At 67.3% G+C, this 57,671-nt stretch carries 47 protein-coding genes (2 of these 47 cut by a window edge); 15 read left to right on the top strand and 32 right to left on the bottom strand.

Translation table 11 applies throughout. From position 1 onward, the window contains the following. The 6 genes from AC6EUH_RS13265 to AC6EUH_RS13240 all read right to left on the bottom strand — a co-directional run. Nucleotides 1-250, bottom strand: partial view of a metal-sulfur cluster assembly factor gene (locus tag AC6EUH_RS13265; RefSeq protein ID WP_056434018.1) — the 5' portion only. 83 nt of this gene lie to the left of the window's left edge; 250 of the gene's 333 nt are visible here — the first part of the coding sequence; the start codon lies at nt 248-250; its stop codon lies beyond the left edge, outside the window. A gap of 13 nt (nt 251-263) precedes the next feature. Further along, a complete protein-coding gene (gene sufC, locus AC6EUH_RS13260) occupies nt 264-1,061 on the bottom strand; it encodes a Fe-S cluster assembly ATPase SufC (protein WP_056434015.1) in 798 nt (265 codons plus the stop codon). Between the two features lie 89 nt (nt 1,062-1,150). Further along, on the bottom strand, nt 1,151-1,510 hold the full coding sequence (locus AC6EUH_RS13255; RefSeq protein WP_056434013.1) for a non-heme iron oxygenase ferredoxin subunit: 360 nt from the start codon (nt 1,508-1,510) through the stop codon (nt 1,151-1,153). A gap of 27 nt (nt 1,511-1,537) precedes the next feature. Further along, nucleotides 1,538-2,824 (bottom strand): Fe-S cluster assembly protein SufD, encoded by a 1,287-nt coding sequence (sufD, locus tag AC6EUH_RS13250; RefSeq protein WP_056434010.1) that lies wholly within the window; start codon nt 2,822-2,824, stop codon nt 1,538-1,540. Further along, nucleotides 2,824-4,287 carry a Fe-S cluster assembly protein SufB gene (gene sufB, locus AC6EUH_RS13245; RefSeq protein WP_144670222.1) on the bottom strand — a complete coding sequence of 488 codons (1,464 nt, stop codon included), beginning with the start codon at nt 4,285-4,287 and terminating at the stop codon, nt 2,824-2,826. The genes sufD and sufB overlap by 1 nt, the downstream gene beginning before the upstream one ends. Continuing rightward, complete coding sequence (locus tag AC6EUH_RS13240) at nt 4,287-5,081, bottom strand: helix-turn-helix transcriptional regulator (protein ID WP_200913096.1); 795 nt, start codon at nt 5,079-5,081, stop codon at nt 4,287-4,289. The genes sufB and AC6EUH_RS13240 overlap by 1 nt, the downstream gene beginning before the upstream one ends. Nucleotides 5,082-5,296: 215 nt before the next feature. Between AC6EUH_RS13240 and AC6EUH_RS13235 the strand changes: the two genes are divergently transcribed. From AC6EUH_RS13235 to AC6EUH_RS13225, 3 genes are read left to right on the top strand one after another with little or no spacing between them, the layout of a single operon-like run. Next, a complete protein-coding gene (locus AC6EUH_RS13235; protein WP_499738909.1) occupies nt 5,297-6,265 on the top strand; it encodes an ABC transporter ATP-binding protein in 969 nt (322 codons plus the stop codon). Beyond that, nucleotides 6,262-7,071 carry an ABC transporter permease gene (locus AC6EUH_RS13230; RefSeq protein ID WP_082492852.1) on the top strand — a complete coding sequence of 270 codons (810 nt, stop codon included), beginning with the start codon at nt 6,262-6,264 and terminating at the stop codon, nt 7,069-7,071. Before AC6EUH_RS13235 ends, AC6EUH_RS13230 begins: the two co-directional genes overlap by 4 nt. 7 nt (nt 7,072-7,078) lie before the next feature. Beyond that, complete coding sequence (locus AC6EUH_RS13225; RefSeq protein WP_056434001.1) at nt 7,079-8,023, top strand: COX15/CtaA family protein; 945 nt, start codon at nt 7,079-7,081, stop codon at nt 8,021-8,023. 176 nt (nt 8,024-8,199) lie between these two features. Here AC6EUH_RS13225 and AC6EUH_RS13220 read toward each other — a convergent pair whose 3' ends face one another. Beyond that, nucleotides 8,200-9,162 carry a heme o synthase gene (locus AC6EUH_RS13220; RefSeq protein ID WP_056433998.1) on the bottom strand — a complete coding sequence of 321 codons (963 nt, stop codon included), beginning with the start codon at nt 9,160-9,162 and terminating at the stop codon, nt 8,200-8,202. A gap of 505 nt (nt 9,163-9,667) precedes the next feature. Here AC6EUH_RS13220 and tkt point away from each other — a divergent pair. The 6 genes from tkt (at nt 9,668) to pgl (ending at nt 17,934) form a co-directional block, all read left to right on the top strand. After that, nucleotides 9,668-11,785, top strand: coding sequence for a transketolase (tkt, locus tag AC6EUH_RS13215; RefSeq protein ID WP_499738908.1), 2,118 nt, complete (start codon nt 9,668-9,670; stop codon nt 11,783-11,785). 66 nt (nt 11,786-11,851) lie between these two features. Further along, nucleotides 11,852-12,982 (top strand): transaldolase, encoded by a 1,131-nt coding sequence (tal, locus tag AC6EUH_RS13210; RefSeq protein ID WP_499738907.1) that lies wholly within the window; start codon nt 11,852-11,854, stop codon nt 12,980-12,982. 5 nt (nt 12,983-12,987) lie between these two features. Continuing rightward, nucleotides 12,988-14,622, top strand: a complete 1,635-nt coding sequence (locus AC6EUH_RS13205; protein ID WP_499738906.1) for a phosphoglucose isomerase-related protein — start codon at nt 12,988-12,990, stop codon at nt 14,620-14,622. Nucleotides 14,623-14,637: 15 nt separating this feature from the next. Further along, entirely contained in the window at nt 14,638-16,200 is a 1,563-nt protein-coding gene (gene zwf, locus AC6EUH_RS13200) for a glucose-6-phosphate dehydrogenase (protein ID WP_499738905.1), read from the top strand. After that, nucleotides 16,197-17,138 carry a glucose-6-phosphate dehydrogenase assembly protein OpcA gene (locus AC6EUH_RS13195; RefSeq protein WP_056433984.1) on the top strand — a complete coding sequence of 314 codons (942 nt, stop codon included), beginning with the start codon at nt 16,197-16,199 and terminating at the stop codon, nt 17,136-17,138. The genes zwf and AC6EUH_RS13195 overlap by 4 nt, the downstream gene beginning before the upstream one ends. Next, entirely contained in the window at nt 17,128-17,934 is an 807-nt protein-coding gene (gene pgl, locus AC6EUH_RS13190; RefSeq protein WP_056433982.1) for a 6-phosphogluconolactonase, read from the top strand. Before AC6EUH_RS13195 ends, pgl begins: the two co-directional genes overlap by 11 nt. A 71-nt stretch (nt 17,935-18,005) precedes the next feature. Here pgl and AC6EUH_RS13185 read toward each other — a convergent pair whose 3' ends face one another. The 17 genes from AC6EUH_RS13185 to AC6EUH_RS13105 form a co-directional block, all read right to left on the bottom strand. Then, nucleotides 18,006-18,386, bottom strand: a complete 381-nt coding sequence (locus tag AC6EUH_RS13185; RefSeq protein ID WP_499738904.1) for an RNA polymerase-binding protein RbpA — start codon at nt 18,384-18,386, stop codon at nt 18,006-18,008. Nucleotides 18,387-18,507: 121 nt separating this feature from the next. Then, entirely contained in the window at nt 18,508-18,765 is a 258-nt protein-coding gene (gene secG / locus AC6EUH_RS13180) for a preprotein translocase subunit SecG (RefSeq protein WP_056433976.1), read from the bottom strand. Between the two features lie 49 nt (nt 18,766-18,814). Continuing rightward, nucleotides 18,815-19,630: a triose-phosphate isomerase gene (gene tpiA, locus AC6EUH_RS13175; RefSeq protein ID WP_056433973.1), complete on the bottom strand. Its 816-nt coding sequence runs from the start codon at nt 19,628-19,630 to the stop codon at nt 18,815-18,817. A gap of 82 nt (nt 19,631-19,712) precedes the next feature. Beyond that, on the bottom strand, nt 19,713-20,939 hold the full coding sequence (locus tag AC6EUH_RS13170) for a phosphoglycerate kinase (RefSeq protein WP_499738903.1): 1,227 nt from the start codon (nt 20,937-20,939) through the stop codon (nt 19,713-19,715). A gap of 10 nt (nt 20,940-20,949) precedes the next feature. Continuing rightward, nucleotides 20,950-21,960 (bottom strand): type I glyceraldehyde-3-phosphate dehydrogenase, encoded by a 1,011-nt coding sequence (gene gap, locus AC6EUH_RS13165; protein WP_056433969.1) that lies wholly within the window; start codon nt 21,958-21,960, stop codon nt 20,950-20,952. A gap of 287 nt (nt 21,961-22,247) precedes the next feature. Continuing rightward, nucleotides 22,248-22,871 carry a superoxide dismutase gene (locus AC6EUH_RS13160; protein WP_056433967.1) on the bottom strand — a complete coding sequence of 208 codons (624 nt, stop codon included), beginning with the start codon at nt 22,869-22,871 and terminating at the stop codon, nt 22,248-22,250. Between the two features lie 173 nt (nt 22,872-23,044). After that, nucleotides 23,045-24,025, bottom strand: a complete 981-nt coding sequence (whiA, locus tag AC6EUH_RS13155) for a DNA-binding protein WhiA (protein WP_056433964.1) — start codon at nt 24,023-24,025, stop codon at nt 23,045-23,047. Nucleotides 24,026-24,035: 10 nt separating this feature from the next. Next, on the bottom strand, nt 24,036-25,055 hold the full coding sequence (locus tag AC6EUH_RS13150; RefSeq protein ID WP_056433961.1) for a gluconeogenesis factor YvcK family protein: 1,020 nt from the start codon (nt 25,053-25,055) through the stop codon (nt 24,036-24,038). Beyond that, nucleotides 25,055-25,978: an RNase adapter RapZ gene (gene rapZ, locus AC6EUH_RS13145; protein WP_056433957.1), complete on the bottom strand. Its 924-nt coding sequence runs from the start codon at nt 25,976-25,978 to the stop codon at nt 25,055-25,057. The genes AC6EUH_RS13150 and rapZ overlap by 1 nt, the downstream gene beginning before the upstream one ends. A gap of 124 nt (nt 25,979-26,102) precedes the next feature. Beyond that, a complete protein-coding gene (uvrC, locus tag AC6EUH_RS13140; RefSeq protein ID WP_056433955.1) occupies nt 26,103-28,136 on the bottom strand; it encodes an excinuclease ABC subunit UvrC in 2,034 nt (677 codons plus the stop codon). A gap of 134 nt (nt 28,137-28,270) precedes the next feature. Then, nucleotides 28,271-28,939, bottom strand: a complete 669-nt coding sequence (locus tag AC6EUH_RS13135) for a lysophospholipid acyltransferase family protein (RefSeq protein ID WP_056433952.1) — start codon at nt 28,937-28,939, stop codon at nt 28,271-28,273. Further along, complete coding sequence (locus AC6EUH_RS13130) at nt 28,926-29,732, bottom strand: HAD hydrolase-like protein (RefSeq protein WP_499738902.1); 807 nt, start codon at nt 29,730-29,732, stop codon at nt 28,926-28,928. Before AC6EUH_RS13130 ends, AC6EUH_RS13135 begins: the two co-directional genes overlap by 14 nt. Before the next feature lie 121 nt (nt 29,733-29,853). Next, a complete protein-coding gene (gene uvrA / locus AC6EUH_RS13125; RefSeq protein ID WP_442853916.1) occupies nt 29,854-32,694 on the bottom strand; it encodes an excinuclease ABC subunit UvrA in 2,841 nt (946 codons plus the stop codon). Nucleotides 32,695-32,923: 229 nt separating this feature from the next. Continuing rightward, entirely contained in the window at nt 32,924-33,325 is a 402-nt protein-coding gene (locus AC6EUH_RS13120; protein ID WP_056433947.1) for a GntR family transcriptional regulator, read from the bottom strand. Then, a complete protein-coding gene (locus tag AC6EUH_RS13115) occupies nt 33,322-35,085 on the bottom strand; it encodes an ABC transporter ATP-binding protein (protein ID WP_499738919.1) in 1,764 nt (587 codons plus the stop codon). The genes AC6EUH_RS13120 and AC6EUH_RS13115 overlap by 4 nt, the downstream gene beginning before the upstream one ends. A 197-nt stretch (nt 35,086-35,282) precedes the next feature. After that, nucleotides 35,283-37,010 carry an ABC transporter ATP-binding protein gene (locus tag AC6EUH_RS13110; RefSeq protein WP_056433944.1) on the bottom strand — a complete coding sequence of 576 codons (1,728 nt, stop codon included), beginning with the start codon at nt 37,008-37,010 and terminating at the stop codon, nt 35,283-35,285. A gap of 142 nt (nt 37,011-37,152) precedes the next feature. Beyond that, entirely contained in the window at nt 37,153-37,932 is a 780-nt protein-coding gene (locus tag AC6EUH_RS13105; protein ID WP_499738901.1) for a trans-aconitate 2-methyltransferase, read from the bottom strand. A 168-nt stretch (nt 37,933-38,100) separates the two neighbouring features. Here AC6EUH_RS13105 and AC6EUH_RS13100 point away from each other — a divergent pair, with 168 nt between their 5' ends. From AC6EUH_RS13100 to AC6EUH_RS13090, 3 genes are all read left to right on the top strand, one after another. After that, entirely contained in the window at nt 38,101-40,647 is a 2,547-nt protein-coding gene (locus tag AC6EUH_RS13100; protein ID WP_499738900.1) for a DEAD/DEAH box helicase, read from the top strand. Nucleotides 40,648-40,744: 97 nt separating this feature from the next. Beyond that, the gene (locus tag AC6EUH_RS13095) at nt 40,745-41,242 is read left to right on the top strand and encodes a GNAT family N-acetyltransferase (protein WP_056433935.1); all 498 of its coding nucleotides are present in this window, start codon (nt 40,745-40,747) and stop codon (nt 41,240-41,242) included. A gap of 166 nt (nt 41,243-41,408) precedes the next feature. After that, nucleotides 41,409-42,683 (top strand): alpha/beta fold hydrolase, encoded by a 1,275-nt coding sequence (locus AC6EUH_RS13090; protein ID WP_499738918.1) that lies wholly within the window; start codon nt 41,409-41,411, stop codon nt 42,681-42,683. Nucleotides 42,684-42,759: 76 nt separating this feature from the next. On the opposite strand, the gene AC6EUH_RS13085 is transcribed toward AC6EUH_RS13090, so the two are convergent. From AC6EUH_RS13085 to coaE, 4 genes are all read right to left on the bottom strand, one after another. Then, on the bottom strand, nt 42,760-44,145 hold the full coding sequence (locus tag AC6EUH_RS13085; RefSeq protein ID WP_499738899.1) for an MFS transporter: 1,386 nt from the start codon (nt 44,143-44,145) through the stop codon (nt 42,760-42,762). 27 nt (nt 44,146-44,172) lie between these two features. Next, nucleotides 44,173-45,201 carry a TerC family protein gene (locus tag AC6EUH_RS13080; protein WP_499738898.1) on the bottom strand — a complete coding sequence of 343 codons (1,029 nt, stop codon included), beginning with the start codon at nt 45,199-45,201 and terminating at the stop codon, nt 44,173-44,175. Nucleotides 45,202-45,376: 175 nt separating this feature from the next. Next, nucleotides 45,377-47,458 carry an excinuclease ABC subunit UvrB gene (gene uvrB, locus AC6EUH_RS13075; protein WP_499738897.1) on the bottom strand — a complete coding sequence of 694 codons (2,082 nt, stop codon included), beginning with the start codon at nt 47,456-47,458 and terminating at the stop codon, nt 45,377-45,379. Between the two features lie 40 nt (nt 47,459-47,498). Then, nucleotides 47,499-48,806 (bottom strand): dephospho-CoA kinase, encoded by a 1,308-nt coding sequence (gene coaE, locus AC6EUH_RS13070; protein WP_499738896.1) that lies wholly within the window; start codon nt 48,804-48,806, stop codon nt 47,499-47,501. Between the two features lie 22 nt (nt 48,807-48,828). Between coaE and AC6EUH_RS13065 the strand changes: the two genes are divergently transcribed. Next, complete coding sequence (locus AC6EUH_RS13065; protein ID WP_235500344.1) at nt 48,829-49,530, top strand: IMPACT family protein; 702 nt, start codon at nt 48,829-48,831, stop codon at nt 49,528-49,530. After that, nucleotides 49,514-50,038, top strand: a complete 525-nt coding sequence (locus tag AC6EUH_RS13060; protein ID WP_499738895.1) for a GNAT family N-acetyltransferase — start codon at nt 49,514-49,516, stop codon at nt 50,036-50,038. Before AC6EUH_RS13065 ends, AC6EUH_RS13060 begins: the two co-directional genes overlap by 17 nt. A 240-nt stretch (nt 50,039-50,278) precedes the next feature. Here AC6EUH_RS13060 and AC6EUH_RS13055 read toward each other — a convergent pair whose 3' ends face one another. From AC6EUH_RS13055 to polA, 4 genes are all read right to left on the bottom strand, one after another. Further along, complete coding sequence (locus AC6EUH_RS13055; protein WP_056433917.1) at nt 50,279-50,998, bottom strand: nucleotidyltransferase domain-containing protein; 720 nt, start codon at nt 50,996-50,998, stop codon at nt 50,279-50,281. Between the two features lie 480 nt (nt 50,999-51,478). Then, nucleotides 51,479-52,960, bottom strand: a complete 1,482-nt coding sequence (gene rpsA / locus AC6EUH_RS13050) for a 30S ribosomal protein S1 (RefSeq protein ID WP_056433914.1) — start codon at nt 52,958-52,960, stop codon at nt 51,479-51,481. Between the two features lie 199 nt (nt 52,961-53,159). Next, nucleotides 53,160-54,449: a GNAT family N-acetyltransferase gene (locus tag AC6EUH_RS13045; protein WP_499738894.1), complete on the bottom strand. Its 1,290-nt coding sequence runs from the start codon at nt 54,447-54,449 to the stop codon at nt 53,160-53,162. A 65-nt stretch (nt 54,450-54,514) separates the two neighbouring features. Continuing rightward, a complete protein-coding gene (gene polA / locus AC6EUH_RS13040; protein ID WP_082492849.1) occupies nt 54,515-57,412 on the bottom strand; it encodes a DNA polymerase I in 2,898 nt (965 codons plus the stop codon). Between polA and AC6EUH_RS13035 the strand changes: the two genes are divergently transcribed. After that, on the top strand, nt 57,411-57,671 hold the 5' portion of the coding sequence (locus AC6EUH_RS13035; RefSeq protein ID WP_156367669.1) for a hotdog fold thioesterase. 204 nt of this gene lie beyond the right edge of the window; only the first 261 of its 465 coding nucleotides appear in the window; its start codon is at nt 57,411-57,413; its stop codon lies off the right edge, out of view. The two genes, polA and AC6EUH_RS13035, sit on opposite strands and share 2 nt — an antisense overlap.

Here is a 57,671-nt window from a genome sequence, read left to right as displayed (position 1 = left end):
AGTTCAGGCGCCATTCGTCGACGACCCCGTCCAGGGCCTTGCCGACCTGCTCCTCGATGACGTCCGTGAGCGGGCAGGCGGCCGTGGTGAGCGTCATGTCGATCAGCAGGGCGCCGTCGTCGTCTGAGTACTTCAAGCCGTACAGCAGGCCGAGGTCAACGATGTTCACGCCCAGTTCAGGGTCGATCACATCCTTGAGTGCCTCTTCGACATCCTCGAGGCCCGTGCGGGCCACATTGAGTTCGGTCATCGTGAAGTCCTAACTAGGCCTGGGCTGCAGCGTCAGCGGCAGCAATGGTGGCTGCCCCTGCGCCGGTGGCGTAGCGGTCGTAGCCTTCTTCTTCGAGGCGGTCGGCGAGTTCCGGGCCGCCCTCTTCGACAACCTGGCCGTCAACGAACACGTGCACGAAGTCCGGCTTGATGTAGCGCAGGATCCGGGTGTAGTGCGTGATGAGCAGGGTGCCCATGTTGCCTTCGGCGTGGGCGCGGTTGACACCCTCGGAGACAACCTTGAGTGCGTCAACGTCCAGGCCGGAGTCGGTCTCGTCGAGGATGGCGAACTTCGGCTTGAACAGCTCCAGCTGGAGGATTTCGACGCGCTTCTTCTCTCCGCCGGAGAAGCCTTCGTTGACGTTGCGCTGCGTGAAGTCGGCGTCGATGCGCAACTGGGCCATGGCGGCCTTGACGTCCTTGGTCCAGGTGCGCAGCTTGGGTGCTTCGCCGTCGATGGCCGTCTTGGCGGTGCGCAGGAAGTTGGTCATGCTGACGCCGGGAACCTCGACCGGGTACTGCATGGCCAGGAACATGCCGGCGCGGGCGCGCTCGTCGACGCTCATCGCGAGGACGTCTTCGCCGTCCAGCGTGATGGTGCCGGAGGTGACGTTGTAGCGCGGGTGCCCGGCGATGGTGGACGCCAGGGTCGACTTGCCGGAACCGTTCGGGCCCATGATGGCGTGGGTCTCGCCGGTCCGGATGGTCAGGCTGACGCCCTTCAGGATTTCCTTCGTGCCCTGCTCGGTGTCAATGCTGACGTGCAGGTCCTTGATCTCAAGAGTAGACATGTGCCTTGTTCTCCTCTGCACCGCGCCCTTCGGCACTGTGCGGTTTCTTGTCGATAAGTTCTGTAGTGCGGGTTGCCGGCTGCAGGCAGCTAGCTGAAGTTCGGGGCCTCGGCGCCGTTCAGGACGTTGGTGAAGTCCACGTAGACCTCGTCGTCCAGGACGGTCACGGCAAAGACGGGGACCGGATCGTAGGCCGGCAGCTGGAGCGGCTCGCCGCTGCGCAGATCGAACTGGGAGCCGTGGCCCCAGCACTCGATCATGCAGCCCTCCACCTCGCCTTCGGAAAGGGAGATGTCCGCGTGCGAGCAGGTGTCCCCGATGGCGTGGATTTCGCCCATCGAGTCCTTCACGATCGCGACAGGGTAGTCGTCGACCAGGATCCGCAGCGCCTGCTTGAGTTGGATCTCACTGGCGTTGCAGACGAGCTCGCCTCTTGGCTGTTCAGTCATTGATGGTTTCCCGTGCTTCTGTGATGGCTAATGATTCGTTGCCGCGAGTTCGCGCTCGACAGCGGCCGTGAGGCGCTCCTCGATGGCAGGAACCTTGATCTTCTGGATGATCTCGTTCAGGAAGCCGCGGACCACCAGTCGGCGGGCCACCTCTTCCGGAATGCCGCGGGCCATCAGGTAGAACAGGTGCTGGTCGTCGAAACGTCCGGTGGCGCTGGCGTGGCCGGCGCCGGCGATCAGGCCGGTCTCGATTTCCAGGTTCGGCACGGAGTCGGCGCGGGCGCCGTCGGTGAGAACCAGGTTGCGGTTGGCCTCGTAGGTGTCGGTGCCTTCTGCTTCCTTGCGGATCAGGACGTCACCCACCCAGACGGTGTGCGCGTTCCGGCCCTGCAGTGCGCCCTTGTACAGGACGTTGGACTTGCAGTTGGCGACAGCGTGGTCCACGAAGAGGCGCTGCTCAAGGTGCTGGCCGGCGTCGGCGAAGTACAGGCCGAACAGTTCCGCTTCGGCGCCGGGGGCGGTGAAGCGGGCCGAGGGCGTGACCCGCACGAGGTCGCCGCCGAGGCTGACGACGATGTGCTTGAACTTGGCGTCCCGGCCGAGCTTTGCCTGCTGGGAGGACGCGTGCACGGCGTCGTCGTTCCATTCCTGGAGCGAGATGACGGTGAGCTGCGCGCCGTCCTCCACGAGGATCTCGATGTTCTCCGAGACGACGGCGGTGCCCTGGTGGTCCAGGACAACGACGGACTTGGAGAACTTCTCCGCGACAATCACGACGTGCTGCGCGGAAGCCGCGGTGCCCTGGCCGGTCAGCAGGACGCTGACTTCGCCGTCGGCCTGGACCTCGGCCGGAACCGTGATCACGGTGGCTTCGGTGAAGTTCTCCCAGGCGTTTGCGGAGACGCGGTCCTCGGGGATCGCGGCGGAGCCGATCCGGCGGTCGTCGCGGCCGACGGTTTCCACGATGACGTTGTCCGGCGCGGTGACGCTCACGGACGGCGCGGCGCCGTTGAGAACCTCGGTGTGGAGGCCGCGGAGGCGCTTGAGCGGGGTGAACCGCCAGTCCTCTTCCATGCCGGTGAGCGGCTTGAAGTCCGCCAGCTTGTAGGAGGTCAGGCGACCGGCGCGTGAGCTGTCCGGAACGCCGACGCCGCCGCCGTGCGAGTGCCGCTTGACGGCCTCGCCGGCCAGCGGGGACTTGGACTCCGCGGCGTTCAGCGGTGAAAGGCTCTCGCCTTCCTCGGTGAAACCGTTGATGAACGGCTGGGCTGACGGCGCGCCGATGCGGGCCTTTTCAGTAGTGATGTCAGTCATTAACCGACCGATCCTTCCATCTGCAGTTCAATCAGGCGGTTCAGCTCGAGCGCGTATTCCATCGGCAGCTCGCGGGCAATCGGCTCGATGAAGCCGCGGACGATCATCGCCATGGCCTCGTCTTCGCGCATGCCGCGGGACATCAGGTAGAACAGCTGCTCTTCGCTGACCCGCGAGACCGTGGCCTCGTGTCCCATGGTGACGTCATCCTCGCGGATGTCGATGTAGGGGTAGGTGTCCGAGCGGCTGATGGTGTCCACCAGGAGCGCGTCGCAACGGACCGTGTTGGCCGAGTGCTTGGCGCCTTCGCGGACCTGGACCAGGCCGCGGTAGGCGGCACGGCCGCCGCCGCGGGCCACGGACTTGGACACGATCGAGCTCTTGGTGTTCGGCGCGATGTGGACCATCTTGGAGCCGGTGTCCTGGTGCTGGCCTTCGCCGGCGAAGGCGATGGACAGCGTCTCGCCCTTGGCGCCCTCACCCACGAGGTAGACGGCCGGGTACTTCATGGTGACCTTGGAACCGATGTTGCCGTCGACCCACTCCATGGTGGCGCCCTCTTCGCAGATGGCGCGCTTGGTGACCAGGTTGTACACGTTCGTGGACCAGTTCTGGATAGTGGTGTAACGGACGCGGGCGCCCTTCTTCACAATGATTTCCACGACGGCGGAGTGCAGCGAGTCCGAGGTGTAGATCGGTGCGGTGCAGCCTTCGATGTAGTGGACGTAGGAGTCCTCATCGGCGATGATCAGCGTCCGCTCGAACTGGCCCATGTTTTCCGTGTTGATGCGGAAGTATGCCTGCAGGGGAATGTCCACGTGGACGCCCTTGGGGACGTACACGAAGGAACCGCCGGACCAGACGGCCGTGTTCAGCGACGCGAACTTGTTGTCGCCCACCGGGATGATGGTGCCGAAGTACTCCTGGAAGATCTCCGGGTGTTCCCGCAGTGCGGTGTCGGTGTCCAGGAAGATGACGCCCTGGGCTTCCAGGTCCTCGCGGATCTGGTGGTACACCACCTCGGACTCGTACTGCGCGGCGACGCCGGAGACCAGGCGGCTGCGCTCAGCTTCCGGGATGCCCAGCTTCTCGTACGTGTTCCGGATGTCCTCCGGGAGGTCCTCCCAGGTGGCGGCCTGCTTTTCCGTGGACCGCACGAAGTACTTGATGTTGTCGAAGTCGATGCCGGAGAGGTCCGCGCCCCAGGTGGGCATGGGCTTGCGGTCGAAGTACTTCAGGCCCTTGAGGCGCAGGTCCAGCATCCACTCCGGCTCGCTCTTTTTGGCCGAAATGTCGCGGACAACGTCTTCGTCGATGCCGCGGCGGGCGTTGGCCCCGACGTCGTTCTTGTCGGACCAGCCGTACTCATAGGTTCCGATTCCGTGGAGCTCGGGATTCTTTTCCAGAATCTCCGAAATCACAGTGGATTCAGCAACCTTCTTCTCTGATAGTTGGTCCGTCATCACGGCCTTTCTTGCAGATGGTTGGATACTTCGTCCAGGTTGCCCGGGGTGGCTGCGGGGCTGTGAGGCCCCCTGGCCGCCGGACGTCCTGTAGGTATGTGGGTGGTGCAGACGTGGCCGCCGCGCGCCAGGGTGGAAAGCCGGCGGACATCGACGCCGACGAGGCGGGCGAACACCTCGGTCTCCACGTCGCAGAACACGGGGAACTGCGCGGCCAGCTGCTGGATGGGGCAGTGACCCTGGCACAGCTGGACGCTGGAGAGCGCCGCCGGCAGGGGTGCTTTGGCTTCGATCGACGCCGTGGACGCCACGAACCCGTCGCGGCTCAGCGCTTCCGAGAGTGCCTGCGCCCGGGCGGTGATGTCCGGGCCGGCGGCGTTGATCTCCGGCGCGTAGCGGCGTTCCATGTCGCCGAAGCGTTCGACGGCGAACTGCCGCACGGCGTCGGGGCCGGCCATTTCGCCGAGGCGCTGCAGCGCCAGGGTGGCGATGTCCAGGTAGTCGTTGCCGAGCGTGGACTGGCCCTGGGAACTGAGCACGTAGCGGCGTGCGGGGCGTCCGGCGCCCGCGCCGGCGCGGGTGGCGCGCTTGACCTCGATCACCCCGTCGCGTGAGAGGTGGTCCAGGTGGCGGCGGACCGCGGCGGGAGTGAAACCGAGGAGGTCGCCCAGTTCGGCGGCGCTGATGGGGCCGTGCTCCAGGACGGCGTTCAGGACGCGGTCCCGGGTGCGCTCCTCGGGGTCGACTGCCGGAAACGCGGTCGCGGCGCGCGCAACGACCGACTCGAGTGCCACGGACTCCACTGAGTCGCCTGCCTCCGGCGGCACGGCTGATGCCGCGCGCGGGCGAACGCGCCCGGAAGCGACAGACGTTGAGGGGCTCATGGAATACACAACACAATCATGTCGTAATTTAGTCCCCCGTTCCAGTAAGGCATGGCTATCTCCCGCGAGGGGCCCGTCCGGCCGCCCGCCGGAACGCGACGTACTACATCCCGTAGAATGCTGTGGTGCGATCCCCCGAATCCCCCGTCCTGTCCATCAGCGGGCTAGTCAAGGATGTTGGTCCACTGCCCACCCTCGACGGCAAGATGCTGCGGGTGGTCAGCGGCCTTTCCCTCGTCGCCGAACGCGGCCAGGTCACTGCCCTGCTGGGGGCCAACGGCGCCGGCAAAACCACCACCATCGAGTGCGCCCAGGGGCTGCAGAAACGCACCCACGGCAGCATCAGCCTCCTGGGCGAGGACCCGGACACGGCCGGGGCCGGACTGCGGTCCCGGGTGGGTGTGATGCTGCAGGACGGCGGGCTGCCGCCGTCGGCCCGCCCCATCCCGCTCCTCAAGCATATTGCCGGCATGTACCAGAACCCGTGGCCGGTCGGGGAGCTCATTGACCGCCTAGGCGTCGGGGCCTTCAGCCGCACCTCCGTGCGGCGCCTCTCGGGCGGGCAGAAGCAACGGCTCGCCCTCGCGGCCGCACTCGTGGGCAACCCCGAGGTGCTTTTCCTCGACGAGCCAAGCGCCGGCCTGGACCCGCAGTCGCGCCAGCTCGTGTTCGGGCTCATCTCCGAACTCCGGAACCGCGGGATGGGCATCGTCCTGACCACGCACCTCATGGATGACGCCCAGCGCCTCGCCGACTACGTCTACATCATCGACGCCGGCCGCAACGTCGCCGAGGGGACAGTCGCGCAGCTCCTGCAGCACCCCCTGCCGCCCGACGCCGGGGAACAGCACATCCGCACGCTGCTGTTCGAGGCCGACCCTGGTCTGGACTTCACCGGCGTGCTGCCCGACGGCGTGGACGTCACCGAAGCGCGGGCCGGCAGCTACGCCGCCACCGGCGCCCTCACCCCCGCCGACCTCGCCGCGATCACCGCCTGGTGGGCGGCCAGGGGCATCATGCCCCGCTCCCTGAGCCTTGAGGCACGCAGCCTGGAGGACGTCTTCCTCGACATCTCCGGAAGGGAGATCCGATGACCCGCGACAGTGCCGCGCTGGGGAGCGCGCCTTCGGGCAGCGCCCTGCCGGCCCGACCCCTGGGCGGTGCGCCGGCCCCGCTGCTGCGTCGCATCGTGCTGCAGGGCAGGTACGAGACCGCCACCATGCTCCGGAACGGCGAACAGCTGATCCTGGCGGTCGTGCTGCCGTTGCTGGCCATGGTGGGCCTGACGGTCACCCCCCTGCTGGACGGGTTCGGCGCAAGCCGGATCAATGTCGCCGTGCCGGGCATCCTGGCGTTGTGCGCCATGTCCACCGCGTTCACCGGCCAGGGCATCTCCACCGGTTTCGACCGCCGCTACGGGGTCCTGCGCTTCCTCTCCACCACTCCCCTGGGCCGCACCGGGCTGATCGCCGGAAAGGTCCTGGCGGTCCTCGCGGTGCTGTCCCTGCAGGTGCTGGTGGTCACGGCCGTCGCCTTGACCCTGGGTTGGCAGCCGGATCCGCAGGGCTGGGCTCCGGCGCTGGCTGTGCTGGTGCTGGGTGCGGCCGCCTTCACGGCGCTGGGTCTGCTCGTTGCGGGCACCGTCCGGCCGGAAGCGACCCTGGCCATCACCAACCTGCTGTGGATCCTGCTGGGTGCCCTCGGCGGGATCGTGATCCCCGCGGAGAAGCTGCCCGCCCTGCTGCAGTCGATCGTGCACTTCCTTCCCTCCGGCGCCCTGGGACAGGCAATGCGGGACGCGTTCCTGTCCGGCAGCGTCAACCCTGGTTCCGTCCTTGTCCTGCTGCTCTGGACGGCGATTGCCGGCGGCGCAGCAACCCGTTGGTTCAAATGGAATTGAGAAAACTGTGAGCACGGCCTCCCGCCCTCCCCGGACCGCTACCCGCACCATCGCCTGGCTACCCGTCACCGTCGACAAGACAGTGAAGCGGCTGGCGGTGCTGTCCCTGATCGGCCAGACGATGCTGATCGTGACCGGTGGCGCCGTCCGCCTCACCGCCTCGGGCCTGGGCTGTCCCACGTGGCCGCGCTGCACCGACGCCTCGCTCGTGAACACCCCGGAAATGGGGATCCACGGCATCATCGAATTCGGCAACCGCCTGCTGACCTTCGCCCTGGCGGCCATCGCCGTGACGATGCTGGTGTACCTGTGGAACCTCCGCAGGGAACGCCGCGACCTCTTCCTGCTGGCCCTGGCACTGCTCGCCAGCATTCCGGCGCAGGCCATCATCGGCGGCATCACGGTGCTGACCCAGCTGAACCCCTGGGTAGTGGGGCTGCACTTCCTGGTCTCGATGGCCCTTGTGGTCGTGGCCACCCTGCTGGTCAACCGGGCCTACGGGCGGACGGGGAAGTTCCGGGTGGCCGAACTGCCTGCCCTGCCGGGCGTCGCGCGCCCGCTGATGACCGCCGTCGCGCTGTTCTCCGCCCTGGCCGTGTGCCTGGGGGTGGTGGTCACCGGCGCCGGCCCGCACGCAGGCGACGCCGACGCGCCGCGCAACAACCTGGACTGGGACCTCTTCTCGCACATCCACGCCGTCCCGGCGTACCTGGTCACCGCAGGGGCGCTGTTCGCGCTGTACCTCGTCCTCCGTGACCGGATCACCGGCCCCTTCCGGACCGCCGTCGTCATGCTCCTGGGCGTCACGGTGCTGCAGGCCGTCATCGGCTTCACGCAGTACTACAACGGCATCCCGGCGCTCCTGGTGGGGGCGCACATGCTGGGGTCGGCCCTGCTGATGAGCGCGGCAACGAACGCCGCCGACCTGGCCCGCAGCAGCCCGGTCAAGTAGGCCGGCCACTCAGGCCGGCCACTCAGGCCGGCCACTCAGGCCGGCCACTCAGGCTGGCCGCTCAGGCCGGACGCTGCCCCCCGGATTGAGTCACAGCACTGTCCACAGACAGAAGCACCCCGGTCCGATTGGGCCGGGGTGCTTCTGTCTTGTCTCGGGGAGTGCGTGCCGCCTGCCTAGCCGCCCATGATGGCGGAGCCGACGAACGGGTCGACGGCGAGGGCGATGAAGAGCAAGGTCAGGTAGCTGATGGAGCCGTGGAAGACCTTCATGGCGCCCTTGTTGGACACGTCGCCGGCTTGCGCGCGGTTGTACAGCGCGTGCGATTCGTAGAGGAACCAGGCGCCCGCGAGCACGGCGGTCACGGTGTAGACCCATCCGGCGCCACCGGCCGGTACCAGCAGCAGCGAGCACGCCACCATGGCCCACGCGTACAGGACAACCTGGACCGAGACCACCTTGGCGCCGGCGATCGCCCCGAGCATCGGCACGTTGGCGTTGCGGTAGTCCTCGCCGTACCGCATGGACAGCGGCCAGTAGTGCGGCGGGGTCCAGAGGAAGATGACCATAAACAGGACAATCGCGGGCCACTCGACCGTGTTGGTGACGGCGGCCCAGGCAATGAGCACGGGGAAGCATCCGGCCGCCCCGCCCCAGACGATGTTCTGGGCCGTGCGGCGCTTGAGGATCATCGTGTAAATGACCACGTAGAAGACAATCGCCCCCAGCCCAAGCCAGGCGGCGAGCGGGTTCGCCCCGAACCAAAGGATCGCGATGGCCGCCGCTCCCAGCAGCCACGAGAAGACCAGCGCTTCGCGCGGTGTGACCTCACCCGTGACCAGGGGACGGTTCTCCGTGCGGTGCATCAGCTTGTCGATGTCGCGGTCAAGGTAGCAGTTGAACGCGCCGGCGCTGCCGGCGGCGAAGGCACCGCCCACGAGGGTCGCCAGAATCAGGCCGATCGACGGGAAACCGCGCTCCGCGTAGATCATGGTCGGCAGGGTGCTGACCAGCAGGAGTTCGATGACACGGGGTTTTGTGAGCGCCAGATAGGCCTTGGCTTTGCGGCCGAAGCCGATTCTTCCGCGGATGGGCGAAGCGGTCAGCGGCGTATCTGTTGTGCTCACGGTGGCAGTCACTCTGTTCTGTCTGGCTGTTCAGTCCGGCTGGTTCAGCAACGCGGGTTGCATTTCGGAGGGGTCCGCGCGCAGCGGACGGGCGTGTCCCTCGCCCCGTTGGTAGCCACGAACCATCATACCGTGCGGGCGCGCGACGAGGCGTCCCGTGAACCCCCGCCGCTGCAGCGGCATGATTCGAACAGGTAAACGCAGGCTCACCGCTGTCGCGGACACCGGTGATTCATATAAGCGTAAAACCCGTCCAATTGGTGAGATATACAGCACCAGGCAGGCGGAATGGGGCTAAGCTGTCAGCAGATCAGCGTGTACGACCACGGCCAAAAACGGCCGCCCTGCTTTCTGCAGTATCTGCGGAGGTGCGTTTGCACACGCGACTGAATGATAGATCAACGTTTCGATGGTGAACGGCTGGTACGTACCGCAGCGGGCACCGAACTGTGCCCCGGGCGGGACTGACCAGACCTCTGCCGTCAGCACAGAGAGGGGCCCGGTTTTCGTGCCACATTTGGAAGAGCAAGAACTGTCATGGACCAGCTTGGACCAGCGCGCCGTGGACACCATCCGTGTCCTGGCCGCCGACGCCGTCGAGAAGGTCGGTAACGGCCACCCCGGCACCGCGATGAGCCTGGCTCCGGCCGCTTACCTGCTCTTCCAGAAGCTGATGCGGCACGACCCGCAGAACCCCGACTGGCTGGGACGCGACCGGTTCGTCCTCTCCCCCGGCCACACCTCCCTGACGCTGTACATCCAGCTCTTCCTCTCCGGCTACGGCCTGGAACTGAAGGACCTTGAGTCGCTGCGCACCTGGGGCTCGCTGACCCCGGGCCACCCGGAGTACAAGCACACCAAGGGCGTCGAAATCACCACCGGCCCGCTGGGCCAGGGCCTGGCATCCGCCGTCGGCTTCGCGTACTCCCAGCGCCGCCAGCGCGGATTGTTCGACGCCGACGCCGCCGAGGGCACCAGCCCGTTCGACCACACCGTCTGGGTCATCGCGTCCGACGGCGACCTCCAGGAAGGTGTCACGTCCGAGGCGTCCTCGCTCGCCGGACACCAGGAGCTCGGCAACCTCGTGGTGATTTACGACGAGAACCACATCTCGATCGAGGACGACACCGACATCGCCTTCACCGAGGATGTCCTGAAGCGCTACGAAGCCTACGGCTGGCACGTCCAGCGCGTCGACTGGACCCGCACCGGGGAGTACAAGGAGGACGTGCAGGAACTGCACGCCGCCCTGCTGGCCGCCAAGGCCGAGACGGGCAAGCCCTCCATCGTCTCGCTGCGCACTATCATCGGCTACCCGGCCCCGAAGAAGCAGAACACCGGCAAAATCCACGGCTCCGCCCTGGGCTCCGAGGAAGTCGCCGCGCTGAAAAAGGTCCTCGGCTTCGACCCCGAGCGGTCCTTCCAGGTGGACGACGACGTCCTGGCCCACGCCCGTGCAGCCGTGGACCGCGGCGCGGCCGCCCGCAGCGCATGGCAGGAGACCTTCGAAGCCTGGCAGTCCAACAACCCCGAGGCCGCCGCCCTGCTGGAGCGTGTCGAGGCCCGCAAGCTCCCGGCCGAACTCGACTCCGCCCTCCCGGTCTTCGAAGCCGGCAAGGACGTCTCCACCCGGGCCGCCTCCGGTAAGGTCCTGAACGCGATCGGCCCGGTCATGCCGGAACTGTGGGGCGGCTCGGCCGACCTCGCCGAGTCGAACAACACCACGATCGAGGGTTCGCCGTCGTTCATCCCGGCCTCGCGCTCCACGGAGGCCTGGAAGGGCAACCCCTACGGCCGCGTGCTGCACTTCGGCATCCGCGAACACGCCGCCGCCTCGATCGTCAACGGCATCAGCCTGCACGGCCGCACCCGCGCCTTCTCGGGCACCTTCCTGATCTTCAGCGACTACCAGCGCCCCGCGATCCGCCTCGGCGCGCTCATGGGCGTCCCGTCGCTGTACGTCTGGACGCACGACTCGATCGGCCTCGGCGAAGACGGACCCACCCACCAGCCCGTTGAGCAGCTTGCCTCGCTCCGCGCCATCCCGGGCCTGGACGTCGTCCGCCCGGGCGACGCCAACGAGGTCGCGGCCGCGTGGAAGGTCATGCTCGAGAACCACGAGAACCCGGCCGGCATCGTCCTGACCCGCCAGAACATCCCTACCTACGCCCGCGGAACAGGCGACGCCGACGGCGACACGTTCGGCTCCACCGCCGGCGTCGCGAAGGGCGGCTACGTCCTGGCCGAAGCCTCGGCCAACGGCAAGACCGCCGAGGCCCGGGTCATCCTCATCGGCACCGGCTCGGAGGTGCAGCTGGCCGTCAACGCCCGCGAAGCGCTCCAGGCCGAAGGTATCCCCACCCGCGTCGTCTCCATGCCGTGCGTGGAGTGGTTCAACAAGCAGGACGCCGCCTACCGCGAAGCGGTGCTCCCGGCTGCAGTCAAGGCGCGTGTATCGGTCGAAGCCGGGCTCTCGCTGGGCTGGAGGGAATTCGTCGGCGACGCCGGCCGTTCCGTCTCCCTCGAGCACTACGGCGCGTCGGCGGACTACAAGCGACTGTTCCAGGAATTCGGCATCACCGCGGAGGCCGTTGCCGCCGCCGCCAAGGAATCCCTCGCCGGACTTCCGGCCTGACCCAAACTCAACGCTTTCCGGGCCGCCGCCACCTGTCGGCGGCGGCCCCAGACTTCAGGAGTGACCATGACCACCACCCCCACCGCGACCCCCACGCAGTTGCTCTCCGACGCCGGTGTCTCCATCTGGCTCGATGACCTGTCCCGCGGCCGTCTCAGCACGGGCACGCTGCGCAAGCTGATTGAAGAGAAGAACGTTGTCGGTGTCACCACGAACCCCAGCATCTTCCACGCCGCCATCACCACGGGCCACGACTACGACGCGATCATCGCCGCCCAGGCCGCCGCCGGCGCCACGGTCGAAGAAACCGTCTTCGAGATCACCACCACCGACGTGGCCGACGCCTGCGAACTGTTCGCCCCCGTCGCAGCCGCCACCAAGGGTGTTGACGGCCGCGTGTCCATCGAAGTTGACCCGCGCCTCGCCTGGGACACCGCCGGCACCATCGCCGAAGCCAAGCACCTGTACAAGAAGGTCAACAAGGACAACGTCCACATCAAGATCCCGGCGACCCTGGAGGGCCTCGAAGCCATCACGGCGACCCTGGCCGAAGGCATCAGCGTCAACGTCACGCTGATCTTCTCGCTGGAACGCTACCGCGCCGTCATCAACGCCTTCCAGTCCGGCCTGGAGCAGGCCAAGGACAACGGCCACGACCTCTCCCGGATCCACTCGGTGGCGTCCTTCTTCGTCTCCCGCGTGGACTCCGAAATCGACAAGCGCCTCGACGCGATCGGCACCGACGAAGCCCGCGCCCTCAAGGGCAAGGCCGGCCTGGCCAACGCCCGGCTCGCCTACCAGGTCAACGAGGAGCTCTTCTCCACCGAACGCTGGGCCCTCCTGGCCGACGCCGGCGCACTCCCCCAGCGTCCGCTGTGGGCCTCCACCGGGGTCAAGGACCCGGCGTACCCGGACACGCTGTACGTCACGGAACTCGTCGCCCCCGGCGTGGTGAACACCATGCCGGAGAAGACCCTCGACGCCACGTTCGACCACGGCACCGTCACGGGCAACACGATCACCCGCGGTTATGACGACGCCAACGCCACGCTGAACGCCCTCGATGCCCTCGGCATCTCCTACAACGAGGTCGTCGCGGTGCTCGAGTCCGAAGGCCTCGACAAGTTCGTGGCAAGCTGGAAGGAACTGCTGGCCGACGTCGAGGGCGCCCTCGCCGCTGCACGGAAGGACGCATAGTCCCCATGACCACTCTCAGCTACGACGCCACGGGCGCCGCCCGCCTGGCCCACGAACAGCACCTGCCCGCCCTGCTGGAGGACAAGGTCGCCACCCGGATCTTCGCCAAGGACCCCACCCTGTGGGGCCCAGACGCCGAGGCCGAAGCGTCCGTCCGGCTCGGGTGGGTCGAGGCGGCCACAGTCTCCCAGCCGCTCGTGGCGGACATCCTCGCCCTCCGTGAAGCCCTGCGGGCCGACGGAGTCAGCCGGATCGTCTTGTGCGGAATGGGCGGATCCTCACTGGCCCCCGAGGTCATCGCCGGAACCGCCGGCGTCGAGCTGACCGTGCTGGACAGCACGGACCCGGAACAGGTCGCCGCCGCCCTCGCGGACCGGCTGGCCGAAACGGCGATCGTGGTGTCCTCGAAGTCCGGCTCCACCCTGGAGACGGACTCGCAGCGCCGGATCTTCGAGCACGCCTTCACCGAGGCGGGTCTCGATGCGAAGAGCCGGATCATCATTGTCACCGATCCGGGTTCACCGCTGGACAAGGCCGCCCGCGAGGCCGGCTACCGCGCCGTCTTCAACGCCGATCCCAATGTCGGCGGCCGCTACTCGGCGCTCACCGCGTTCGGGATGGTGCCGTGCGGCCTGGCCGGCGTGGACGTCCAGGCGTTCCTGGACGAAGCGGAGGAGGCTGCCGAGGTCCTCAACGAGGACGGCGAGGAGAACATCGGCCTGGCCCTCGGTGCGGCGCTGGGCGGCACGAATCCGCTGCGCGACAAAATCGTCATCGCCGAGGACGGCTCAGGCATCAAGGGCTTCGCCGACTGGGCCGAACAGCTCATCGCGGAATCCACCGGCAAGCTCGGCACCGGCGTACTCCCGGTCGTTGCCGGCCCGGCGTCGCCGGAAACCACGCTGGGCGCCCCCGATGTCCTGGTGGTCCGGCTCGTCGCCGCGGACGCCGACGTCGAACTCGGCGAGAACGAGGTCGCGATCGCCGGCGGCCTGCCCACCCAGATGATGACGTGGGAGTTCGCCACCGCTGTAGCGGGGCGCCTGCTGGGCATCAACCCCTACGACCAGCCCGACGTCGAGGCCGCCAAGGTGGCCGCCCGCGGGCTGCTGGACGCCCAGCCGGAACCGACGCCCGCAGCGTTCACCGACGGCGCCATCGAGGTCCGCGGCGGCGACTGGCTTGGCTCCGCCACCACCGCGGCCGGGGCGGTCAGCGCCTTGCTGGGCGAGCTCGGACCGGACAGCTACCTGAGTGTCCAGGCCTACTTCGACCGGCTCGCGTACGCTCCGCTGGAAGGCGTCCGGGACCAGCTGGCAGCCGTCAGCGGCCGTCCGGTGACGTTCGGCTGGGGCCCGCGCTTCCTCCACTCCACCGGGCAGTTCCACAAGGGCGGACCCGCGATCGGCGTCTTCCTGCAGGTGACGGCCGCGGCCGCCGCCGACCTGGCCATCCCTGACCGTCCCTTTAGCTTCGGCGAGCTGATCTCGGCCCAGGCCGCCGGCGACGCGCAGGTCTTGTCCGATCACGGCCGTCCGGTCCTCCGCCTGCACCTCACGGACCGGGCAGCCGGCGTCCGCCAGCTGCAGGACCTTGTCGCCACGCTGGCCGGCCAGGCTGTTCCCTCCACCGAAAGCTAAGGCACCAACGCAACCATGCCAGAAAAACTCAACGGCGGCAGGAACACGGCCGGCCGGGGGCGCAATCCGCTCCGGGACCCCCGTGACCGGCGCCTGAACCGTATTGCGGGACCGTCGTCACTGGTCCTGTTCGGGGTCACGGGGGACCTCGCACGCAAGAAACTCATGCCGGCCGTGTACGACCTGGCTAACCGCGGGCTGCTGCCGCCGAGCTTTGCCCTGGTGGGCTTCGCCCGCCGGGAGTGGGACAACGAGGACTTCGCGGCCGAGGTGAAGGAGGCCGTCAAGACCTACGCCCGCACTCCGTTTGATGAAACGGTGTGGGAGCAGCTCGCGAAGGGCATCCGCTTCGTGCAGGGCGAGTTCGACGACGACGACGCCTTCAAGCGGCTGTCCGAAACGATCGACGAACTCGATGAGCAGCGGGGAACACGCGGCAACCACGCGTTCTACCTGTCCATCCCGCCGAACGCGTTCGAGCTGGTCTGCCGGCAGCTGTCCAAGCACGGCCTGGCCCAGGCCGAGGGCGACAAGTGGCGGCGCGTGGTCATTGAGAAGCCCTTCGGCCACGACCTCGAGTCCGCGCGCCAGCTCAACGACATCGTGGAATCGGTCTTCCCGCAGGACGCCGTGTTCCGGATCGACCACTACCTCGGCAAAGAAACGGTGCAGAACATCCTGGCGCTGCGCTTCGCCAACCAGCTCTTTGAGCCGCTCTGGAACGCAAATTACGTTGACCATGTCCAGATCACCATGGCCGAGGACATCGGCACCGGCGGCCGGGCGGGGTATTACGACGGCGTGGGCGCGGCCCGCGACGTCATCCAGAACCACCTGCTGCAGCTCCTGGCGCTGACCGCCATGGAGGAGCCAATTTCCTTCAACGCCGATGACCTCCGGGCCGAGAAGGAAAAGGTCCTCGCCGCCGTACGGCTCCCCGATGATCTCTCCACCCACTCGGCCCGCGGGCAGTTCACCGGCGGCTGGCAGGGCGGCGAAAAGGTCGTGGGATACCTGGAGGAGGAGGGCATCCCCGCCGATTCGAAGACGGAGACGTTCGCCGCGATCCGGGTCGACATCAACACCCGCCGCTGGTCCGGGGTGCCGTTCTACCTGCGCGCCGGCAAACGGCTGGGCCGCCGGGTGACCGAGATCGCGGTGGTTCTCAAACGCGCCCCCAACCTGCTCTTCACCGACCACGGCGAGGACGACTTCGGCCAGAACGCCGTGGTGATCCGGGTCCAGCCCGATGAAGGCGCCACCATCCGCTTCGGGTCCAAGGTTCCCGGCACGCAGATGGAGGTCCGTGACGTGACCATGGACTTCGGCTATGGGCACTCCTTCACGGAGTCCAGCCCTGAGGCCTACGAACGACTCATCCTCGATGTGCTCCTGGGAGAGCCGCCGCTGTTCCCCCGGCACGCCGAGGTGGAGCTGTCCTGGAAGATCCTGGATCCGTTCGAGGAGTACTGGGCCAGCCTCAATGAACAGCCCGAGCCATACGTACCCGGAAGCTGGGGGCCCGCCTCCGCCGACGAGTTGCTTGCCCGTGACGGACGAACCTGGAGAAGGCCATGATCGTAGATCTTCCCGATACCACCACCTCCAAGATCTCCAAGAAGATCATGGCGCTGCGCGAGCAGGGCGGCGTGATTGCCCTGGGCCGGGTGCTGACCCTCGTGGTGGTCACCAAGTCCGGCCTCGAAGAGGAAGCCATCGAGGCCGCCAACGAGGCCAGCCGCGAGCACCCCTGTCGGATCATCGTCCTCGCCGACGCCGGGGCCAGCGCCCCGACCCGGCTCGACGCGCAGATCCGGGTGGGCGGCGACGCCGGGGCGTCCGAGGTCATCCTGCTCCGCGGCTACGGTGAACTCGCGGAGGAAAGCGAATCCCTCGTCGCGGCCCTGCTGCTGCCGGACGCGCCGATCGTGGCCTGGTGGCCCCATGGTGCGCCCAAGAACGCCTGCGAGACGTCGATCGGGCGGATCGCGCACCGGCGGATCACCGACTCGGCCAACGAGGCCGACCCGCAAGGGGCGCTGGAAAACATCCGCCGCACCTACAAGGCCGGCGACACGGACCTCGCCTGGACCCGCCTGACCAACTGGCGGATCCAGCTGGCAGCGGTCCTGGACCAGGTGGACGGCTCGCCCGTCACCGCCGTCGCCGTCGAAGGCGCCTCGGACTCCCCCAGCACCATCCTGCTCGCGGCCTGGCTCACGCTGGCGCTCGACGCGCCGGTCACGATCGTCGCTGACCCCGCAGGGACCGGTATCCGGCGCGTGCGGCTCACCCGGACGGCCGGCGACGTCCAGCTCTTCCGGCCCGGCCTCACCGTGGCGGAGCTGACCCAGCCCGGCCAGCCCGTCCAGCGCATCTCCCTGCCGCGCCGAAGCCTGAAGGACTGCCTCGCCGAAGAGCTCCGCCGGCTCGATCCGGACGAAGTGTTCGGCGAAGTGATTACTATTGGACTGCCACGTACCAATCTAAGGAGTGTCCGTCCCAGTGAGCGCTGACCCCAGAGTAAGCATCCATCCCGACTCGACCGTCCTCATGGCTGCCATCGCGGCCCGCCTGATCACCAAGCTGGTGGACATCCAGGACAAATACGGCGAGGCGACGGTGGTACTTACCGGAGGGTCGATGGGCATCGGCTCGCTCAAGGCCGTCGCCGAATCACCGGCGTTCTCCGCTGTCGACTGGTCCAAGGTCAACTTCTGGTGGGGCGATGAGCGCTTCGTTGCAGCCGACGACCCGGAACGCAACGCCCGCCAGGCCCACGAGGCGCTCCTCTCACGTATCCCGGCCGACCCTGCACGGATTCACGTCCCCGGGTCCGCTGACGAGTTTGGCGCACCCGAAGACGCGGCCGCGGACTATGCCGCGAGGCTCCGTGACGCGGCAGCCGCGGAACACGCTGCGGACATGTCCGATGACCGCCCGGAGCACCCGGCCGCCCTGCCCCGCTTCGACATCGTCCTGCTCGGCGTCGGGCCCGACGCGCACGTCGCGTCGCTCTTCCCCGAGCAGGCCGGGATCCGGGAGAAGGAACTCTCCGTTGTGGGGGTCCGCAACTCCCCCAAACCCCCGCCGCTGCGGATCTCCCTCACGCTGCCGGCCATCAACACGGCGTCGGAAATCTGGATGGTCGTGGCCGGCGAGGACAAGGCTGGGGCTGTGGGCCTGGCCCTCGCGGGAGCCAACCCGGTGCAGGTGCCGGCCGCCGGCCCGCGCGGCCGGAACGAAACACTCTGGCTGATTGACGAAAACGCCGCTGCCCGGGTGCCGGAACAACTGGTCCGAAAGGGCTGACCCGGAACGGCTGTCTTCTCCTAGCCGCTGCGCTATCTTTCCGCGTTATCCCGCTGCGCTATCCCTCTGGGCTATCCCTCCGGGAAGATCCGGCGGGCCCGCAGCCTCTCGAGCGCTCCGGCCAGCACGTCTTCGGCGTCCTGGCTGGAGCGCCGTTCTTTAACGTACTCGAGGTGGCTCTTGAAGCCGTCCGCCGGTGTGTCCTCGAGGGCGAACTGCGCCTCGTCCCGGGTGGCCGTCCCGCCGCAGCGGCGGCAGTCCCAGACGCCGGGGATCTGGTCGTCGGGCAGTTGGGCGAACACCAGCGTGGTCTCATGGCCCTTGCCGCAGAGGTAAATGATGCGGATACGCGGGGTGCGGACAGCGGCGCCGTCGAGCGGTTCGTGGCGCGGCGCGGCCCCTTCGGTGGCTCCAACTCGGATGCCCCGGAAACCGGAGGCGGAATGCAGCATCGGGAACTCCTGGCTACTTGGCGGACGGAATGAGCGTGCAGTCAGCCACAGTGTAGTTCGGAGTTCCCGATGCCGGGAGGGCCACAAGGACCCGTTATGAAGTTTTTGAAAGACGGTGCAGCTAGGAGTCTCCGCCGCCACTGAACCGCATGATCAGGCCGAGGCCGATGATCACAAGGCCCCAGGTGACACCGAGAATGATCGTGAAGCGGTTGAGGTTGCGCTCGGCCACACCGGAGGAGCTAAGTCCGGAGCTCATGCCGCCGCCGAACATGTCGGACAGTCCGCCACCACGGCCCTTGTGGAGCAGAATGAGCAAGGTCAGCAGGAGGCTGGTGATCCCAAGGAGAACCTGCAGAATGACATGAAGAACGTCCACGACGGCCTTTCAGAAGATTTGGATTGCGGGGGCCACGACAGTGTCCGGACTAATCCGTCAGCAGGTGACTCTCGAACCTGACAATATTAGCAAACTCGGCGGCGTCCAGGCTGGCACCTCCGACAAGCAATCCGTCCACGTCGCGTTCCTTGAGGATCGACGCGGCGTTGTTGGCCTTGACCGAACCGCCGTAGAGGAGGCGGGTCTTGCCGGCGACATCCGCGCCGAAGAGAGTGGAGAGCTCGGCGCGGATGGCGGCGCACATTTCCTGGGCGTCCTCCGGGCCGGCGACTTCGCCGGTTCCGATGGCCCACACGGGCTCATAGGCGACGACGAGTTCGGCAGCCTGCTCAGCTGTGAGGCCCTCGACGCCGGCACGCAGCTGGGCGAGCGTGTGATCCACGTGGGTGCCGGCCTGGCGGATCTCCAGGCCTTCTCCGACGCACAGCACCGGAGTGATGCCGTGCCGGAAGGCTGCCTTCGTCTTGGCGTTCAGCACATCGTCCGACTCGTGATGGATGGTGCGGCGTTCGCTGTGGCCGACCAGGACGTAGCTGCAGCCGAGCTTGGCGAGGAACTGCCCGGAGATGTCGCCCGTGTAGGCACCCGAATCGAACTGGGAGAGGTCCTGGCCGCCGTAGACGATCTTCAGTTCATCGCCCTGGACCAGGGTCTGGACGCCGCGGAGATCGGTGAACGGCGGGAAGACGGCCACCTCCGCCCGGCTGTAGTCGTGCTTGGCGTCGGACAGGGTCCAGGCCAGTTTCTGCAGGAGGGTGATGCCTTGGACGTGGTCCATGTTCATCTTCCAGTTGCCCGCAATGAAGGGCGTGCGGTCGAATTTGCCGTTGGTTGACGTAGTCACGTGGTCTCCAAAAAGTTCGTAGCAGTGAAACAGCCGGCAGGGCGCCCGTGGTGGAACCGGGCGCCCTGCCGGCTGGAGGTATCTACCGGTCCAGGACGCTCAGGCCGGGGAGTTCCTTGCCTTCGAGGTACTCGAGGCTGGCCCCGCCGCCGGTGGAAATGTGCCCGAACTGGTCGTCGGCGAAGCCGAGGGTCCGGACCGCTGCGGCGGAGTCGCCGCCGCCCACAACGGTGAAAGCCGCTGTTTCGGTGAGCGCCTGCGCGATGGCCCGGGTGCCGGCGGCGAACGCCGCGAACTCAAAGACGCCCATGGGGCCGTTCCAGAACACCGTCTTGGCGCCCTTGATCCGGTCCGCGAAGGCAGCGGCCGACTCCGGACCGATGTCCAGGCCGATGCCCTGGCTTCCGAAGCTGCTGCCTTCGATCGCGTCGGCACGCACCGTTTCGTGGTCGGCGTCGGCGGCGAACTTGCTGGCCACGACGACGTCGGTGGGAACCACGAACTCAGTCCCGGCGTCCGCGGCGCGCTTGAGGTAGTCCTGGACAACGGGGATCTGGTCCTCTTCCAGCAGGCTGCCCGCCACCTTGTGGCCGGCGGCTGCGAGGAAGGTGAACAGCATGCCGCCGCCCACCAGGATGGTGTCTGCCTTGCCGATGAGGTTGTCGATCACCGCAAGCTTGTCGGAGACCTTGGAACCGCCCAGCACCACAACGTAGGGGCGCTGCGTGTCGGTGGTGAGCTTCCGCAGCACCTCGACCTCGGTGCGCACCAGATCGCCCTGGTAGGACGGCAGCCGCGTGGCGACGTCGTACACGCTGGCATGCTTGCGGTGCACGGCGCCGAAGGCGTCATCCACGAAGGCGCCGTTGCTGCCGGTCAGGGAAACCAGCTCGTCCGCGAACGCGCCGCGCTGGGCGTCGTCCTTGGATGTTTCCCGGGCGTCGAAGCGGACGTTTTCCAGGACCAGCACTTCGCCGTCCTGGAGCGCGGAGGCCAGTTCCTTGGCGGACTCGCCCACCGTGTCTTCGGCGAGGGAGACCTTGAACGAGGCAAGCTCCGCCAGCCGCGACGCGGCGGGCTTGAGCGAGTACTTGTCCTCAGGGGCGCCCTTGGGGCGGCCAAGGTGTGCTGTGACCAGCACGCGGGCACCGGCGTCCGTGAGCTTCGCCAGCACTGGCAGGGAGGCCTTGATGCGGCCGTCGTCAGTCACTGTAGAGCCGTCGAGCGGCACGTTCAGGTCACTTCTGACCAGAACGTACCGCCCGCGGACACCATCAGCGATCAGTTCGTTGAGGGTGTGGAATGTCATGAGTCTTACCCTAGCCCAGCTTGGCTGCGACGAGCTCCGTGAGGTCCACGAGGCGGTTGGAGTAGCCCCATTCGTTGTCATACCAGGAAACAACCTTGACCTGGTTGCCGATCACCTTGGTCAGGCCCGAGTCGAAGATGGACGAGGCCGGGTCACCGACGATGTCCGAGGAGACGATCGGCTCGTCGGTGTAAGTCAGCAGGCCCTTGAGCTCGGCGGACTCGGAGGCTGCCTTGAGGGCGGCGTTGACTTCCTCGACGGTGGTTTCGCGGGAGACGGTAACGGTCAGGTCCGTTGCGGAACCGGTGGGGACGGGAACGCGGATGGCGTAGCCGTCCAGCTTGCCCTTCAGTTCCGGCAGGACCAGGCCGATTGCCTTGGCCGCACCGGTGGAGGTGGGGACCATGTTGATGGCGGCGGCACGGGCGCGGCGGAGGTCCTTGTGCGGGCCGTCCTGCAGGTTCTGGTCGGCCGTGTACGCGTGGATGGTGGTCATCAGGCCGCGCTCGATGCCGAAGGCGTCGTTGACCACCTTGGCCAGCGGGCCGAGGCAGTTGGTGGTGCAGGAGGCGTTGGAGATGATGTGGTGCGCGGCGGGGTCGTAGAGCCCGTCGTTGACGCCCATCACGATCGTGATGTCCTCATCAGAGGCGGGGGCGGAGATCAGGACCTTCTTGGCGCCGGCATCGATGTGCTTCTGCGCGTCGGCGGCCTTCGTGAAGAAACCGGTGGATTCGATGACAATGTCAACGCCGAGCTCGCCCCAGGGCAGCTTGGCCGGATCGCGCTCGGCGAGGACCTTGACGGTCTTTCCGTCGACGACGATGTTGCCGTCCTTGACCTCGATCGTCTCCTGCAGGCGCCCGCCCACGGAGTCGTACTTGAAGAGGTGGGCCAGTGCTTCCGGGCTGGTGAGGTCGTTGACGGCCACGATCTCAAGGTCTGCCCCCTGGGCAAGTGCGGCGCGGAAGTAGTTGCGGCCAATACGGCCGAAGCCGTTGATACCAATACGGGTGGTCACGTTTTCAGTCTCCTTGGTGCTTTGCAAGCACGACTAGTTGAGAAGGCGCTCAAGCCAACTAACAGATCCCGCACGCCATTGGGCAGAGATGATTAACAGATCGGAGGGCGACCAGCCACATTGCTGAAGGCTAACCGCCTTCCGTGACCTATCTTACGTTTAACTTGGTCTGCCCCCGCAAGTGCGGGGGCAGACCGTCCACTATTCGAGCCTCACGGCGGCAAATGTGAGCTTTGTTACGTTCCGGTTTCCGGCGGCACACTCTGGGAGCCGCCGCCCATGGCGTTTTAGAGCGTGATGAGGCCGGTGGCGTTCTTGCGGGCGGCGTCAAAGCGCTTGGCGACGTCGGCCCAGTTGACGATGTTCCAGAAAGCCTTGACGTAGTCGGCCTTGACGTTGACGTAGTCCAGGTAGAAGGCGTGCTCCCACATGTCCAGCATCAGCAGCGGGGTGGTGCCCACCGCGACGTTGCCCTGCTGATCGTAGAGCTGCTCGATCACGAGGTTGCCGCCGATGGGCTCGTAGGCCAGGAACGCCCAGCCGGATCCCTGCAGGGCGAGGGCCGCTGCGCTGAAGTGCGCGCGGAACGCGTCGAAGGAGCCGAACGCGTCGTCGATGGCTGCTGCCAGTTCGCCTTCGGGCTTGTCGCCGCCGTCCGGGGAGAGGTTGTTCCAGAACACCGAGTGGTTGACGTGGCCGCCGGTGTGGAACGCCAGATCCTTGGAGAGGCGGTTGATGTTGGCGAAATCGCCCTTGTCGCGGGCTTCGGCCAGCTGCGCCAGTGCGTTGTTGGCGCCTGCGACGTACGCGGCGTGGTGCTTGCTGTGGTGCAGCTCCATGATCCGCGCGGAAATGTGCGGTTCCAGTGCGGCGTAGTCATAGCTGAGATCGGGCAGTACGTACTCGGTCACAAAATCCTCCAATGTCGTGGACTGGTTGTCCGTTTTGATAACTCTCGGATTATGCATCCGGATGTTGTGGCACCCGGAAGTCTCTGGATCGGAATCCAGTGGGAATAGCCTCCAGTCCCCCCGAGGTATTCCCGCCGGCCCGATCTGATTCTGCAGATGTTTCCAGTGTGAGGCTACTCGTCCAGCATTTCCGGCGTCACATTGGCCTCCGTGCCGGGGATGCCGAGGTCCTGGGCGCGTTTGTCCGCCATTGCCAGCAGGCGGCGGATCCGCCCCGCGATGGCGTCCTTTGTCATGATCGGGTCCGCGAGGCGGCCAAGCTCGTCCAGGCTCGCCTGTTTGTGCGCCACGCGGAGTTCGCCGGCGTACTTCAGGTGGTCCGGGACGTCATCGCCGAGGATCTCCAGGGCACGATCCACGCGCGCGCCGGCAGCGACGGCGGCCTGCGCAGAACGCCGAAGGTTGGCGTCGTCGAAGTTGGCCAGCCGGTTCGCGGTGGCGCGGACTTCCTTGCGCATCCGCCGCTCTTCCCACACCATGAGCGCGTCGTGGGCGCCCATCCGGGTCAGCAGGGCGGCGATCGTGTCCCCGTCACGGATGACAACACGGTCCACTCCCCTGACCTCGCGGGCCTTGGCCTGGATGCCGAGGCGGCGGGCCGCCCCGACGAGGGCCAGGGCCGACTCGGGGCCCGGGCACGTGACCTCCATGGCGGAGGACCGGCCGGGCTCGGTGAGGGAACCGTGGGCCAGGAAGGCGCCGCGCCAGACGGCCTCGGCGTCGGCGGCGGAACCGTTCACCACCACCGAGGGCAGGCCACGGACCGGGCGTCCCCGGGCGTCCAGCAGGCCGGTCTGGCGGGCGAGGGCCTCGCCGTCGCGCACCACCCGGACCACGTAGCGGCTGCCGCGGCGCAGGCCGCCGCCGGACACGACGATGATTTCACTCTGGTGCCCGTAGACCTCGGCGATGGCGGCGCGCAGCCGCCGCGCGGTCGAGGCGAGGTCCACCTCGGCCTCGATCACGATCCGACCGGAGATGATGTGCAGTCCCCCGGCGAAGCGAAGCATGGCGGACACTTCAGCCTTGCGGACCGAGGACTTCTTGATGTCCAGCCGGGAAAGTTCTTCCTTGACTGATGCTGTCAGTGCCATGGCACCTTTCCTACCTGTTCCCGAAAATGTCGTGGTACGCCGTTGCCAGACGCAGCGGGTCGTGGATCGGCCGGCGGCTCGACGCCCCCACTTTACCCAACACCACCTCGGCACCGAGCATCCCGGCCGCCTGCTCGAAGTCGGCGAGGTCGGTCACGGACGCCGGATCGGCCAGGACGACGTCGATTGTGAAGTCCGGCGCATAGTCCCTGAGCACCCGCAGATGGTCCGCGGCCGACATTCCAAGGGTCTCCTTGGTGTCCGTGGCGAGGTTCATAGTGAGGCAGCGGCGGGCGGCCGTGTTGCAGAGCGCTTGGCGCATTTCCGGCAGCAGCAGGTGCGGGAGCACGGACGTGTACCAGGACCCGGGTCCCAGGATGACCCAGTCCGCCAGTTCGATGGCGGTGAGCGCCTCGATGCAGGCCGGCGCGTCCTCGGGAAGCAGCCGGACGCTCTCGAGCGTGCCGGCAACAGCGCATTTCGCCTGGCCGGCGATAGTCTGCAGCGCCGAGCTGCCGTCGGGGGCAGTGACGCGGACCTGGCCCTCGATGGTCAGGGGGACACTGGACATCGGCAGGACCTCACCGCGGGCACCGAGCAGCGCACCGGCCCATTTCAGGCCGGCGACGGTGTCGCCCAGGAGCTCCCAGAGCGTCACGATCAGCAGGTTGCCCATGGCGTGTTCATCGAGGGAACCGCCGCGGCCCTTGCCGGGTGTGAAGCGGTGCTGCATAACATCACGCCAGGTGCGGCCCCAGTCCGTGTCATCGCACAGCGCGGAGAGCGCCATCCGGAGGTCGCCGGGCGGCAGGACGCCGTACTCCTCGCGCAGCCGTCCCGAGGAGCCGCCGTCGTCCGCGACTGTGACGACGGCGGTCAGCTCGGTGGTGAGCAGGCGCAGCGCCGACAGGGAGGCGGAGAGTCCGTGCCCGCCGCCGAGCGCGACGACGGACGGACCTTTGTCCTGCTGGCTGGCCAGGACCGCACTGGCCGGCGGAACGAGCGGCAGCGGACCGGTGAGCAGCGCCATTATTCGCGGCCCAGGTCCCGGTGGGTGGTGGTCACGGTGACGCGCGGGTACTGCGCCAGCCGGCGGGACAGTTCGACGGCGACGGCGACGGAGCGGTGCTTGCCGCCGGTGCAGCCGACGGCGATGGTGGCGTAGTGCTTGTTCTCCCGGCGGTAGCCTTCCAGGACCGGTTCGAGTGCCAGCACGTAGCGTTCCACGAAGTTGCTGACGCCCTCGGCCTCCAGTACATAGTCGCTGACGTCCTGGTCCAGCCCGGTGTGCGGGCGGAGGGCCGGAACCCAGTGCGGGTTGGGGATGAAGCGGGCGTCGGCGACGAAGTTGGCGTCCACGGGCAGCCCGTACTTAAAGCCGAAGCTCATGACGTTGAGGCGGAGGGCCACGGGACCGGTCTCGCTGAACAGTTCGGTGATCGCGGTGGCGAGTCCGTGGACGTTCAGCGAGGACGTGTCCAGCACGATGTCGGCGGAGGTGCGCAGTTCGTGGAGCAGTTCGCGTTCGGCGGCGATGCCGTCGAGGATCCTGCCGCCGCCCTGCAGCGGGTGGGGGCGCCGGCCCTGCTCGAAACGCCGGACCAGGACGCCGTCGTCCGCGTCAAGGAACAATACGCGGAAGCCGACGCCGCTTGCTTCAAGATTGCGGAGGGCGGCGCGGATGTCAGCGAAGAGTTCCTTGCTGCGGACGTCCATCACGACGGCGAGTTTGGACATGGAACCCGGCGCGTGGGACACGATTTCCGCAAGCGTGCCGAGCATCTGCGGGGGGAGGTTTTCCACGACGTACCAGCCGTGGTCTTCCAAGGCGTCCGCTGCAGTGCTCCGGCCGGCTCCCGACATGCCCGTCACTACGAGCAGTTCGGCCTCGACGGGTTTGACCGGTGTCATACCGTCCGTGTCCGTCCCGGATCCTGCCGTCGACTCTGCCATCAGTGAAGCCCCGTTCTGCTGTGCTGTTGCGCGGTGATCCCGCCGGGCGGAGGTTGCGGTGCGAATGCCTGCCGCGGATGCCGTTTACCCAAGTCCTTACCCTAGCTAAGTTTGCCGGTGCTAGCTAAGTCTCGAGGATTTCGCCGGTGGTCATGTTGATGGCGGGGACGGTGGCGGCGTCGCCGTCGTCGTCGGTGAAGTGCCGGACAATCGCCGCGGCCAGGGACGGCCCGATGCCCTTGGCGCCGGTGAGTTCCTCCACACTGGCCGTTTTGATGCTTTTGACCGAGCCGAACCGGGCCAGCAGGGCTTTGCGCTTGGATTCCCCGAGGCCGGGAACTCCGTCCAGCGCGGATACCGTCATCGCCTTGCCGCGTTTCTGCCGGTGGAAGGAGATCGCGAAGCGGTGGGCCTCGTCGCGGATGCGCTGCAACAGGTACAGCCCGGCCGAGGCCCGCGGCAGGATCACCGGGAAGTCGCTGTCCGGCAGCCAGACCTCCTCGAGGCGTTTGGCGAGCCCGACGACGTAGACATCCTCGATGCCCAGTTCGGCCAGCGCGCGGGCGGCGGCGTTGACCTGGGGCTTGCCGCCGTCGACCACCACGAGGTTGGGCGGGTAAGCGAACTTGGTCCGCGGCGCCGGGGTGGTGGTGTCGGCCACAGTGGTGGTGGCAGGAGTGCCGGCGACGGCAGCGTCCGCGGCGGCGTTGAGCATGGCCTGGTGGCCGGGCTGCCGGGCGGCGTCGGCCTGGACCGACTGCTCCTGCAGGTAGTTCCGGAAGCGCCGGGTCAGCACGTCGTGCATGGCTGCGGTGTCGTCGTTGGCGGCGGCGCCCGTGACAGAGAACTTCCGGTAGTCGGACTTCTTCGGCAGGCCGTCCTCGACCACCACCATGGAACCGACCACGTTGGTGCCCTGGACGTGCGAGATGTCGAAGCATTCGATCCGCAGCAGCGCGACCGGCAGTTCCAAGGCCTCCTGCAGTTCCTGGAGCGCCTGGGACCTCATGGTCAGATCGCCGGCGCGCCGGGATTTGTGCAGCTTAAGGGCGTGCTCGGCGTTGTCCCGGACGGTGGACAGGAGTGCGGCCTTGTCGCCGCGGCGGGGCACCCGGATGTCCACGCGGGCTCCGCGCAGCCCGCTGAGCCAGAGCCCCAGTTCCCCGGCGTTGCTGGGCTCCACCGGGACAAGAACCTCCCGCGGCAGCCTGCCTTCGAGGCCTGCTTCCTCGCCATAGACCTGCTGGAGCAGGTGTTCAACGAGATCCGGGGTGGTGGTGTCCTCGACCTTTTCGACCACCCAGCCGCGCTGGCCGCGGATCCGGCCGCCCCGGACGTGGAAGACCTGCACGGCGGCTTCGAGTTCGTCCTCGTGCAGGGCGAAGACGTCGGCGTCCGTGCCCTCGGCCAGGACGACGGCGTTGCGTTCGAAGACCTTCTTGAGCGCGACGATGTCGTCACGGATCCGCGCGGCCCGCTCGTAGTCCAATTCCGCCACGGCGGCGGCCATGTCCTTTTCCAGCCGGGTGACGAACGGCTTGGCCTCACCGCCCATGAACGTGCAGAAATCCTCGGCCAGTGCGCGGTGGTCCTCGGCGGAGATGCGCCCGACGCACGGCGCGGCGCACTTGTCGATGTAGCCGAGCAGGCAGGGCCTGCCGCTGGCTTCGGCCCGTTTCAGGACACCGGCGCTGCAGCTGCGGACCGGGAAGACGCGCAGCAGGGTGTCCATGGTGTCCCGGATGGCCCCGGCGGTGTAGGGGCCGAAATAGCGGGTGCCCTTGCGGCGATCCCCGCGCAGGACCTGGACCCGGGGGTACTTCTCCCCCATGGAGACGGCGAGGTAGGGGTAGCTCTTGTCATCCCGGAACATCACATTGAAACGGGGCTTGAATTCCTTGATCCAGGTGTATTCAAGCTGCAGCGACTCGAGCTCGCTGCCGACGACGGTCCACTCGACGCTGCTGGCCGTGTGGACCATTGCATAGGTTTTGGGAAGCAGCCCCGCCGGGTTGGCGAAGTACGAGTTCAGCCGCGAACGGAGGTTCTTGGCCTTGCCGACGTAGATGACCCGCCCGTGCGGGTCCCGGAAGCGGTACACGCCCGGATTGGTCGGAATTTCACCGGTCTGGGGCCGGTAGCTCGCTGGATCTGCCACACACCAAGTCTACTGAGCGTGCAGCCATGCCCCGGACAGTTAAGCCCCGGGCCGTGTTTTCCGGGCACTGCGTTCCGGGCAGTGTGTCCAGGGCAGTGCTGCTGCCGGTGCCTGGGCCGTGTCGGGGAGTGACGCTAGTCGGTGGCTTTGCTCTGGTTGTAGCTTGTGGAGCGTTCCTGGCCGCTGAGCCCGGCGATGGCGTCCATGATCCGGTCCGTGGCCTGGCGGCGCGCGGGGAGGGAATGGTCCGGCCCGGTCTTGTCAAAGTAGAGCGGCTCTCCGACCTTCATGGTGAAGTGCTGCGGCTTGACCGATTTGCTGTCCGCGGGCTGCAGGTTTTCGGTGCCGATCAGCCCCACTGGGATCACGGGCGCGCCCGTGGTCAGGGCCAGCCAGCCCACGCCGGTGCGGCCGCGGTAGAGGATGCCGTCCCGCGAGCGGGTGCCTTCCGGGTAGATGCCCACGCCTTTGCCGGAGTCGAGGATTTCCAGCAGGGTCTTGAGCGCCTGAACGCTGGCGGCCTGCTCGCCGCGTTCCACCGGGATGGATCCGACCGCTTCGAAGAAGGACTTCATCACCTTGCCCTTGACGCCGCCGGTGGTGAAATACTCCGCCTTGGCGAAGAAGGCCACGGGGCGCGGCATCAGCGCCTGCACGATCACACTGTCGAGGAAGGACAGGTGGTTGGGTGCCACAATGAACGGGCCCTCCTTGGGCACGTTCTCCAGTCCGATGACCGTGGGCCGGCAGGTCGAGGACACAAGGCCCCGCGTGGTCCAGCGGATTGCATCAAACATTGCCATCGGTGTGCACCTCGTCTTCGGCTTCGGTCGTAAGGTCCGGATTCGCTGTCTTGGGACTCACAGCGCCGGGATTCGCGGCCACGGAATTCACTGCGTTGCTGTGGACGGCGTCCCGCCGCGCAATGGTCTCGTGCAGGGCCAGGCTGCTGTGCACGATCTCCACGGCGCCCGCCGCGTCCAGTTCCCCGTCTGGAGCAAAACCCCAGCCTACGCCGATGCAGTCGAGGCCGTTGGCAGCTGCTCCGGCCACGTCCTGTGCGCGGTCCCCCACCATAACGGCATGCTGCGTGTCCAGGCCGTGGTGCGTCGAAAGGTCCGCCAGGGCAGCGGCCACGATCCCGGCCTTCCCCGAAGGCGCTCCGGCCGCTGCTGCCTCGTCCGCGGCCGAGCCGCGGATCGTATGGAACATGGAGGCAATGCCGTGGTGCTCCAGGACAGTCCGGGCGATGCCTTCGGGCTTCTGGGTGGCCACGGCAATCGGCCGTCCGGCGTCGACGAAGGCTTCCAGCAGGGCGCGGATCCCCGGATAGAGCCGGCTCTGGGCAATGCCGGTCGCGAGGTAGTGCGCGCGGTAGATCCGGATGGCGTCGTCGAGCTGATCGGCCGGGACCCCGGCGATGTCCGTGAGGGAATGGCTGAGCTTCGGTCCGATCATGGCGTCCATCCGGGACTTGCCGGGAACGCCGAGTCCGAGCTCCGTGAGGGCCGCTGCGATTCCGTCGGTTATTCCACCGGCCGGATCGACAAGAGTGCCGTCCAGGTCGAAGATCACGGGCACTGTTGTTTGGGTCACCGGCCTAGTTTCTCACGACTGAACGGATGCCAGAAACTCGCATGCCCCAGCGGGAATATGTCGACGCCCGGCAGGCCGGTGCATCCGCGGCAGGCTCCGCGGTGCACCGGGCCCGCACCTTTCAGCCCAGGATGTCGGCCAGGAACGCTGCCGTGTGGCTTTCTGTCGACTTTGCGACCTGTTCGGGCGTGCCCGAAGCGACAATGCGACCGCCGCCGGAGCCGCCGTCGGGACCCAGATCGACGATCCAGTCCGCACTCTTGATGACATCGAGGTTGTGCTCGATGGTGATGACCGTGTTGCCCTTTTCCACGAGGCCCTGGAGGACCAGGAGCAGCTTCCGGATGTCCTCGAAGTGCAGGCCCGTGGTGGGCTCGTCCAGCACGTAGACGCTACGGCCGTTGGAACGCTTCTGCAGCTCCGCGGCGAGCTTGACGCGCTGCGCCTCGCCGCCGGAGAGCGTCGTGGCGGGCTGGCCCAGCCGGACGTAACCGAGGCCGACGTCGACGAGGGTCCGGAGGTGCCGGGCGATCGGTGAGAAGGCCGCGAAGAACTCCGCGCCTTCCTCGATGGGCATGTTCAGGACATCGGCGATCGTCTTGCCCTTGTAGTGGACTTCCAGCGTTTCGCGGTTGTACCGGGCGCCGTGGCACACCTCGCAGGGCACGTAGACGTCCGGCAGGAAGTTCATTTCGATCTTCAGCGTGCCGTCGCCGGAGCACGCCTCGCAGCGGCCGCCCTTGACGTTGAAGGAGAACCGCCCCGGCAGGTAGCCGCGGACCTTTGCCTCGGTCGTTTCGGCGAAGAGCTTGCGGATGTTGTCAAAGACACCCGTGTAGGTCGCCGGGTTGGACCGCGGGGTCCGGCCGATCGGGCTTTGGTCGACGTGGACCACCTTGTCGAGGTGCTCGAGGCCCTTGATCGACTTGTGCCGCCCCGCCACCTGCTTGGCGCCGTTGAGCTTGTTGGCGAGGACCTTGTAGAGGATCTCATTGACCAGGGTGGACTTGCCGGAGCCGCTGACGCCGGTCACCGCGGTGAACAGCCCCAGCGGGAAGGTGGCATCCACGTTCAGGAGGTTGTTCTCCTTGGCGCCCACGACCTTGAGCTCGCGCTTCTTGTCGTACTTGCGGCGCTTCTTGGGGATCTCGATCTGTTTCCGGCCGGAGAGATAGTCGCCCGTGAGGGACTCGGTGTTCTCCAGCAGCTCTTTGTAGGAACCCGAGTGCACCACCATGCCGCCGTGTTCGCCGGCTCCCGGTCCGATGTCCACCACCCAGTCGGCTTCCTGGATGGTGTCCTCGTCGTGTTCGACCACGATCAGGGTGTTACCGAGGTCCCGGAGCCGGGTGAGGGTCTCGATCAGGCGTCGGTTGTCCCGCTGGTGGAGCCCGATGGACGGTTCGTCCAGGACGTACAGCACGCCAACGAGGCCGGAGCCGATCTGGGTGGCCAGCCGGATGCGCTGCGCTTCGCCGCCGGACAGCGTGCCGGACGGGCGTTCCAGGTTCAGGTACTCCAGGCCGACGTCGAGCAGGAAGGTCAGGCGGGCCTGGATCTCCTTGAGGACCTGGTTCGCGATCTGGGCTTCACGGCCGGTGAGGACGAGGTTGTCCAGGAAGTGGGCGCATTCGCGCATCGGCAGGGCGGCGACGGCGGCGATGGACTTGCCGTTGATCAGCACCGAGAGCGACGCTGGGTTCAGGCGCGCGCCGTTGCAGGCCGGGCACGGGATCTGCCGCATGTATTCCTCGTAGCGGTCGCGGGCAGAGTCCGAATCCGTTTCAAGGTGTTTGCGGTGGACGTACTGGATGACGCCCTCGAAGCCGGTGCTGTATTTGCGTTCCCGGCCGAAGCGGTTGCGGTACTGCACCACCACTTTGTGGTCCTTGCCGTGCAGCACGGTCTGGCGGATGTCCTCGGAGAGCTTGTCCCACGGGGTGGTCATCGAGAAGCCGAGTTCCTTGGCGAGCCCGCCAAGCAACCGGTTCCAGTACTCGGTGGTGGCGGTGCCGAGGGACCACGGTGCGATGGCCCCCTCCGCGAGGGACAGTTCCCCGTTGGGGATGATGAGTTCCTCGTCAACCTCCAGCTTGGTGCCGATGCCGCTGCAGGCGGAGCAGGCGCCGAAGGGGTTGTTGAAGGAAAAGGACCGGGGTTCGATCTCGTCGATCGCGAGCGGGTGCTCGTTGGGGCAGGCAAGGTGCTCGGAGAAAGCCCTGATCCGTTCGGGATCGTCGGCGTCGAGGTCGACGAACTCGGCGAGGATCCGCCCTTCGGCCAGGCCCAAGGCGGTTTCCACCGAGTCGGTGAGGCGCTGGCTGATGCCTTCCTTGACCACCAGGCGGTCCACCACCACTTCAATGGTGTGCTTGAACTGCTTACCGAGCTTGGGGGGATCGCTCAGCTGGATCAGCTTGTCATCGACCCGGGCCCGCGAATAGCCCTTGGCGGTGAGTTCCTTGAAAAGTTCAACGAATTCGCCCTTGCGGCCGCGGACCACCGGGGCAAGCACCTGGAAGCGGGTTCCCTCCGGCAGTTCCAGCAGTTGGTCCACGATCTGCTGCGGTGTCTGCTTGGTGACGGGCTCGCCGCACACGGGGCAGTGCGGGCGGCCGACACGGGCCCACAGGAGGCGCATGTAGTCGTAGATTTCCGTGATGGTGCCCACGGTGGAGCGCGGGTTCTTGCTGGTGGATTTCTGGTCGATGGACACCGCGGGCGAGAGGCCCTCGATGAAGTCGACGTCGGGCTTGTCCACCTGGCCCAGGAACTGCCGGGCGTAGGCGGAGAGCGACTCGACGTAGCGGCGCTGGCCCTCGGCGAAGATGGTGTCGAACGCGAGTGATGACTTGCCCGAGCCGGAGAGGCCGGTGAAGACGATCATGGAGTCGCGCGGCAGGTCCAGATCCACGTTGCGCAGGTTGTGTTCGCGCGCGCCCTTGACCACAAGCCGGGACATGTCCGGGCGTGTCACCGCCGGGCGGGATTCGGCTCCGCGGCCCGGTTTTGCGGACGCCGGTTTCGCGGGGGCATCAACGGTGGCCGGGGCATGAACGGCGGGGGCATCAACGGCTGGATCTTCAGCTACGGCTTTAGGCACGCTACCAATGCTAATCGAAAACTTCTTCGAATATCCATTCCCGGCTGTGTCCCGCGCCGGAGAACGCAGGCCGATATGTTAGCGGGGGCTACTCGCGGTCGTACGCCGCGGCGAGCAGCTGCACGGCCTCGGCGAAGCTGGCACCCTGGGCCTTGGCCGCGGCGGCGAAATCGGCGGCGGCAGCGGAAAGTGAGCTCCAGGCCTCGTCCCGGGCGCACACCACCGTCCCGTTCCGGCCCCGGGTCAGCACGACGCCGGCGGCCTCCAGTTCCTTGTAGGCGCGCGCCACGGTGTGGGGCGCGACGCCCAGCTCGCCGGCGAGGTTCCGGACGGCGGGGAGCTTGGTCCCGGGGGCCAGGGTCCCGTTGTCAGCGCGTTCGATGATGTTGAGCCGGAGCTGCTCAAACAGGGGCACGGTGCTGCCGGGATTCGGCCGCCAGGAGCCGGGAAACGGTGTTGCCGATGTTGCTGGTGTTTCGGTGGGGCTCACTGTCCGGGCTCCTGGTCACGTTGGGGCTGTTCGCGGCGGGCGAACTGCGCCTCGTAGAGTTTAAGGTAGTGCCCGCCCTTTGCCATCAGCTGCTGATGGGTCCCCTGCTCAACAATCCGTCCTTGGTCCATGACCAGAATTAGATCAGCGTCCCGGACGGTGGACAAACGATGGGCAATGACGAAGCTCGTGCGACCCTGCCTGAGCCGTTGCATCGCCTGCCGGATCTGCACTTCGGTGCGGCTGTCAACGGAGCTTGTGGCCTCATCGAGGACCAGGATGCTGCGCCCGGCCAGTTGCGCCCTGGCGATGGAGATCAGCTGGCGCTGGCCGCGGCTCAGCGAGTCGCCGTCGTTGCCGAGCATCGTGGCGTAGCCACCGGGCAGGGCACGGACGAACTGGTCCACGTGGCTGGCGCGCGCAGCGGCTACGATCTCGGCGTCGCCTGCGCCGGGGCAGCCGTACTCGATGTTGTCCCGGATGCTGCCGCTGAACAGCCAGGCGTCCTGCATCACGGTGCCGAACTTGGCCCGCAGGGTATCCCGCGGCAGATCCGTGATGTCCGTGCCGTCGACCCTGATCCGTCCGGAGTCGAGTTCGTAGAACCGCATCAGCAAGTTCACGACGGTGGTTTTGCCGGCGCCGGTGTGGCCTACCACCGCCACGGTCTGCCCGGGTTCCACGGTGAAGGACAGGTCCCGGACCGCCGGGGCAGCCGGGCTGTAGCCGAAGGTGACGTGTTCAAAGGCGACCCGGCCGGCGGTGCCGGCCGGCGCGGCGGCGCTGCCGGGGCCGGGACGGGTGCCTGGCGCGGCTTCGGGGCCCATTGCGGGCTCCCCCGGGATTTCCGGGGCGTCCAGGAGTTCGAAGACCCGCCCGGCCGAGGCGAGGCACGACTGCATGAGGGTCAGCATGCCGCCGATCTGGCCCATTGGCTGGCTGAAGAGCCGGCTGAACTGGATGAAGGCCTGGAGGCCGCCGATGGTCATGGCGCCGGCCAGGACCTGGAGTGCCCCGACGACGGCGACGGCGACGTAGTTGAGGTTGGACACGAAGACCATGAGGGGCTGCACCACGCCGGACACGTACTGCGCGCGGGCGCTGGCACGGCACAGTTTGTCGTTGCCGTCCTTGAACCGGGACGCGGCCGTCTCCTGCCGCCCGAAGGCCTTGAGGACCTCGTGGCCGGTGAAGAACTCCTCCAGCTGTGCGTGCAGCTCGCCCGTGCTCCCCCACTGCTCGGTGAAGTGGGCCTGGGATTTCCTGGCCACAAGGACGGTGATGAGCGTGGACACCGGGACGGAGACCAGCGCGATCAGGGCCAGGACCGGCGACAGCCACAGCATCATGGCCAGCGCCGCGGACAGCATCAGCAGCGACATGATCAGCTGGTTGAGCAGCTGGTTGAGGGCCTGGGCGATGTTGTCAACGTCGTTTGTGGCGCGGCTCAGCACGTCCCCGCGGTGTTGTTCGTCAAAATGGCGGGACGGGAGGACATGCAGCTTCTCCTCCACGGAGGCCCGCAGCCCGTAGCTCAGCCGCTGCACGGCGACGGCGGTCAGGGCGCCCTGGATCCAGCTGAAAAAGGAGGCCCCCAGATATATGATGGACACTCCCGCCAGCAGCGCGGCGAGTTCCTCCTCGTTGAAGGAACCCCCGACCACACCGGCAACCACGACGTCGGTGGCGTCGCCCAGGAGTTTCGGTGCCGCCACGTTGAGCACCACAAACGCGGACGTTGCGGCGATGACGCCGGCCATCCGCCACGCCGACGGCCGCAGCAGACCGAGCAGCCGCCCGGCGGTCCGCCAGCGGAACCGGCCGCCCGTCGGTGCCTCCTCTTGGGGCACCACCGGGAGGGCCTCGGTGCGCCCGCCGGACGGTGTGTCCACCAGGGGCTGGTCCCTGGCATCGCGTGCGGGAGCGTCCGTGCCGGCGTCGAGCGCCTGTTCCGGGGTCACAGGGTCTCCTCCAGCACCAGCTGGGAGGCAGCGATCTCCCGGTAGCTCGGTGACGTGTCCATCAGCTGCTGGTGTGTCCCCTGCGCCACCAGCCGGCCGTCCTCAAGAACCAGGATCAGCCCGGCGTCCACGATCGTGGCGACCCGTTCGGCGACGATCAGGACAGTGGCCGTGCGGAGCAGCGGCCCGATCGCCTCGCGGAGCCGGTGGTCGGTGCCGTAGTCCAGTGCCGAGAAGCTGTCGTCGAACAAGTACACCGGAGCCTCACGGAGCAGCGCGCGGGCGATGCACAGCCGCTGCCGCTGGCCGCCGGAGAAATTCGTGCCGCCCTGGCTCACCGGCGCTTCCAGCCCCTGCGGCAGCTTCCGGACAAACTCCTCTGCCTGCGCGCTGCCCAGCACGCGCCAGAGATCGTCGTCGGTCGCCGCCGGGGCGGCCATCCGCAGGTTCTCGGCTACCGTCCCGGAGAACAGATACGAGTGCTGGGGTACGACGGCGATCATGCTCCGCAAGGCGTCCAGGGTCAGGCTCCGAACATCGCATCCTCCGATGCTGATGTGCCCGCCGGTGGCGGCCAGGAACCGGGGCACCAGATTCAGCAGCGTTGTTTTGCCGCTCCCCGTGGCGCCGATAACAGCCGTCACGGTCCCCGGAGCGGCCGTGAAGCTGACACCGTCGAGGACCGGTGCCTCGGCCCCGGGGTACGCGAAGGAGACGTTCCGGAATTCCACGGCGTTGCCCTCGGGTGCGTCGCTGCCCGGGCCGTCCGTGATCGCGGGCGCCGTGTCGAGGACCGCCTGGATCCGCTCGGCGCAGGCCGCCGCGCGCGGGGCCGTCATGAAGACGTACATCGCCATCATGATCGCGATGAGGATCTGCAGGATGTAGGCGATGAATGCCGTTAGTGCGCCGAGCCGCATCTCGCCGGACTGGATCCGGTGCCCGCCGAACCAGACGACACCGACGGAGGACAGATTCACCACAAGCATGATCAGCGGCATCATGCCGGCGACCAGCAGCGCGGACCGCAGGTTGTTCTGCGTCAGGTCCTTGTTGACCACGTCGAAGCGCCGGATTTCGTGTCCCTGGCGCACAAAGCCGCGGATGACGTTGGCGCCGATGATCTGCTCCCGCAGCATCCGGCTGACCCGGTCAATGAGGTCCTGGCCCTGCCGGTAGAGCGGTACGAGGCGGCGAACGATCAGGACCATAATCACCGCAAGGACCGGAATCACCGCGATCACGATGCCGGACAGGACGACGTCCTGGTGGATGGCCAGCAGAATGCCGCCGACGAAGATGGCGGGCGCGGCGACCAGCATCGTGAAGATGAGGACAACGAGGTTCTGGATCTGCGCGACGTCGTTGGTGGCCCTCGTGACGAGGCTGGCCGCGCCGAACGCACCGACTTCCTGGGATGACATGGACTGCACTTTGGCGAACAGTTCCTCGCGCAGTTGACGGCCCAGTTCCATGGCCGCGACGGCGCCCAGGTAGCCGGCGGCGATGGCGGCAGCCACCTGTACCAGTGCGATTGCGGCCATCCAGGAACCCAGACGCAGGATCGCCGGGATCTGGCCGCCGACGACGCCGTCATCGATGATGGCCGCGTTCAGGGTGGGGAGGAGGAGGGTTGCAGTGGTCTGTACGAGCTGCAGGAGAACGATGGCCAGCACCGTCCCTTTGTGGGCGGCTAGCAGCCGGCCCAACAGGCCAATAAGCACCGAACCTCCATTGCTAGGTCAGGGCACGGATCCAGCTTTGCCTAGGCAGCCGCCCCCACGCTGCCCGGTCATTGTAAGCACGATCACACCGTGCTCGGTTGTCACGCCGCGGCCGTCCTCGTGACCGGGCCGGGTCCGGGGGTCATTCCCGTTTGCGGGCCACGGCGAAAATCCGCCGGAACGGGAACACGGTGCCGTACGGCCCGGCCGGGTAGGCCCCGGCCAGCCGCTCCGAGTATTCGGCCTCGAACTCGCGGGCATCCTCGGCGGACAACGCGGCGAGAACAGGCCGGAGCCCGGTGCCGCGGACCCACTCCAGGACGGGGTTCGGGCCGGCGAGCAGCTGGCTGTACGTGGTCTCCCACGCGTCCGCATCGCAGCCGGCGTCGAGCATGATGTTCAAGTAGTCCTCCGGTCCGCCCACAACGTCATCGTGGCGGAGCACACCGGCCAGCCGGCCCCTCCATTCCGCTGAGTCCGCCAGCCCGCGCATCAGGGCGTGCGAGGGGGCGTTGAAGTTGCCGGGCACCCGCAGCGCGAACCAGGCTCCGGGCGTGAGCGCGGCGAGCCAGCGCGCCAGCATGTCCCGGTGGCCGGGAACCCACTGCAGGGCGGCGTTGGTGACGACGACGTCGGTGTCTTCCGAGGGCATCCAGCCGGCGATGTCCGCCGGCCCGAAGGAGAGGTTGGGCAGCCGTTCGGCGTGGGCCGCTGATTGGGCCAGCATTTCTGCGGACGAGTCCAGGCCGGTGACCTCCGCCGCGGGCCACCGCTCGGCAAGGGTGGCCGTCAGATTCCCGGGACCGCAGCCGAGGTCGACGACGTGCCGGGGAGCGTCCGCATGGACCCGGGCCGTCAGGTCGAAGTACGGCCTGTCCCGGTAGTCCCCGAACTGCACGTACGTGGCGGGATCCCATTTCACGGCTTTCCTCCGGTCAGTGGCGAACGGCGCGACGTCCGAAGCCTAACCCCGGCCGGGACGGCGGCCATGGAGGCGCGCGACCACAGCGCGCGTCGTCCCGGCGCACCCGGCGCTTCCGGCCCCGCCGCCCGAGCGCCGGCCACCAAGCGGGCCACTAAGCTGGGGGCAATGAAACTTGTTGATCAGCTCCCCGCCCCGGCCGCGCGAGTCCCAGGCCGGACCGGCCTTGACCCGGACGAGCTCTACACCCGCTTCGTCGAGTGGACGGAAACCCGCGGGCTGGCCCTGTACACCGCCCAAGACGAGGCCATCATGGAGCTCGCCGCCGGCGCCAACGTTATTCTGGCGACCCCCACCGGCTCCGGGAAATCCCTCGTGGCCATTGCCGCGCATTTCCAGGCCATGGCCCGCGGCCAGCGCAGCTACTACACCGCACCGATCAAGGCCCTCGTCTCGGAGAAGTTCTTCGCCCTGTGCGAGATCTTCGGCGCCGAGAACGTCGGAATGATCACCGGCGACTCCGGCGTCAACCAGGACGCTCCCATCATCTGCTGCACGGCGGAAATCCTGGCCAACATCGCCCTCCGCGAAGGCGCCGCCGCCGAGCTCGGCGCCGTCATCATGGATGAATTCCATTTCTACTCCGACCCGCAGCGCGGCTGGGCGTGGCAGGTACCGCTGCTGGAACTCCCCCAGGCCCAATTCCTGCTGATGTCCGCAACGCTGGGCGACGTCAGCCGCTTCGAAGCCGGCATCACCGAACTGACCGGCCGCGCGACGACGACCGTCAGTTCGGCGGAACGGCCCATCCCGCTGCACTACTACTACGAACAGACGCCGGTCCACGAGACCCTCGAGGAGCTCCTCGCGACGAAGCAGGTTCCTGTCTACGTGGTGCACTTCAGCCAGGTGGAGGCGATCGACCGGGCCCAGAACCTGATGAGCATCAACGTCTGCACCCGCGAGGAGAAGGACAAGATCGCCGAGCTGATCGCCGGTTTCCGTTTCGCCGCCGGCTTCGGCAAGACCCTTAACCGGCTGGTCCGGCACGGCATCGGCGTGCACCATGCCGGCATGCTGCCCAAATACCGCCGCTTGGTGGAACAGCTCGCCCAGGCCGGGCTGCTCAAGGTCATCTGCGGGACCGACACCCTCGGCGTGGGCATCAACGTCCCTATCCGCACCGTGTTGCTGACCGCTCTGAGCAAGTACGACGGCGTCCGCACCCGGCTGCTGAACTCCCGCGAATTCCACCAGATCGCCGGCCGCGCCGGGCGGGCCGGCTACGACACCGCGGGCACCGTTGTGGTGCAGGCCCCGGAGCACGTCACGGAAAACGTCAAGGCGATGGCCAAGGCCACGGCCAAGTTCGGCGACGACCAGAAGAAGCTCCGCCAGGTGGTCAAGAAGAAACCCCCGGAGGGCTTCGTGTCCTGGGGAGAACCGACCTACCAGCGCTTGGTGGAGTCCGCCCCGGACCCGCTGACGTCAAGCTTCACCGTGACGCACGCGATGCTGATGAACCTGATGGAACGGCCGGGTGATCCGTTCAAGGCCGCGCGGCGGCTTCTCACCGAAAACCATGAGCCGCGCTCTTCCCAGTTGCAGCTGATGAAGAAGGCACTCGGAATCTACCGCGAACTGCTGGCCGCGGGTGTCGTGGAGCGCATCCCGCTGCAGGAGCAGAGCACCGACGGCCGCACCGTCCGGCTCACGGTCCATCTGCAGGCCAACTTCGCCCTGAACCAGCCGCTGTCCCCGTTCGCCCTCGCGGCGCTGGACCTGCTGGATCCGGAGTCGCCGTCGTACGCCCTCGATGTGGTGTCCGTGATCGAATCCACGCTCGAGAAGCCACGGCAGATCCTCTCCGCGCAGCAGAAGAAGGCCCGCGGCGAGGCGATCGCCGCGATGAAGGCGGACGGGATCGACTACGACCAGCGCATGGCCATGCTGGAGGAGGTCACCTACCCGCAGCCGCTGGCGGAGCTCCTGGGTGAGTCCTTCGAGGTCTACCGCCGGGCCGCGCCCTGGATCGGCGATTTTGAGCTCGCGCCGAAGTCGGTGGTCCGGGACATGTACGAGCGCGCCATGAACTTTGGCGAATTCGTCCAGTTCTACGGCCTGGCCCGCTCCGAGGGCATCGTGCTGCGCTACCTTGCCGACGGATTCAAGGCGCTGCGGCAGACCGTCCCGCAGGACGCCCTCCGCGAAGACCTCGAAGACCTCATCGCGTGGCTCGGCGAACTGGTCCGCCAGGTCGACTCCAGCCTGCTGGATGAGTGGGAGGAGCTCACGTCCGGCAAGGCTCCAACGCCGCACGACGCTCCCCCGCCCCCGCCGCCGTCGCTGACCTCCAACGTCCGCGCCTTCCGCGTGATGGTCCGCAATGAGATGTTCCGCCGGGTGGAGCTCTTCGCGGACGAGGACGCCGCTGCCCTGGCCGAGCTCGACGCCGGGTCCGGCTGGGACGCAGAACGCTGGGAAGACGCGCTGGATGACTATTTCGACGAGCACGACGACATCGGCACCGGCCCGGACGCCCGCGGCCCGGGCCTGCTGATCATCACCGAGGACACCGGGACATGGAAGGTCCGGCAGATCTTCGAGGACCCGGCCGGCAACCACGACTGGGGCATCTCGGCCGAAGTGGACCTCGCGGCGTCGGACGAGACCGGCACCGCGGTGGTGAAGGTGACGGACGTGAACCGGCTCTAGGCCGTCCGGGATCCGGCAGCCGCCGGACTGCCTGTGCGGCCGGACACCGTGTGCGCCCGCACCACGTGTTGACCCGAACAACTTGTAAACTCGGACAATGAGTGTAATCCGGCCGGCGACGGCGAACGATGTCCCCGCAATCCTGCAGATGATCCATGACCTGGCCATCTACGAGAAGGAGCCGGACGCCGTCCGGAACACCCCGGAGATGCTGACCGAGGTCCTGTTCGGCGAGAACCCGCGGGTGTTCGCCGCGATGGCCGAGAACGAAGCCGGGGAGATCCGCGGCTTCGCCCTCTGGTTCCTGAACTACTCCACCTGGGAGGGCGTCCACGGCATCTACCTCGAGGACCTTTACGTCCGTCCCGAGGCCCGCGGCGAAGGCCACGGAAAAGCGCTGCTGCAGCACCTGGCCGCGACCGCCGTCGAGCGCGGCTATGCCCGCGTCGAATGGAGCGTCCTGGACTGGAATGAACCGTCCATCAATTTCTACAAGAAGCTGGGTGCCAGCCCGATGGACGAATGGTCCACGTTCCGGCTCACCGGTGAGGCACTGGAAGCCTTCGGTGCCCGCCAGGTCCAGGTCCGTGGCTGACCGCCTGTTCGCTGCCCGGCCTGTCCGTGACCAGTCTGCTCACCGACCTGCAGCGGACGGGCCCCGGGCTGACCTGCCGCTGACCGGCTCCGGCGCGGCGGACCTGCTGGAGGCTGCGCGTCCGCCGGTTCCGCACACCATTAAGGCGCGGCACGAATACCGCGGGATGCGCACCGCAGAGCACTACTTCGAAGTCCCGCTCAACCACTTCGGCGAGGACGCGGCGGCCGGTGAGACCATCACCGTCTTTGCCCGCGAATACGTCTCCACGGACCACAGCGAGGAAGAGGCCGCGCAGCTCCCGTGGCTGCTCTACCTGCAGGGCGGCCCCGGCGGACGTGGCAACCGCCTCCCGGCGCTCGGCGGCTGGAGCAAAGCCGCCGCGAAGGACTTCCGCATCCTGATGCTGGACCAGCGCGGCACCGGCCTGTCCTCCGCGATCGACCGCAAGACACTCCCGCTGCGGGGCAACGACGCCGACCAAGCGGGCTACCTGGCGCACTTCCGGGCGGATTCGATCGTCGCCGACGCCGAAGCCATCCGGCTGGCACTGGGATCCGGGCCGTGGACCATCTACGGCCAGAGCTACGGCGGCTTCTGTGCCCTCAGCTACCTCTCGTTCGCCCCGGAAGGTCTCCGCGAAGCCCTGATCACCGGCGGGCTGGGCCCGCTGACGGGGCCCGCGGACCGGGTCTACCAGGCCACCTTCCAGCGGGTGGCGGCGCGCAACGCCGAATACTTCGGCCGCTACCCCGAGGACCGAACGGCGGTCACCCGGATCGCACGGCACCTTCGCGACACGGAGGAATTCCTGCCCGACGGCGAACGGCTCACCGTGGAGCGCTTCCAGATGGTGGGTTCCTTCCTGGGCGGCAACACCCGGGTGGATGCCCTGCACCATCTGCTGGAGGATGCCTTCGTCGGCACACCCGCCGGCGACCGCCTGTCGGACGCCTTCCTGGACCAGGTCCGGAGTCTGGTGTCACGGTCGGCCAACCCGCTGTACGCGCTGATGCACGAGTCGATCTACGGCCAGGGTGAGTCCACCGACTGGGCCGCGTGGCGGGTCCTGCAGGACTTCCCGGAGTTTTCCCCGGAGGCCCCCGAGCCGCTGCTCACCGGTGAGATGGTCTACCCCTGGTATTTCGAACAGGATCCCGCGCTCCGGCCGTTGCGCAACGTTGCCGGGCTGCTCGCCGAAAAGGACGACTGGCCGCCGCTGTACGATCCCGCCCGGCTCGCACACAACACCGTGCCGGTGGCCGCGGCCGTGTACAGCGAAGACATCTATGTGGATCGCGGGCTCTCGCTGGAGACGGCCGCAGCCGTCCGCGGCCTGCAGGTCTGGGAGTCGGCGGACTTCCACCATGACGGCATCGCGGACGACGGCGAGGGCATCTTTGCCCGGCTCCTCGGCCTGACCCGCTCCGTCAGGGCCTGAGTCCCGGCCCGGTCCAAGCCCGGACTCCCTGTCCGGGCCCGGCCAAGCCTGCGGTCCGGGCGCTGGGCTGCAGTTTTTAGGCCGCCGTTTGCAGCCGGCGGTCCAGGGTGGCCGCGCGCAGGGCGATCGCGAAGACGGCCAGGGCGACGGCGGCTGCGGCGATGTTGAGGCCCTGGTAGCCGACGCCGCTCATCACCAGTCCGGAGAACCCTGCCCCGACTGCACCGGCAACCCCCATGAGGGTGTCCGAGACGCCCTGCACGAGGACGCGGTCGTCCGCGCCGACGCTCTCGGCGAGCAGGGTGGAACCGGCGATCGTGGCGGCGGACCAGCCCAGCCCCAGCAGCACCAGTCCGACCGTCACCAGGGCAGGCTCGGCCTGGCCGAAGCCGGCCACCAGGACCGAGAGCAGGATCAGTCCGTGTCCCAGCAGGATGACCGGGAGCCGGCCTGTTTTGTCCGTCAGCCAGCCCATGACCGGCGCGAGCGCGTACATCCCGGCGATGTGCAGCGAGATGGTGAACCCGATGAGGACCAGGACGTCGGTGCTGGCGGCGTGGACGTGGCCGGACGGCATGTCGGCCAGGGGGCCCTCGGTCAGCAATTGCAGGTGCAGGGGCGTCATCGACATCACGGCGGCCATGCAGCCGTGGGCGGCAATCACTGCGAGGAGGGCCAGCACTGCCCGCGGCGAGGCCTTGATGGCCTGCAGGCCGTGACGGAGGCCGTGCCGCCGTCGGGCAGTGCTGGTGCCACCGGCAGCGCTTCCGGCTGCGCCGGGGCTGCTCCCGGACGTCGCCTGCCCGCCGGCACGGAGCCGGGAGGCCAGCAGCAGCGGATCGGGCCGCAGGCCGATGAACAGCAGCAGCGCGGCCAGGGCAAGCCCTGCCGTGGAGAAGACGAAGGGTCCGGCCAGTGCCGGCAGGCCGAGGGCCTCCCCGACGAGGGCGCCGGGCCGGATGAGGTTGGGACCGGCGACGGCGCCGATGGTTACGGCCCACACCACGATCGCCAGGGAGCGGCCGCGGTGTTCCGGATCGGCGAGGTCGACGGCGGCGAAGCGGGCCTGTAGGTTGGCGGCTGTGCCCAGGCCCAGCAGGGCCGCGGCCAGCAGCAGCACCGGGAAGTTGCCTGTCACCGTGGACGCGATCACCAGCAGGGCCCCGGCCATGGCGGCGAGCAGGCCCGTGACGAGGGAGGCGCGCCGGCCGCGCCGGCCGGCCAGTCCGGCGAGGGGCAGGGCGGCCGCAGCGGCGCCGAGGGTCATAGTGGTGGTGACCGACCCGGCCCAGGCGTTCGAGCCGGAGAGCTGGACGGCCAGCAGGGACCCGACGGACAGGCTGGCGCCGCTGCCTATTCCGCTGAGGAGTTGCGCGGTGCTCAGCACCCAAACGGTACGGCGCTGGACCCGTTGGGGATCCAGCGCCGTACCGTTCACTGCCGTTGCGTCAAAGATTTTCACGGTCCGAGCTTAGCCGAACCGTGCGGGCTACTCGGCGTCGCTCATGCTCTTGCGTGAGTCCTCTTCGAGCTGGGCGTCAACCTTGGACTGCGTCGCCTTGGAGCTGATGAGGCTGGCGATCACGGCGATGATGATGGTGCCGATGATCACGCCGAGCGAGACGAAGGTCGGGATCTCGGGGGCCCATTCGATGTGCTGGCCGCCGTTGATGAAGGGCAGCTCGTTGACGTGCATGGCGTGCAGGACCAGCTTCACGCCGATGAAGGCGAGGATCACCGAGAGGGCGTGCTTCAGGTAGATCAGGCGTGTCATCAGGCCACCGAGCAGGAAGTACAGCTGCCGCAGGCCCATCAGGGCGAAGATGTTGGCGGTGAAGACGATAAACGCGCTCTGGGTCAGGCCGAAGATGGCCGGGATGGAGTCCACCGCGAACAGCAGGTCCGTCAGGCCAATGGTCACGAAGACGATCAGCATCGGAGTGAAGACCTTTTTGCCGTCCACCACGGTGCGGAGTTTTCCGCCGTCGAACTTTTCCGACATCGGCAGGACCTTGCGGATCCGGGCGATGAGCGGGTTTTCCTTGTCTTCCTCGTCCTCACCCTCGTCCTGGGCTTGCTTCCATGCGGTCCACAGCAGGAAGGCTCCAAAGATGTAGAAGACCCAGCTGAACTGCTCGATCACGATCGCACCGAGCAGGATAAAGATGCCGCGGAGGATCAGGGCGATGATGATGCCCACCATGAGCACTTCCTGCTGGTACTTACGCGGTACCGAGAAGCGGGCCATGATGATGATGAAGACGAACAGGTTGTCGATGCTGAGGCTGTACTCAGTGACCCAGCCGGCGAGGAACTGCCCGCCGTATTCGGGGCCGGTGAACGCGAACATGGCGCCGGCAAAGACCAGTGCGAGGGCGATGTAGAACGACACCCACAGGCCGGCCTCCTTCATGGAGGGCTCGTGCGGACGTTTGAGGACCAGCAGCAGGTCAATGGCCAGGATGATGCCGAGGACGACGAAGGAGCCGATCTCAAACCAGACGGGAAGTTCGGGCACGAAGATACCTTTCGCAGGGTGTGACTGTGCGGTGTAAGTCTCTCCGACTGGCCTGGGTCCGGTACAACGTACCTGGTACTGCCTGGCTGCCCGCTACGCCCGGCAGGGCATCTGTGCCGTGCGTGTTGACGATCGTAGCGCTTGGGATACTCCCCTACGTCCGCCCAACATTACCCTAGGCGTGCCCCGCGGACTGCATTTGACGCAGCTCCTTCTTGAGCTCCCCCACCTCGTCCCGGAGCCGAGCGGCGAGTTCAAACTGCAGCTCCCCGGCGGCGGCATGCATCTGCTCCGTGAGCTGCTCGATCAGGCCCACGAGGTCCTCGGCCGGCGCGGCCGCGAGGCCGTCCGCCCGAACCTTCGCCGAGCCCTTGCCCTTGCCCCGGGCCTTGCCCGCACTCGCAAGGAGTTCCCGGGTGTCGGCGTCCTCCTTCGCGATCTGGTCCGTGATGTCGGCAATCTTCTTCCGCAGCGGTTGCGGGTCGATACCTTTTTCCGTGTTGTAGGCAACCTGGATGGCCCGGCGCCGGTTGGTCTCGTCGATCGCGTGGGCCATCGAGTCCGTGATGCGGTCCGCGTACATGTGCACCTGTCCGGAGACGTTGCGGGCGGCACGGCCGATGGTCTGGATCAGTGAGGTGGACGACCGCAGGAAGCCTTCCTTGTCCGCATCCAGGATGCTGACCAGCGACACCTCGGGCAGGTCCAGGCCCTCACGGAGCAGGTTGATGCCGACCAGCACATCGAAGACCCCCATCCGGAGTTCACGGAGCAGCTCCACCCGGCGGAGTGTGTCCACGTCCGAGTGCAGGTATTCAACTTTCACGCCGTGGCCCAGCAGATAGTCGGTGAGGTCCTCGGCCATCCGCTTCGTCAAGGTGGTGACCAGGACACGCTCGTTCTTCGCGGTGCGGTCCCGGATCTCACCGAGCAGGTCATCGATCTGGCCCTTCGTGGGCTTCACGATCACCTCGGGGTCGATCAGCCCGGTGGGCCGGATGATCTGCTGGACAGAGCCATCCGCCTTCCCCAGCTCGTACTTGCCCGGCGTTGCGGAGAGGTACACGGTCTGGCCCACACGCTCCTGGAACTCGTCCCACTTCAGCGGGCGGTTGTCCATCGCCGAGGGCAGCCTGAAACCGTGGTCCACGAGGTTCCGCTTGCGGGACATGTCGCCCTCGTACATGGCGCCGATCTGCGGCACGGTGACGTGGGATTCATCGATGACCAGCAGGAAGTCGTCCGGGAAATAGTCGATGAGGCAGTGCGGCGCGGTCCCGCGGGCGCGGCCGTCGATGTGCGACGAGTAGTTCTCGATGCCGTTGCAGAATCCCATCTGCTGCATCATCTCGAGGTCGTAAGTGGTGCGCATCCGGAGGCGCTGGGCCTCGACGAGCTTGTTCTGGCTCTCCAGCACCGCGAGGCGTTCGGCCAGTTCGTCTTCGATCCTCTTGATCGCGCGGCCCATGCGCTCCGGACCGGCCACATAGTGGGAGGCCGGGAAGACGTACATTTCGGTTTCGTCCCGGAGTACTTCACCGGTCAGGGGGTGCAGGGTGTAGATGTTCTCGATCTCGTCGCCGAAGAACTCGATCCGGATGGCGAGCTCCTCGTACATCGGAATGATTTCCACGGTGTCGCCGCGGACCCTGAAGGTGCCGCGGTGGAAGTCCATGTCGTTGCGGGCGTACTGCATGGAGACGAATTTCCGGAGCAGGTCGTCGCGGTTCATCTCGGCCCCCTTGCGGAGCGTCACCATGCCGGCGATGTATTCTTCCGGGGTGCCGAGGCCGTAGATGCAGGAGACCGTGGCCACCACAATCACGTCGCGGCGGGTCAGCAGCGCGTTGGTGGCGGAGTGCCGGAGCCGTTCCACTTCCTCGTTGACGGAGGAGTCCTTCTCGATGAAGGTGTCCGTCTGCGCCACGTAGGCCTCGGGCTGGTAGTAGTCGTAGTAAGACACGAAGTACTCCACCGCGTTGTTCGGCAGCAGCTCCCGGAACTCGTTGGCCAGCTGGGCGGCGAGGGTCTTGTTCTGCACCATCACCAGGGTGGGGCGCTGGACCTGCTCGATCAGCCACGCCGTCGTGGCGCTTTTACCGGTACCGGTGGCGCCGAGCAGCACCACGTCCTTCTCGCCGTTCTGGATGCGTTCAGTCAGCTCCGCGATGGCGGCCGGCTGGTCACCTGCCGGCTTGAACTCGCTGATGACCTCGAAGGGCGCCACGACACGATTGATCTGCTGGGCAAGACTCATGTATCTAATCTACCGCCGGGCTCCGACAGGATGTCCTGATTCAGCTTTGGGCGGTACCGGAACCGCTGCGGTCCGGCCCGGTTCCCTGGTCAGGGACCGGCTCCCGGCCCGGTTCCCTGGACGGCGTCCCGGTCAGGGGCGTGTTCGGCGGCGGTTGCCAGCCGGTGCGCTGCGCCCACGCGTCCATCCGCGGTGCGGCGTAGTCCGTGAACCAGCTTTCTTTGTCTGCGGCGTAGCCAGCGGTGGACTCGTCCACGCCGTGCAGTTTGGCGACCCGGCGCTTCTCGGCGAGGTACGCGGACCGGGCACCCGCGTCGTCGCGCAGCCAGTCCCGGAAGCAGAGCGCAAACCGCCAGCCCGGGGACCCCAGGGCGCGGACGTGGAGATTGACGGCCCGGCCGGGGTCGGCGTTGCCGTGCAGCCGCTTCCGCCAGTCCGCCGGGTCCGGGTGTGAGGGCTTGGGGTTGTCGGAGGTGACGCCGGCCCAGCCGGGGAAGCCCGCGTCGGCCAGGAGCGGTGCGATCCGCTCCGCGGCGGCCATGTCCTCCACGCCGAGCTGGAGGTCGATCACGTCTTTCGCCGCGAGGCCGGGGACCGCCGTGGAACCGACATGGTCCAGGGCCAGGATGTCCTCCCCCACGGCCGCCCGCAGCCGGCCGATGAGCCGGCCGGCCTGCGCGGGCCACTCCGGGTTGGCGGGCGTGAGCACCGGCCCGCCCGCGCGGGGTGCGAGGCGGTGCCGGGACAGGTTCTCCGCGAATGGTGCCAGGCGGAACTTCCAGAGCCGGTCCACCGCATCCCGGAGTTCGTCCTTGGTCCCCGAGTTGTCCAGCACGACGTCGGCCGCCGCCAGCCGCTCGTCGCGCCCCGCCTGGGCGGCCATCCTGGCCCGGGCTTCGTCCGCGGTCAGGTGCCGGTGTTGCACGATGCGCTGCACGCGGACGGCGTCGGGGGCGTCGACGACCACCACAAGGTGGAAGTTCGCCCCCTGTCCGGTCTCGACCAACAGCGGGATGTCCTGGACCACGACGGCGCCCTTCGGTGCAGCGGCGGCCAGCGCGGCGGCCCGCTCCCGGACGAGGGGATGGATGATGCCGTTGAGCACGCCGAGCCGCTCCGGGTTCCCGAAGACGAGGGCGCCGAGCTTCGGCCGGTCCAGGCCGCCGTCGGGCGTCAGGATGGCCTTGCTGAACGCCCCGGCCACCTGCGCGAGCCCCGGCGTTCCCGGTTCCACGACCTCGCGGGCCAGGGCGTCGGCGTCGATCACCACCGCGCCGAGTTCACGCAGACGCGCGGCCGCCACTGACTTCCCTGAGGCGATGCCGCCCGTCAACCCGATTTTCAGCACCCCACCAGACTAAACTGATCCGGTGGCTGAAGGCGTGGATTATCCGGAGAGCAGGGCCACCGTTTACACCGTCCTGGCCGCAGGCCCCGAATTCCGCCACGAGATCGAGGTAAAACGCTCCCGGTTCATCACCGTGCTGCACCGCACCGCGGATGAGGACGGCGCCCGCTCGGTACTCGCGGGGCTCCGGAAGGAATTTCACGATGCGCGGCACCACTGCTCCGCGTTCGTGATCGGTCCGGACCGCAGCATACAACGCTCCAACGACGACGGCGAGCCGTCCGGCACTGCTGGCCTCCCCATGCTTGACGCGCTGCTGAGGCGCGAAACCGCGCCCGGTGTGACGGACCTCAGCGACGTGACCGCCGTCGTCGTCCGCTACTTCGGCGGGATCCTGCTCGGCGCCGGCGGACTGGTCCGCGCCTACTCCGAGTCCGTGACCGCCGCCCTGGACCGGGCACCGCTGGTGCAACGGCGGCGGCTGCGGATCTGCACCGTGGCGGTCCCGCACACGGCAGCGGGCCGGCTGGAGAATGACCTGCGCGCCGCGGGCTATGTCATGGCCGAAACCAGTTATGAGGCGCAGAATACTGTTCTGGGGCTTGCCCTGCCGGACGATCCGGCGGTCCTGGCCCGGGCGGGTGACCGGCTGGCCGGGCTGTCAGCCGGAACCGCCGTCTTGCTGCCTGGAGAAACGGAGTGGATCGATGTCCCCCTCAGCTGACCCGTTGCCCGCCCCAGTCCGGCTCGTCGACGTGACCGACGCGGTCCTGGAGCAGCTCCTGACCGTGGCAATCCAGGACGCCGACGCGGACGAGGTGACGCCTCCACTGGGCAGCGCAGCCGGCTGGAATTCGGAACGGATCAGCTGGTTCCGCGAATACCACCACGCCGCGGCGGGGCTTGACGGACCCGCGCAGCAGAAAAGCTGGGCGATCAGTTGCGACGGGAAACTGGCCGGTTCCATCCGGCTCAAGCGGAGCGGCGGGGGCTCCCTCGAAACGGGAATCTGGCTGGGCCGCAGCTTCCGCGGGCAGGGAATCGCCAGGGCGGCGCTTCGACTGGTGATGGACCGGGCTGCCGCGTCCGGCGCCACGGTCCTGGAAGCCGACACAACGGCCGGGAACACCGCGGCCCTCGTGCTGCTGCGCTCGGCCGGGGCCGAGCTGGAGGAAGGCCAGGCCTCCGACGCCGCCGCAGTTCCGGTCAGGGCCAGGATCCCGCTGCGCTAGCTGCGCATGTCCCACCGCCTCCCCTGCGACCCCCACCGGACATGCTCCACGCTCGCCGCTGCCGCTGGACATATACCCATCCTGCCCATCCGCCCGGCCCACCACTGCACATGTCCCACCCTGACGGTCAGGAACGCGGAAGAGGAGAGGACGACGGCGGCCGCAGCAGTAGGAACCCGGCGACCCACAACGCAGTCCCGCTGGTGGTGGAGTTGAGCAGGCCATGGCCGGGGCGTCCTCCTAAACGGCCGTGCCGGGGGCCAGGCGTGATCCGCGAAGGAAGCCTTCCATCAGGTATCCGCCGTTGGCCTCCAGTACCCGGGCGGCGACGTGGATGAGACGCTTCGCGCTGTGGTCCGGGGAGCCCGCCCAGTCCCGCAACGCGGCGGCGTCTATGTCCGAGGGCAGCTGTTCCAGCCGCCGGACCATCCATTTGCCCTTGCCCAGCCACTTTCCGTGCTGGAGGAGCAGGAGTTCCGCCGACTGCCGGAAGACCTCGGCAGCTGTCGCGAAGGTTTCCTCTGGAAGTGCCGAGCCCCGCAGGTCGTCGAGGGAGCTGCTCAGCTCGTACCGGCGCAGACCATGTTCCTGATCGGTCAGTGGTTCCGGCCCGTGCTGCATGTACAAACGGGCGTCCCGCTGCCATGCCTCCCCCAGCCCGTTGACGGCGAGAAGGACTCCCTGTGCGCATAGGTCCCCGAGGACGGCACAGCGTTCGGCACGCTCCCGTGCATACCAAAAGGCAAGGCTGGCCGGCGTATGGACAAACTCCTCAACAATCTGTCCGCGGTAACGCGTCGTCTGGGCGTAGTTGGCACCGCCGTCGGGGTATAGCACCACAATGTCCAGATCGGACGTGGGAGTGCTCCGGCCTTGGGCCGCGCTGCCCCCGAGGATGGACGCATCGGCGTCGGGGTGTCTCTCCGCTACAAAGGCGCGAGCCGCGCTGACCGGATCCATCAGCCAACAGTGCCTGATGGAAGCCTGCCCAGCCCGCAACCAGACGCCGCGCGCCGCGCAGAGCGGCAGGCCGCCGTCGGGTCGCCGGTCGACCGATGGGCATCTCCCCGGCCGAGCTGGACTTGATGCGCTGTGGCCAGGGGCCGCGGCCAGGACTGGGCATGTCCCGCTGAGCGAGTACCCACGACTGGGCATGTCCGGCTGGGCCCAACGCCGGCGGACCCTGAGAGCAGGGCATGCCCGGTACGCGTGCCTGGGACTGGGCATAACGCCCTATGTCCAGTTGCAGCGGCCAGGACTGGGCATGTCCAGCGGGGGCAAGTCTCAAACAATGGGCATGTCCCGCGGAGGTGGGCGTCCGCGGGGCATGTCCTTAAATGAAAGATGGCCGCCCCCCGGGGGACGGCCATCTTCACGGTGCTACTTCAAGCTGGCAACTGCCGGGCCCCGGGGAGGTGTCTCCCCGGGAACCAAGGGCAATTAGTTGCCGGTCAGCTTCTCGCGCAGTGCTGCAAGAGCCTCGTCGGAAGCGAGCGTGCCGCCACCGGTGGTGGACTCGGCTGCAGCCGGCTCGGAGGAGTAGCTGGTGGTGCCGGAGTCGCTCTCGCCGGACGTTGCAGCTGCAGCGTCGTCGGCAGCGTGCTGGGCAACCTGCTTCTTGTGGGCTTCCCAGCGGGTCTGGGCGTCAGCGTACTGCTGCTCCCAGGCGGCGCGCTGCGTCTCGTAGCCTTCAAGCCACTCGTTGGACTCCGGATCGAAGCCCTCCGGGTACTTGTAGTTGCCCTCTTCGTCGTACTCAGCGGCCATGCCGTAGAGAGCCGGATCGAATTCGGTGGACTCGGCGTCGACGCCCTCGTTGGCCTGCTTGAGGGACAGCGAGATGCGGCGGCGTTCGAGATCGATGTCGATGACCTTGACGAACAGTTCGTCGCCAACGGAGACAACCTGCTCGGCCAGCTCAACGTGGCGCACGGCGAGCTCGGAGATGTGGACCAGGCCTTCGATGCCGTCTTCAACGCGAACGAACGCGCCGAACGGAACCAGCTTGGTGACCTTACCCGGCACAACCTGCCCAAGGGCGTGGGTGCGGGCGAAGGTCTGCCACGGATCTTCCTGCGTAGCCTTGAGCGACAGGGAAACACGCTCGCGGTCCAGGTCCACCTCGAGAACCTCGACGGTGACTTCCTGGCCAACTTCGACAACCTCGGACGGGTGGTCGATGTGCTTCCAGGACAGCTCGGAAACGTGCACCAGGCCGTCTACGCCGCCCAGGTCCACGAATGCACCGAAGTTGACGATGGAGGAAACGACGCCGGGACGGACCTGGCCCTTTTCCAGCTTGTTGAGGAACGTGGAGCGGACCTCGGACTGGGTCTGCTCGAGCCATGCACGGCGGGACAGCACAACGTTGTTGCGGTTCTTGTCCAGCTCGATGATCTTGGCTTCGATCTGCTGACCGATGTACGGAGCAAGGTCGCGCACACGGCGCATCTCGACGAGGGATGCGGGCAGGAAGCCGCGCAGACCGATGTCGAGGATAAGACCACCCTTGACAACCTCGATGACGGTACCGGTAACGACACCGTCTTCTTCCTTGACCTTCTCGATGTCGCCCCAGGCGCGCTCGTACTGAGCACGCTTCTTGGAGAGGATCAGGCGGCCTTCTTTGTCTTCCTTGGTGAGCACCAGGGCTTCGACGAGATCGCCAACGGAGACGACGTCTCCGGGATCAACATCGTGCTTGATGGACAGCTCGCGGGAGGGAATGACACCTTCGGTCTTGTAACCGATGTCGAGCAGGACTTCGTCGCGGTCGACCTTGACGACGGTACCTTCGACGAGGTCTCCGTCGTTGAAGTACTTGATGGTGGCGTCGACTGCTGCGAGGAAGTCCTCAGCGGTACCGATGTCGTTAATGGCGACTACGGGGGTACCGGGCTTCTCGGTTGAGGTGATGGTCATGTAGTAGGGGCTCCGTTGTGGATAGTTAGTCGGTCAGGCAAACCGCTGCGCCCGCGTCGGCGACACGGGCACAGAACACGGCAAAGCGCCGGGTCATCCTGATTTGTGGATTATAGATGCGCGCACGTAGTACACGCCCGTTTAGTCTAGTCGCTTTCGTGAACGCGGGTCAAAGCGCATCGGGACCGTACAGACCCGCCTAGAAATGCGTCAGGCAGTGCGGTGCGCGTTCGACGGCGAACATGAGTCGCGCTGTCAGCGCCGCCCCGGGCGTGTGCTCGCTGATCCGTCCGGCGGCGGCGAGGGTCACCGGGCAGACAGCGCCCAGGTAGATGGATCCCAGGTCCGCGACGTCGAGGGAAAGGTCAGCTTCCGCGCCGTCCGGGGCAGCAGCAACCTTTGCCTCGCCGTCGCTCACGGACAGGGTGAACGTGCCGGCGGCCAAGCCCAGGGTGTCGCTGACGCGCAGGACCAGTTTGCCGTCGGAGGAGTAGCGCCTCGCGCCAAGGGCCTTCGCGGTGTCCAGCACGCGGAGCCAGAGCATGTCGGCATTCTCGCCGGACTCGATGCACCGCGGGTCCTCCAGGGCCCACGTCAGCGGGTCGTCCACAGGCGCTTCGGCCCAGGTGACCCGCTGAATCATGTCGATGCTGCCCAGGAACTGCCACAGCTCCAGGTACCCGGAATCGGTGGCCGCCACGAGGTCGATGACTTCCATGGTGAACGGCTTGGTGTCCCAGCCGGAGAACTTATAGGCGACGTAGCCGTCCACGTCCCCGTCGGCGTCGTAATGCAGGGCGCACCGGATCGACTCGTCCTCGGCGCCGTCCCCCCCGAGGGTGCCCGAGCTGCGCTGCCGGTAAGCATCCTGGCGGACAATGGAGCCCGGCGTGACCCGGTGGACGCGTTCGAACACGCCCGGTGCCAGTTCCAGGAGCACTTTCCGGTCGGCGATTTCCACCGAGCCGGTCGGGGTGTGCCGCAGCCGGAACCGCGGACCGGTGTCCACTTTGACGCTGCGCTCGAACGTCGCGACGCCGAAGCCGAACCGCCCGTAGATGGACGCTTCCGAGGCGGTCAGCGCGGCCATCGCCAGGCCGTCCGCTTTCGATCCGGCGAGGTCCTCGGTCATCATCCGGCGCAGGAGCCCCTGCCTGCGGTGGGTACCGCGGACGGTCACGGCGGTGATCAGCTGTGCTTCGAGCTGCCGGCCGTAGCCGACGTTGAGGTCCTTGCGGAGGGTCGCGAAGGTGGCGACGGGGGTGTCCGCCGCCAGCGAGTGGGCGGCAACGGCACCGGTCTGGTAGACGCCCGTCATCTCACGGTTGTCGGCACGGTACATGGCCATGACCTTGTCCACGAACTCGTCCTTGTGCCGCTCGTCGTAGAAGCCGATGCCGACGCCGCGCAGCCAGGCTACCCCCAGCGCGTAGTCCGGTTCACCCTTTTCGGCTGCGCGGAACCGCCGGATCTCATACTTCTCAGCCACGAATTTCTCCCCCTAGGAATCCTGCCAAATTACTTAACTCAGCTATTGCTCTGGCGAAGCGGGCGTCAGTGCCCTGCCTCGTACCAGCTGGAGCCGATGCCGATCTGGACATCGAGCGGGACCGTCAGCTTCGCTGCGGCGCCCATCTGCTCCGTCACCAGCTTCTCCACGGCCTCACGCTCGCCGTGCGCCACTTCGAGGACCAGTTCATCATGGACCTGGAGCAGCATGCGAGATTTCAGGCCCTGGTCCGCCAGCGCGCCGGCGACGCCCAGCATGGCGCGTTTGATGATGTCCGCGGCCGAACCCTGGATGGGCGAGTTGAGCGCGATGCGCTCCGCGTTCTCGCGCAGCTGGCGGTCCGTGCTGGTGAGGTCCGGGAGGTAGCGGCGGCGGCCTTCGATGGTGGCGGTGTAGCCGTCGATTCTGGCCTGGTCCACGACGCCGCGGAGGTAGTCGCGGACGGCGCCGAACCGGTCGAAGTAGTCCTTCATCAGGGTCCGCGCCTCGTCGACGGAAATTTCGAGCTGCTTGGAGAGGCCGAACGAGGTCAGGCCGTAGGCAAGCCCGTAGGACATGGCCTTGACCTTCGAGCGCATGGCGCTGGTCACCTGGTCCGTGGGCACATGGAAGATGTTGGAGCCCACGAACCGGTGCAGGTCCTCGCCGTCCTTGTAGGCCTGGATCAGGCCGGCGTCCCCCGAGAGGTGGGCCATGATGCGCATCTCGATCTGCGAGTAGTCCGCGGACAGCAGGCAGTCATAGCCCTCGCTGACTACGAAGATGCCGCGGACGCGCCGGCCTTCCTCGCTGCGGATGGGGATGTTCTGCAGGTTCGGGTTGTTGGAGGAGATCCGGCCCGTGGCGGCGACGTTCTGCGCGTACGTGGTGTGGATCCGGCCGTCGTCGGCGACGGACTTCTTGAGTGACTCCAGCATCTGGCGCAGCTTGGAGGACTCACGGTGTGCCATGAGCTGGACCAGGAATTCATGGCCGGTCTTCTCCAGCAGCGACTTCAGCGAGGCGGCGTCGGTGGTGTACCCGGACTTGATCTTCTTGGTCTTCGGGAGCCCCAGTTCCTCGAAGAGCACCGTCTGCAGCTGTTTGGGCGAACCCAGGTTCACTTCGTGGCCGATTGCGGCGAACGCGAGTTCCTGGGCGTTGTCGATCACCTTGCCGAGATCGGCAATCTGTTCGTCCATGCGCGGCATATCGATGGCGATTCCTGCGAGTTCCATGTCGGCAAGAACGCGGCTGACAGGCAGCTCAAGGGTGGTCAGCAGGTCCTGGGCCTTGCGCTCGGCCAGTTCCGTCTCGAAGTAGCGGCTCAGGGACTGGACGACGGCGGCGACGTGGACCAGCGCGCCGGCGGCAGCGGCGTCGTCCTCGCCGTCGAACGCCAGCTCCAGCTGGCCCGCTTTGGCCGCTTCGGTGGAGACACTGATGTTGAGGTGGTGCTGGGCCAATTCGGCCAGTTCGTAGCTGCGGCGGTCCGGCTGGATGAGGTACCCGGAGATCGAAGTGTCGTCCACCACGCCTTCTAAGCCCAGGCCCCGGCTGGTGAGGGCTTTGAGGGCCGCCTTGTAGCCGTGCATGACCTTGGCCGCGCCGGCGTCGCGGAGCCAGCCGGCCAGGACGTTCTCGGCAGCGGCGTCCTGCCCGGCGAGGTCGATGTATGCGGCCCCGCCGTCGTGGACGATGGCCAGGGCGGCGGCATCCTCACCGATCCGGCCGGGTACGAGGTCGACGGCGACGGCTGAACGCTTGCCAGCCCCGGACTCGAGGAAAGCGGACAGCTCGGCTGCGCTCGCCGGAACCACGAAGTCCGGGGTTTCGAGGCTTTCCCGCTCAGCTTCAGCAACCTCGCTGCCATAGAGCGCAAAAAGCCGGGTGCGGATGGTCTTGAATTCAAGCGCGTCGAACAACTCCTCGAGCGCCCCCTGGTCCGGCCGCGGCTCGGCGAGCTCGTCCAGCGTCACCGGGAGGTCGAGGTCCGTGTGAAGCCTGTTCAGCCGCCGGTTGCGCTTGACGTCCTCCACGTTGTCGCGGAGGGAGTCCCCCACCTTTCCGCCGATCGCGTCGAGGTTCTCCAGGACCCCCTCCAGCCCGCCGTACAGGTTGATCCACTTGGCCGCCGTCTTGGGCCCGACGCCGGGGACGCCCGGGAGGTTGTCCGCCGTCTCCCCCACCAGGGCGGCAAGGTCCGAATACTGGGCGGGGCTGACAAAGTACTTTTCCTGGATGGCCGCGGCATCCATTCGTGGAATGTCACTGACGCCCTTCCTCGGGTACAGGACAAACACGTTGTCCGTAATCAGCTGGAAGGCGTCACGGTCGCCCGATACGAGCAGCACCTCGAAGCCAGCCTTCTCACCCATGGCGGCGAGGGTTGCCAGGATGTCATCAGCCTCGTAGCCGGGCATCTTGATGGTCTTGATGCCCCACGCGCCCATGACCTTGTCGATGAGGTCGATCTGGCCGCTCATCTCCCGCGGAGTCTCGTTGCGTCCGCCCTTGTACTCGCTGTACTCGGCCTTGCGGTGGGTGGTGTCGTCCGAAACGTCGAAGGCGACGGCGACGTGGGTGGGCTTCTGCTCCTTGATCAGGTTGATGAGCATGGAGGTGAAGCCGTGGATCGCGTTGGTGTGCTGTCCCGTGGCGGTGGAGAACTTGTCCGCAGGCAGGGCGAAGAACGCCCGGAACGCCATGGAGTGACCGTCCAGGACCAGCAGGCGTGGCTGGTCCGTGATGGGAATGACGGGCGCCTCAGTGGCGGAAACCGGCTCCGCGGCCCGCGTGGACTTCCGGGCGGGCCCGGCCCCGCTCACTGAGGTGGACTCAGGTGCCTGGAAAACGTCTGCCGCGGTGTCTGCAGAAAGAGTGTCTGCAGCCAGGGTGTCTGCAGAATGGGGGGCTGGTGCCGGTTTGGTAGTTTCGCTCACAGGTGCCAGCCTAGTTGCCATGACGGACAATTTCACGCCGGGACCGTATGCCGCCGAACTGACGGCCGCCGGGATTCCCGAGGAGATGCACGATTGGCTGGGGCAATACGGCGTGGGCGCACTCGTGGTGAAGATGGGCATCCATTTCCTGGAGCTGAGTCCCGAGCGGACGGTAGCCACCATGCCGGTGGAAGGCAACACCCAGGTGGCCGGAATCCTGCACGGCGGCGCCCACGTGGTCCTCGCCGAGACGCTCGGTTCCTTTGCCGCCGGAATGCAC

Source organism: Arthrobacter sp. 001422645, assembly GCF_059816125.1.
Note: the sequence above shows the minus strand (reverse complement) of the source record. Positions and strands in the feature narration are given on the sequence as shown.

Coding starts and splice junctions, on each gene's coding strand:
- sufC (WP_056434015.1), bottom strand. CDS start 1,061: ATGTCTACTCTTGAGATCAAGGACCTGCACGTCAGCATTGACACCGAG.
- AC6EUH_RS13255 (WP_056434013.1), bottom strand. CDS start 1,510: ATGACTGAACAGCCAAGAGGCGAGCTCGTCTGCAACGCCAGTGAGATC.
- sufD (WP_056434010.1), bottom strand. CDS start 2,824: ATGACTGACATCACTACTGAAAAGGCCCGCATCGGCGCGCCGTCAGCC.
- sufB (WP_144670222.1), bottom strand. CDS start 4,287: ATGACGGACCAACTATCAGAGAAGAAGGTTGCTGAATCCACTGTGATT.
- AC6EUH_RS13230 (WP_082492852.1), top strand. CDS start 6,262: ATGACCCGCGACAGTGCCGCGCTGGGGAGCGCGCCTTCGGGCAGCGCC.
- tal (WP_499738907.1), top strand. CDS start 11,852: ATGACCACCACCCCCACCGCGACCCCCACGCAGTTGCTCTCCGACGCC.
- AC6EUH_RS13205 (WP_499738906.1), top strand. CDS start 12,988: ATGACCACTCTCAGCTACGACGCCACGGGCGCCGCCCGCCTGGCCCAC.
- zwf (WP_499738905.1), top strand. CDS start 14,638: ATGCCAGAAAAACTCAACGGCGGCAGGAACACGGCCGGCCGGGGGCGC.
- AC6EUH_RS13195 (WP_056433984.1), top strand. CDS start 16,197: ATGATCGTAGATCTTCCCGATACCACCACCTCCAAGATCTCCAAGAAG.
- AC6EUH_RS13185 (WP_499738904.1), bottom strand. CDS start 18,386: ATGCTGCATTCCGCCTCCGGTTTCCGGGGCATCCGAGTTGGAGCCACC.
- AC6EUH_RS13170 (WP_499738903.1), bottom strand. CDS start 20,939: ATGACATTCCACACCCTCAACGAACTGATCGCTGATGGTGTCCGCGGG.
- whiA (WP_056433964.1), bottom strand. CDS start 24,025: ATGGCACTGACAGCATCAGTCAAGGAAGAACTTTCCCGGCTGGACATC.
- AC6EUH_RS13150 (WP_056433961.1), bottom strand. CDS start 25,055: ATGGCGCTGCTCACCGGTCCGCTGCCGCTCGTTCCGCCGGCCAGTGCG.
- rapZ (WP_056433957.1), bottom strand. CDS start 25,978: ATGGCAGAGTCGACGGCAGGATCCGGGACGGACACGGACGGTATGACA.
- AC6EUH_RS13135 (WP_056433952.1), bottom strand. CDS start 28,939: ATGGCAATGTTTGATGCAATCCGCTGGACCACGCGGGGCCTTGTGTCC.
- uvrA (WP_442853916.1), bottom strand. CDS start 32,694: ATGTCCCGGCTTGTGGTCAAGGGCGCGCGCGAACACAACCTGCGCAAC.
- AC6EUH_RS13115 (WP_499738919.1), bottom strand. CDS start 35,085: ATGGCCGGCGTCATCGCCGCAACGTCCGCGTTTGTGGTGCTCAACGTG.
- AC6EUH_RS13100 (WP_499738900.1), top strand. CDS start 38,101: ATGAAACTTGTTGATCAGCTCCCCGCCCCGGCCGCGCGAGTCCCAGGC.
- AC6EUH_RS13095 (WP_056433935.1), top strand. CDS start 40,745: ATGAGTGTAATCCGGCCGGCGACGGCGAACGATGTCCCCGCAATCCTG.
- AC6EUH_RS13090 (WP_499738918.1), top strand. CDS start 41,409: ATGCGCACCGCAGAGCACTACTTCGAAGTCCCGCTCAACCACTTCGGC.
- uvrB (WP_499738897.1), bottom strand. CDS start 47,458: ATGAGTCTTGCCCAGCAGATCAATCGTGTCGTGGCGCCCTTCGAGGTC.
- AC6EUH_RS13060 (WP_499738895.1), top strand. CDS start 49,514: ATGTCCCCCTCAGCTGACCCGTTGCCCGCCCCAGTCCGGCTCGTCGAC.
- AC6EUH_RS13055 (WP_056433917.1), bottom strand. CDS start 50,998: ATGGATCCGGTCAGCGCGGCTCGCGCCTTTGTAGCGGAGAGACACCCC.
- rpsA (WP_056433914.1), bottom strand. CDS start 52,960: ATGACCATCACCTCAACCGAGAAGCCCGGTACCCCCGTAGTCGCCATT.
- polA (WP_082492849.1), bottom strand. CDS start 57,412: ATGGCAACTAGGCTGGCACCTGTGAGCGAAACTACCAAACCGGCACCA.